The 57,032-nt window shown below is 65.3% G+C and carries 50 protein-coding genes, 1 tRNA gene and 3 pseudogenes (2 of these 54 only partly in view); 22 read left to right on the forward strand and 32 right to left on the reverse strand.

What is annotated here, in order from left to right; translation table 11 throughout:
- Positions 1–311, reverse strand: the 5' portion of a protein-coding gene (locus UAA55_RS18740) for a thermonuclease family protein (RefSeq protein WP_322954653.1). 664 nt of this gene lie to the left of the window's left edge; the window shows 311 of its 975 coding nt (coding positions 1–311); the start codon lies at positions 309–311; its stop codon lies beyond the left edge, outside the window.
- Between the two features lie 572 nt (positions 312–883).
- Here UAA55_RS18740 and UAA55_RS18745 point away from each other — a divergent pair.
- From UAA55_RS18745 to UAA55_RS18765, 5 genes are all read left to right on the forward strand, one after another.
- Positions 884–2,866: an adenylate/guanylate cyclase domain-containing protein gene (locus tag UAA55_RS18745; RefSeq protein ID WP_322954654.1), complete on the forward strand. Its 1,983-nt coding sequence runs from the start codon at positions 884–886 to the stop codon at positions 2,864–2,866.
- A gap of 119 nt (positions 2,867–2,985) precedes the next feature.
- Positions 2,986–3,606, forward strand: coding sequence for an RNA polymerase sigma factor (locus tag UAA55_RS18750; protein WP_322954655.1), 621 nt, complete (start codon positions 2,986–2,988; stop codon positions 3,604–3,606).
- A 6-nt stretch (positions 3,607–3,612) separates the two neighbouring features.
- Complete coding sequence (locus UAA55_RS18755; RefSeq protein WP_322954656.1) at positions 3,613–4,638, forward strand: FecR family protein; 1,026 nt, start codon at positions 3,613–3,615, stop codon at positions 4,636–4,638.
- 214 nt (positions 4,639–4,852) lie between these two features.
- Complete coding sequence (locus UAA55_RS18760) at positions 4,853–7,504, forward strand: TonB-dependent receptor (protein WP_322954657.1); 2,652 nt, start codon at positions 4,853–4,855, stop codon at positions 7,502–7,504.
- Between the two features lie 249 nt (positions 7,505–7,753).
- The gene (locus tag UAA55_RS18765) at positions 7,754–9,070 is read left to right on the forward strand and encodes an aminotransferase class V-fold PLP-dependent enzyme (RefSeq protein WP_322954658.1); all 1,317 of its coding nucleotides are present in this window, start codon (positions 7,754–7,756) and stop codon (positions 9,068–9,070) included.
- Here UAA55_RS18765 and UAA55_RS18770 read toward each other — a convergent pair.
- From UAA55_RS18770 to UAA55_RS18810, 9 genes are all read right to left on the reverse strand, one after another.
- On the reverse strand, positions 9,067–9,858 hold the full coding sequence (locus UAA55_RS18770; RefSeq protein WP_322954659.1) for a Fic family protein: 792 nt from the start codon (positions 9,856–9,858) through the stop codon (positions 9,067–9,069). The genes UAA55_RS18765 and UAA55_RS18770 overlap by 4 nt on opposite strands.
- Before the next feature lie 541 nt (positions 9,859–10,399).
- On the reverse strand, positions 10,400–11,290 hold the full coding sequence (locus UAA55_RS18775) for a hypothetical protein (RefSeq protein ID WP_322954661.1): 891 nt from the start codon (positions 11,288–11,290) through the stop codon (positions 10,400–10,402).
- Between the two features lie 39 nt (positions 11,291–11,329).
- Positions 11,330–12,829, reverse strand: coding sequence for an HlyD family type I secretion periplasmic adaptor subunit (locus tag UAA55_RS18780; RefSeq protein ID WP_322954663.1), 1,500 nt, complete (start codon positions 12,827–12,829; stop codon positions 11,330–11,332).
- On the reverse strand, positions 12,819–15,026 hold the full coding sequence (locus tag UAA55_RS18785) for a type I secretion system permease/ATPase (RefSeq protein WP_322954665.1): 2,208 nt from the start codon (positions 15,024–15,026) through the stop codon (positions 12,819–12,821). The genes UAA55_RS18780 and UAA55_RS18785 overlap by 11 nt, the downstream gene beginning before the upstream one ends.
- Before the next feature lie 363 nt (positions 15,027–15,389).
- Positions 15,390–16,274 carry an RNA polymerase factor sigma-32 gene (locus UAA55_RS18790; protein ID WP_322954666.1) on the reverse strand — a complete coding sequence of 295 codons (885 nt, stop codon included), beginning with the start codon at positions 16,272–16,274 and terminating at the stop codon, positions 15,390–15,392.
- A 714-nt stretch (positions 16,275–16,988) separates the two neighbouring features.
- Positions 16,989–19,340, reverse strand: a complete 2,352-nt coding sequence (locus tag UAA55_RS18795) for an adenosylcobalamin-dependent ribonucleoside-diphosphate reductase (protein ID WP_322954667.1) — start codon at positions 19,338–19,340, stop codon at positions 16,989–16,991.
- Positions 19,341–19,435: 95 nt separating this feature from the next.
- On the reverse strand, positions 19,436–20,212 hold the full coding sequence (locus tag UAA55_RS18800; RefSeq protein ID WP_322954668.1) for a lysophospholipid acyltransferase family protein: 777 nt from the start codon (positions 20,210–20,212) through the stop codon (positions 19,436–19,438).
- 69 nt (positions 20,213–20,281) lie between these two features.
- A complete protein-coding gene (locus UAA55_RS18805) occupies positions 20,282–20,929 on the reverse strand; it encodes a YdcF family protein (protein WP_322954669.1) in 648 nt (215 codons plus the stop codon).
- Positions 20,926–21,825: a cell division protein FtsX gene (locus tag UAA55_RS18810; protein WP_322954671.1), complete on the reverse strand. Its 900-nt coding sequence runs from the start codon at positions 21,823–21,825 to the stop codon at positions 20,926–20,928. Before UAA55_RS18810 ends, UAA55_RS18805 begins: the two co-directional genes overlap by 4 nt.
- Before the next feature lie 245 nt (positions 21,826–22,070).
- On the opposite strand from UAA55_RS18810, the gene UAA55_RS18815 reads away from it, so the two are divergent.
- On the forward strand, positions 22,071–22,844 hold the full coding sequence (locus UAA55_RS18815; protein ID WP_322954672.1) for a zinc-ribbon domain-containing protein: 774 nt from the start codon (positions 22,071–22,073) through the stop codon (positions 22,842–22,844).
- 8 nt (positions 22,845–22,852) lie between these two features.
- Here the strand turns inward: UAA55_RS18815 and UAA55_RS18820 are convergent, their stop codons facing one another.
- From UAA55_RS18820 to argH, 5 genes and pseudogenes are all read right to left on the reverse strand, one after another.
- Positions 22,853–23,218, reverse strand: coding sequence for a DUF4175 family protein (locus UAA55_RS18820; RefSeq protein WP_322954674.1), 366 nt, complete (start codon positions 23,216–23,218; stop codon positions 22,853–22,855).
- A gap of 137 nt (positions 23,219–23,355) precedes the next feature.
- A pseudogene (locus UAA55_RS18825) lies at positions 23,356–25,614 on the reverse strand (DUF4175 domain-containing protein); the annotation flags it as partial.
- Positions 25,615–25,670: 56 nt separating this feature from the next.
- On the reverse strand, positions 25,671–26,933 hold the full coding sequence (lysA, locus tag UAA55_RS18830) for a diaminopimelate decarboxylase (RefSeq protein ID WP_322954675.1): 1,263 nt from the start codon (positions 26,931–26,933) through the stop codon (positions 25,671–25,673).
- A gap of 32 nt (positions 26,934–26,965) precedes the next feature.
- The gene (locus tag UAA55_RS18835; RefSeq protein WP_322954677.1) at positions 26,966–27,286 is read right to left on the reverse strand and encodes a hypothetical protein; all 321 of its coding nucleotides are present in this window, start codon (positions 27,284–27,286) and stop codon (positions 26,966–26,968) included.
- Positions 27,287–27,297: 11 nt separating this feature from the next.
- The gene (argH, locus tag UAA55_RS18840; protein ID WP_322954678.1) at positions 27,298–28,755 is read right to left on the reverse strand and encodes an argininosuccinate lyase; all 1,458 of its coding nucleotides are present in this window, start codon (positions 28,753–28,755) and stop codon (positions 27,298–27,300) included.
- Between the two features lie 97 nt (positions 28,756–28,852).
- Between argH and UAA55_RS18845 the strand changes: the two genes are divergently transcribed.
- Positions 28,853–29,389, forward strand: coding sequence for a TlpA family protein disulfide reductase (locus tag UAA55_RS18845; protein WP_322954679.1), 537 nt, complete (start codon positions 28,853–28,855; stop codon positions 29,387–29,389).
- Between the two features lie 68 nt (positions 29,390–29,457).
- Here UAA55_RS18845 and UAA55_RS18850 read toward each other — a convergent pair whose 3' ends face one another.
- From UAA55_RS18850 to UAA55_RS18875, 6 genes and pseudogenes are all read right to left on the reverse strand, one after another.
- A complete protein-coding gene (locus tag UAA55_RS18850) occupies positions 29,458–30,330 on the reverse strand; it encodes a 3-hydroxybutyryl-CoA dehydrogenase (protein ID WP_322954680.1) in 873 nt (290 codons plus the stop codon).
- Between the two features lie 96 nt (positions 30,331–30,426).
- Complete coding sequence (locus UAA55_RS18855) at positions 30,427–31,374, reverse strand: electron transfer flavoprotein subunit alpha/FixB family protein (protein ID WP_322954681.1); 948 nt, start codon at positions 31,372–31,374, stop codon at positions 30,427–30,429.
- Between the two features lie 2 nt (positions 31,375–31,376).
- Positions 31,377–32,127 (reverse strand): annotated as a pseudogene (locus tag UAA55_RS18860) (electron transfer flavoprotein subunit beta/FixA family protein).
- Between the two features lie 193 nt (positions 32,128–32,320).
- Positions 32,321–32,896, reverse strand: a complete 576-nt coding sequence (locus UAA55_RS18865; RefSeq protein WP_322954682.1) for a cob(I)yrinic acid a,c-diamide adenosyltransferase — start codon at positions 32,894–32,896, stop codon at positions 32,321–32,323.
- Between the two features lie 19 nt (positions 32,897–32,915).
- Positions 32,916–33,119 carry a twin transmembrane helix small protein gene (locus UAA55_RS18870; RefSeq protein ID WP_322954683.1) on the reverse strand — a complete coding sequence of 68 codons (204 nt, stop codon included), beginning with the start codon at positions 33,117–33,119 and terminating at the stop codon, positions 32,916–32,918.
- 65 nt (positions 33,120–33,184) lie between these two features.
- Entirely contained in the window at positions 33,185–34,555 is a 1,371-nt protein-coding gene (locus UAA55_RS18875) for a globin-coupled sensor protein (RefSeq protein WP_322954684.1), read from the reverse strand.
- 209 nt (positions 34,556–34,764) lie between these two features.
- Between UAA55_RS18875 and UAA55_RS18880 the strand changes: the two genes are divergently transcribed.
- Positions 34,765–35,625, forward strand: coding sequence for a DUF4743 domain-containing protein (locus UAA55_RS18880; RefSeq protein ID WP_322954685.1), 861 nt, complete (start codon positions 34,765–34,767; stop codon positions 35,623–35,625).
- A gap of 155 nt (positions 35,626–35,780) precedes the next feature.
- Here UAA55_RS18880 and UAA55_RS18885 read toward each other — a convergent pair whose 3' ends face one another.
- Positions 35,781–36,260, reverse strand: a complete 480-nt coding sequence (locus tag UAA55_RS18885) for a hypothetical protein (RefSeq protein ID WP_322954686.1) — start codon at positions 36,258–36,260, stop codon at positions 35,781–35,783.
- Between the two features lie 114 nt (positions 36,261–36,374).
- Positions 36,375–37,259: a tRNA glutamyl-Q(34) synthetase GluQRS gene (gluQRS, locus tag UAA55_RS18890; protein WP_322954687.1), complete on the reverse strand. Its 885-nt coding sequence runs from the start codon at positions 37,257–37,259 to the stop codon at positions 36,375–36,377.
- A gap of 226 nt (positions 37,260–37,485) precedes the next feature.
- On the opposite strand from gluQRS, the pseudogene UAA55_RS18895 reads away from it, so the two are divergent.
- Positions 37,486–38,054, forward strand: a pseudogene (locus UAA55_RS18895) (HNH endonuclease).
- A 7-nt stretch (positions 38,055–38,061) separates the two neighbouring features.
- Here UAA55_RS18895 and UAA55_RS18900 read toward each other — a convergent pair.
- The gene (locus UAA55_RS18900; protein WP_322954688.1) at positions 38,062–38,937 is read right to left on the reverse strand and encodes a LysR family transcriptional regulator; all 876 of its coding nucleotides are present in this window, start codon (positions 38,935–38,937) and stop codon (positions 38,062–38,064) included.
- Between the two features lie 252 nt (positions 38,938–39,189).
- Here UAA55_RS18900 and UAA55_RS18905 point away from each other — a divergent pair, with 252 nt between their 5' ends.
- Both UAA55_RS18905 and UAA55_RS18910 read left to right on the forward strand, forming a co-directional pair.
- Entirely contained in the window at positions 39,190–40,323 is a 1,134-nt protein-coding gene (locus UAA55_RS18905; protein WP_322954689.1) for a TonB-dependent receptor plug domain-containing protein, read from the forward strand.
- The gene (locus UAA55_RS18910; RefSeq protein WP_322954690.1) at positions 40,289–41,305 is read left to right on the forward strand and encodes a TonB-dependent receptor domain-containing protein; all 1,017 of its coding nucleotides are present in this window, start codon (positions 40,289–40,291) and stop codon (positions 41,303–41,305) included. The genes UAA55_RS18905 and UAA55_RS18910 overlap by 35 nt, the downstream gene beginning before the upstream one ends.
- Here the strand turns inward: UAA55_RS18910 and UAA55_RS18915 are convergent, their stop codons facing one another.
- From UAA55_RS18915 to UAA55_RS18925, 3 genes are read right to left on the reverse strand one after another with little or no spacing between them, the layout of a single operon-like run.
- Positions 41,306–41,902 carry a demethoxyubiquinone hydroxylase family protein gene (locus UAA55_RS18915; protein WP_322954691.1) on the reverse strand — a complete coding sequence of 199 codons (597 nt, stop codon included), beginning with the start codon at positions 41,900–41,902 and terminating at the stop codon, positions 41,306–41,308.
- Between the two features lie 10 nt (positions 41,903–41,912).
- Positions 41,913–42,434 carry a disulfide bond formation protein B gene (locus UAA55_RS18920; RefSeq protein WP_322954692.1) on the reverse strand — a complete coding sequence of 174 codons (522 nt, stop codon included), beginning with the start codon at positions 42,432–42,434 and terminating at the stop codon, positions 41,913–41,915.
- Positions 42,435–42,477: 43 nt separating this feature from the next.
- Positions 42,478–43,059 carry a YqaA family protein gene (locus UAA55_RS18925; protein WP_322954693.1) on the reverse strand — a complete coding sequence of 194 codons (582 nt, stop codon included), beginning with the start codon at positions 43,057–43,059 and terminating at the stop codon, positions 42,478–42,480.
- 399 nt (positions 43,060–43,458) lie between these two features.
- On the opposite strand from UAA55_RS18925, the gene UAA55_RS18930 reads away from it, so the two are divergent.
- The 3 genes from UAA55_RS18930 to UAA55_RS18940 all read left to right on the forward strand — a co-directional run bounded on the left by UAA55_RS18930 (position 43,459) and on the right by UAA55_RS18940 (position 44,884).
- Complete coding sequence (locus UAA55_RS18930; protein ID WP_322954694.1) at positions 43,459–43,884, forward strand: hypothetical protein; 426 nt, start codon at positions 43,459–43,461, stop codon at positions 43,882–43,884.
- A gap of 75 nt (positions 43,885–43,959) precedes the next feature.
- The gene (locus tag UAA55_RS18935; protein ID WP_322954695.1) at positions 43,960–44,757 is read left to right on the forward strand and encodes a hypothetical protein; all 798 of its coding nucleotides are present in this window, start codon (positions 43,960–43,962) and stop codon (positions 44,755–44,757) included.
- A 42-nt stretch (positions 44,758–44,799) separates the two neighbouring features.
- Positions 44,800–44,884, forward strand: a tRNA-Leu gene (locus tag UAA55_RS18940).
- A gap of 197 nt (positions 44,885–45,081) precedes the next feature.
- Here the strand turns inward: UAA55_RS18940 and UAA55_RS18945 are convergent.
- A complete protein-coding gene (locus tag UAA55_RS18945; RefSeq protein WP_322954696.1) occupies positions 45,082–45,231 on the reverse strand; it encodes a hypothetical protein in 150 nt (49 codons plus the stop codon).
- 269 nt (positions 45,232–45,500) lie between these two features.
- Between UAA55_RS18945 and UAA55_RS18950 the strand changes: the two genes are divergently transcribed.
- The 5 genes from UAA55_RS18950 (at position 45,501) to UAA55_RS18970 (ending at position 48,854) form a co-directional block, all read left to right on the forward strand.
- Positions 45,501–46,091, forward strand: a complete 591-nt coding sequence (locus UAA55_RS18950) for a hypothetical protein (RefSeq protein WP_322954697.1) — start codon at positions 45,501–45,503, stop codon at positions 46,089–46,091.
- A 100-nt stretch (positions 46,092–46,191) separates the two neighbouring features.
- Positions 46,192–46,527, forward strand: coding sequence for a hypothetical protein (locus UAA55_RS18955; RefSeq protein ID WP_322954698.1), 336 nt, complete (start codon positions 46,192–46,194; stop codon positions 46,525–46,527).
- Entirely contained in the window at positions 46,524–47,783 is a 1,260-nt protein-coding gene (locus tag UAA55_RS18960; protein ID WP_322954699.1) for a type II toxin-antitoxin system HipA family toxin, read from the forward strand. The genes UAA55_RS18955 and UAA55_RS18960 overlap by 4 nt, the downstream gene beginning before the upstream one ends.
- A 106-nt stretch (positions 47,784–47,889) precedes the next feature.
- The gene (locus tag UAA55_RS18965) at positions 47,890–48,600 is read left to right on the forward strand and encodes a hypothetical protein (protein ID WP_322954700.1); all 711 of its coding nucleotides are present in this window, start codon (positions 47,890–47,892) and stop codon (positions 48,598–48,600) included.
- Positions 48,597–48,854, forward strand: a complete 258-nt coding sequence (locus UAA55_RS18970) for a hypothetical protein (protein WP_322954701.1) — start codon at positions 48,597–48,599, stop codon at positions 48,852–48,854. Before UAA55_RS18965 ends, UAA55_RS18970 begins: the two co-directional genes overlap by 4 nt.
- A 19-nt stretch (positions 48,855–48,873) precedes the next feature.
- Here the strand turns inward: UAA55_RS18970 and UAA55_RS18975 are convergent, their stop codons facing one another.
- The 3 genes from UAA55_RS18975 to UAA55_RS18985 form a co-directional block, all read right to left on the reverse strand.
- Entirely contained in the window at positions 48,874–50,634 is a 1,761-nt protein-coding gene (locus UAA55_RS18975; protein ID WP_322954702.1) for a hypothetical protein, read from the reverse strand.
- A gap of 85 nt (positions 50,635–50,719) precedes the next feature.
- Positions 50,720–51,121, reverse strand: a complete 402-nt coding sequence (locus UAA55_RS18980) for a Ros/MucR family transcriptional regulator (protein ID WP_322954703.1) — start codon at positions 51,119–51,121, stop codon at positions 50,720–50,722.
- 72 nt (positions 51,122–51,193) lie between these two features.
- Positions 51,194–51,985: a hypothetical protein gene (locus UAA55_RS18985; protein ID WP_322954704.1), complete on the reverse strand. Its 792-nt coding sequence runs from the start codon at positions 51,983–51,985 to the stop codon at positions 51,194–51,196.
- Between the two features lie 503 nt (positions 51,986–52,488).
- On the opposite strand from UAA55_RS18985, the gene UAA55_RS18990 reads away from it, so the two are divergent.
- Both UAA55_RS18990 and UAA55_RS18995 read left to right on the forward strand, forming a co-directional pair.
- Positions 52,489–53,421: an ArdC family protein gene (locus UAA55_RS18990; protein WP_322954705.1), complete on the forward strand. Its 933-nt coding sequence runs from the start codon at positions 52,489–52,491 to the stop codon at positions 53,419–53,421.
- Positions 53,422–53,679: 258 nt separating this feature from the next.
- On the forward strand, positions 53,680–54,138 hold the full coding sequence (locus UAA55_RS18995) for a hypothetical protein (protein WP_322954706.1): 459 nt from the start codon (positions 53,680–53,682) through the stop codon (positions 54,136–54,138).
- 397 nt (positions 54,139–54,535) lie between these two features.
- Here the strand turns inward: UAA55_RS18995 and traD are convergent, their stop codons facing one another.
- Positions 54,536–54,757, reverse strand: coding sequence for a conjugal transfer protein TraD (gene traD, locus UAA55_RS19000; RefSeq protein ID WP_322954707.1), 222 nt, complete (start codon positions 54,755–54,757; stop codon positions 54,536–54,538).
- A 157-nt stretch (positions 54,758–54,914) separates the two neighbouring features.
- Here traD and UAA55_RS19005 point away from each other — a divergent pair, with 157 nt between their 5' ends.
- Positions 54,915–57,032, forward strand: partial view of an AAA family ATPase gene (locus tag UAA55_RS19005; RefSeq protein WP_322954708.1) — the 5' portion only. Its footprint extends 1,920 nt past the window's final position; 2,118 of the gene's 4,038 nt are visible here — the first part of the coding sequence; its start codon is at positions 54,915–54,917; its stop codon lies off the right edge, out of view.

Below are 57,032 nucleotides of genomic sequence, written 5' to 3' on the forward strand. Positions count from 1 at the left end.
GGCCAGGCGGCGCGGCTGGGGTTGTCGTCCTGGGGCCTGCCGGTGCGGGCGGTCTTGGGCGCCAGGATGCCGGCCAGGCGCACCACCCGCCCGTCGCGCAGGGTGACGGTGTCGCCGCTGAGCACGCCGATGACCACGCCGCTGCCGGCGGGGATGAGGCCATGCGCGCCCTTGGGCACACCTTTCGTGGCATGTTCCTTGTGCGTCTTGTGATGGGCGCGATGCGTCCGCGCGGCGGCCGGCGGGGCCACCGTCAGAATCAACAGGGGCGGGATCAGCAGCGGCAACAGGGCGAGTCGCCAGGCGTGCATCGTGTCGGGGTTCCGGCAACCAGGGCGCGATGACGATACGGCACCCGATGTGCAAAGAAAAGAGACGGCGCGGATCACCTGGATCCGCGCCGTTGCATAGTTTACGCGTTCTGCCAGAACCGATTGATGGCACGGCCGCGTATGCCGGTGATGGGGCGTCAGGTGTTTCCTGCCTCTCCAGGGGCGCCTCGATCCTGGAAAATCAGGGACGCGAAGCCAAAAAGACTGGGTAGGCGAATTCCGTCGGTTCCACCGTCTGCGGTTCCCTTGATCGGGCGTTGCTCTGCAAGACACCTACACCATTGCAAAGGGTGGGCCAGGGTACGGCGGCGGGTCGCGTTAACTATTTATTGGCCAATTCCGGTGATTTTCCGTCCCGGCCTCGGATCGGATCGGGCCGCCGCCGCTATGAGCTGACGCATTATGTAATGCTTAATGCAATATGCGCGGCGTCACAGCGCGCCGGTTGCACTATGCAATATGCTAAGTTGGAATTCGGCCCATACCGACGGCTGGGGGCCTGTCCGCTTGCCGCAGTTGCCGTCGGCCCGCCCGACGGCTACCGTGCGGCCATGAGCGAAACGACACAGGCCCTGGAAAGGCCGGCGGGGGGATGCCCCATCCGACGGTTCGCCGTGCGCGTCTCCATCGCCACCGCGCTGCTGCTGGGTTTCGGCACGCTGGTCCTGGTGGCGGTGGCCAGCGTTCTCATCCTGGGCTTCAGCACCTCCACCCGCAACACTGCGGCGCTGCTGACCGACAAGGTCATCCTGGCCATGGACGGGATGACGGTGCGGGTGCGCGCCCAGCTGGACCCCGCGCAGTACCAGGCGGAGTTCCTGGTCGCCTCCATCCAGCGGGGGGAGATCGACACCAGCGATGAGACCCGGCTGGGCCAGAACCTGCGCTCGGCCCTGGCGGCCTCGCCCCAGATCACGGCGGTCAGCTTCCTGTCGGCCGACGGCCGCTGGACCGTGGCGCGTCGCACCGGCCCCAATGACGCCGAAATCATGACCATGCCGCCGCCGCCCAACAGCGACCTCCTGATGCAGGAGATGAAGGCGGCGCCCGTCGCCCGCTGGGTGGACCCCGTGTGGTCGGAGGAGGAGGGCACCAGCTTCCTCACCGTGCGCGCGCCCGTGCGGTCCAAGGGCGGCAAGTTCCTGGGCGCCGTGCTGGTGGGCGTCAGCTTCGCCGACCTGTCGGGCTTCCTGGGCGAACTGGACAGCAGCCAGGGTGTGACCGCCTTCATCCTGTTCGATGCCGAGCATGTGCTGGCCCACCCCGCCCTGATCGGCCGCACCTTCAACCTGGCCGGGCGCAACCCGCCCCTGCCCACGCTGTCCGACCTGGGCGATCCCGTGGCCGCCGGCATCTGGCAGCGCCAGCCCCCCGGCCGCGTGGTGGCGCGCGACGGCATGGGCGGCAAGCTGCGCGACCTGGACTTCCGCCAGGCCAGCGTCGGCGACGTCGACTACGTCTACCTGCTGCGCGACCTCAGCGGCTACGGCGCCCAGAACTGGACCCTGGTCATGGCCCTGCCGCAGCGCGAGGTGGACCAGGAAATCCGCCGCGTGCGCTGGTTCGGCCTGGGCGGTGTCGCCATCCTGCTGGTCTCCGTGGCCCTGAGCCTGATCCTGGGCAAGACCATCAGCCGGCAGATCCGGGGCCTGTCGCATGCCGCCAGCTCATTGCGCGATCTGGACTTCCATGCCGTGCCCTACCTGCCCGACAGCCGCCTGCGCGAACTGTCGGACGCGGCCGCCGCCTTCAACACCATGCTGACCGGCCTGCGCTGGTTCGAGTCCTACGTGCCCAAGGCCCTGGTGCTGCGCCTCATCCGCCGCGGCGACCATGCCGGCTCCATCCTGTCCGAGGAGCGTGACGTCACCGTCATGTTCACCGACATCAAGGGCTTCAGCACCCTGGCCCAGAACATGACGCCGGCGCAGACCGCCTCGCTGCTGAATGAGCATTTCACCCTGCTGTCCGCCTGCATCGAGGCGGAGGGCGGCACCGTGGACAAGTTCATCGGCGACGCCGTCATGGCCTTCTGGGGGGCGCCGGACGAGCAGGCGGACCATGCCGCGCGCGCCCTGCGCGCGGCGGCGGCCATCAACCGCTGCATCCGCCAGAGCTATGACGAGGCGGTGGCCCAGGGCCGGCCCGCCATCCGCCTGCGCGTCGGCATCCATTCCGGCCCGGTGGTCGTTGGCAACATCGGCACCAGCAGCCGCATCAACTACACCATCGTGGGCGATACGGTGAACGCCGCCGCCCGGCTGGAGGCGCTGGGCGCCGACCTGGCCGACCCGGCCGCCGCCTGCATCGTGCTGGCCAGCGCCGACACGGTGGACGCCGCCGCCGACTGCGGCGTGCCCATGACCGACGTGGGTGAGTTCAGCCTGCGTGGCCGCACCGGCCAGGTGCGGGTGTGGCAGCTGGCCGATGGCGCGCACGGCCCTCGGGACCCCGTGGGCCCCACGGGACAGACCATCGGCGAGCCGGGCCTGGAACCAGTCTGCCCCGAAATTCCGGCGCCCATCCCGTCTTAAATTTTTGTGACGGGTGGGGGAAAGCCCCCCGCCGACGCATCCACCCCCTAGTATCCCGGCGTCCGCCTCAGCCTGAGGCGGGCGTTGAGGGATGCACCTCGAGTGGATGACGCCCCCCCGTGCACGAACGACAGGACGTGATCACCCGGCCGCAAGACGGGCCATCCCGCGCGCGCCTCAGCGATGCCCCCTTCAGTGATGAGAGGGCGCGCTGGCTGGCGGCGCACGTCCTGCCCCATGAACATGGGCTCAGGGCCTGGTTGCGCTCCAAATCCTTCCTGGGCTTCGACGCCGACGACGTCGTGCAGGAGACCTACGCCATCCTGGTGGCCAAGACCTGTGTCGCCGGGATCGAGAACCCGCGCGCCTACGCCTTCCAGACCGCCTATTCCGTGGTGCTGCGACTGGCGCGCCAGTCGCGCGTCGTGCCCATCGCCGCCATGGCCGACCTGTCGACGCTGGAGGCGGTGGTGGACGCCCCCTCACCGGAAGAGGTGACGTCGGCGCGGCAGGAGCTGCGCCTGATTCAGAATGCCATCGCCGACCTGCCGCGCCAGACCCGCCGCGCCTTCGTCATGCGCCGGGTGGAGGGGCTGTCGCAGCAGGAGATCGCGCGGCGCATGCGCCTGTCGGAAAACACGGTGGAAAAGCACATCGCCCGGGGACTGAAGCTGCTGGCGGAGCGCTTCGGCCGGAGGGAACAGGTATCGGTTGGCAAGGGCCGGCCGGGTAAGGACTGAACGAGCGTGAGCGCAAGACAAACCGCCGGGGCGATCGACCTGGCAGCCGCCGCCTGGGTGGCTCGGATGGACGCGCGCGCCCTGACCGCCGGTGAACGGGGGGAGCTTGACGCCTGGCTGGCCGCCGATCCCCGCCACCTGGGCGCGCTGGTCCGGGCCCGCGCCCTGCTGTTGAGCCGGCGGGACACGGCGCCGGCGGTGGAAGAAGCCATCGCCCGTGACCGCGTGCCACTCCACAGCCGCCGTCGCCTGCTGGCGGCCGCCGCCGGCGTGGCCGGCCTGGCGGCGCTGGGGGTGGGCATGCGCCAGCCCGCAGCGCGGCAGACCTACAGCTCCGCGCTGGGCGAGGTGCGGCACGTCCCGCTGGAGGACGGCTCCACCCTCACGCTCAACACCGACTCGTCCGTCACCCTGGCCTATACCGCAGGCCGGCGGCTGCTGTACCTGGACCGGGGCGAGGCGTTCTTCGATGTTGCCCCCGTTTCCGACCGCCCCTTTGTCGTCCGCAGCCCCCTAGCCCAGCTGGCCACCACCGGCGGCGCCTGCTGCGTCCGCCTGAACGGCGACGGCGCCATGACCGTGGCCGTGCTGTCGGGGAAGTTGGCGGTGGAAGGCGCGCCTTCGCCCCTGGCGGAAACGCTGGACCGGGTGACCGGCCGCGACTGGACCCTGGACCTGGGATCGCGGGACGCCGTGTTGGTGAGCGGCGGCCAGGAGGTCAGCGTGCGTCCCGGCGGCGCCGGGCGCGGCAGCCTGGTCAGTTTCGAGGTCGTGGCCCCCGGCGCCCTCGACCGCGCCCTGACGTGGCGGGAAGGGCGTCTGGCCTTTGAAGGCGAGACGCTGGCCCAGGCGGCGGCGCAGTTCGCCCGCTATTCCCGTCGGCGCATCGTGCTGGCCAGCGACCGGCTGGCGCAGCGCCACGTCTCCGGCCTGTTCCAGGCCACGGACATGGCGGGCTTCGCCCATGCCGTGGCCGTCGGCTTCAGCGCCAAGTATCGGGAGGAGGGGGATACTATAGTTCTTTACGATTGAGCCGGAATTGACCAGTTTGCGGTGACTCAAGATCGCCTGTTAAACTTAAATGACGCAATGGCGGAAACATAATCTGGCCGATCTCTCCCCAGTATGAACGCGGAAATGAGTGCGATAGGCGGCAACGACCAGCCAAATCGCCAACCATCGTTGGGGAATGATCGTAATGATTAAGAAATATGGCAGTTTCTTTGCTCTGTGCGGTACGGCGTTGATGGGGTGGACGGTTCCTGCCTGGGCGCAGAGCGCGCACTTCGACCTGCCGGCCCAGCCGGCGATCCGCTCCATCCCGCTGTTCGCCCAGCAGGCGGGCATCCAGATCCTGGCGCCCACCGACCAGCTGGACGGCATCTCCACCGCGGCGCTGCGGGGTGATCTGGACCGCCACCAGGCCCTGGCCCGCCTGCTGAAGGGCACGCCCCTGGTGGTGGCGTCGGACGATGGCCACACCGTGGTGCTGAAGCTGGCGCCCACCCCGGCCTCCACCGCCGCCCCGGCGCGCAAGGCCCAGGCGGCGGCGCCGGCGGCCGAGGTGCAGGTGGCGGACGCCGCCGGCGGCAGCCTGGACGAGGTGGTGGTGACCGGCACCCGCGACCGGGGCCGCACCCGGTTCACCACCATGACCCCGGTCGATGTGCTGTCGGCCAAGGACCTGCAGGACGGCGCCTCCAACCAGCTGCTGGAAAACCTGACCCAGGTCATCCCCGGCTTCAACGTCCAGAAGCTGCCCAGCTCCGACGGCGGGCAGTTCATCCGCCCGGCCCACCTGCGCGGCCTGTCGCCCGACCAGACCCTGGTGCTGATCAACGGCAAGCGCTTCCACCGCACCGCCTACCTGGGCACCCGCGGCGCCCAGGGCCCGGACCTGGCGCAGATCCCGGACTTCGCCATCGGCCGTGTCGAGGTGCTGCGCGACGGCGCCTCGGCCCAGTATGGGTCCGACGCCATCGCCGGCGTCATCAACATCCAGCTGGACGACCGGCCCGGAGTCTACGGCTACATGCAGGGCTCACAGTACTACGCCGGTGACGGGACCACCTGGAACGGCGGCCTGCGGGGCGCGACCGAGATCGGCGACGGCGGCCACCTGATGGCCACGGCCGAATGGACCGACGGCACGCTGACCTCCCGTACCCACCAGCGCGCCGACGCCCAGGCCTTCCAGGCCGCCAACCCGCAGCTGACCATCGCCAACCCGGTGCAGCGCTGGGGCCGGCCGGACGAGACCAGCTACCACTACGCCGTGGACGGCCTGCTGCCGGTGGGCGCGGTGGAGCTGTACGGTTTTATGACCATCGCCACGGGCGAGGGCATGAACGACATCAACTGGCGCATCCCCGACCCCAAGAGCAATTCCAGCGTCTATGGCCTGGCGCCCAAGGTCTTCCCCGGCTGGGACCTGCGCGGCATCTACCCCAACGGTTTCACGCCCAAGGAAGGCATCAAGTACACCGACTACCAGGCCGCCTGGGGCGCCCGGGGCCATGTCGGCGGCGATCTGGACTGGGACCTGAGCGGGACCTACGGCGAGAATGAGAGCCGATTTTTCCTGAACAACTCCATCAACGCGTCCCTGGGCCCCACCAGCCCCTACAACTTCAACTTGGGCACCCAGCGGCAGGATGAGTTCAACCTGAACGCCGACGGCGTCTATCGCCTGGACGCCGGCCTGGACGAACCGCTGAACATCGCCTTCGGCGCGGAGCGCCGGCTGGAGATCTACACGGTGGAGGCGGGTGACAAGGCCTCGTACGCGGTGGGCCCCGGGGCGTCCGCCGGCCTGGCCTCGGGCGCCAACGGCTTCCCCGGTTTCAGCGACCTGCAGGCTGGGTCCTGGTACCAGACCAGCTACGCCGGCTATTTGGACATGGAGGCCAAGCTGACGCCGGCCTGGACCGTGGGCGCCGCCGGGCGCTACGAGACCTATTCCGGTTTCGGCGACAAGATGACCTACAAGGCGTCCACCCGGTACGAGATCACGCCGGACCTGGCCCTGCGCGCCTCCTACTCCACCGGGTTCCGGGCGCCCACGCCGGGTCAGATCAACTCGCTCAGCACCTCGCAGGGGCTGGACACCAAGACCCTGCAGCTGTTCACCAGCGGCCGCCTATCGCCGGACAACCCGCTGGCGGTGGCGCTGGGCGCCCAGCCGCTGCGACCCGAGACCTCGCGGAACTACAGCGTGGGCGGCGTCTGGCGCACCGACATCGGCCTGTCGGGCTCGGTCGACGCCTACCAGGTGGATGTGGACAACCGCTTCTCCAGTTCACCCACCATCACCCTGACGGCGGCGCAGAAGGCGCAGCTGGTGGCCCAGGGTGTGCCGGGGGCGGATAATTTCACCTCGGTCTATTGGTTCACCAACGATTTCAACACCCGCACCCAGGGCCTGGACGTGGTGCTGGACTACACCCAGCCGGTGTTCGACACGGCCCGCATCGACATGAAGCTGGCCTACAACCACAACCTGACCATGGTGACGGGCGGCAGCCTGAACGCCAACCCCACCCAGAAGATCCTGTATGAACAGGGCCTGCCCAAGAACAACATCACCGGCAGCCTGACCTACAGCGACAACCCCTTCGATTACCAGGTGCGCGTCCGCTACTACGGCGGCTGGACGGACAGCACTGGCAATTCCACAGGCGACGTCTTCCAGACCTTCGACGGCATCACCTTCGTCGACCTGTCGGTGACCTATCACATCACCGACAACCTGGCGGTCAAGGTGGCGGGCGAGAACATCTTCGACACCTATCCGGCCAAGGCCGTCTACCAGGCCAGCCGGGGCATCGAATATTCGCGCAACGCCCCCTACGACACCTACGGCGGCCGTTACTACGTGCGCTTCAACGCCGCCTTCTGAACCTTAAACGCGTAGCCTTTGATCGTGACCGATCAAAGGCCCCTCAGTCGCCGGGCGCTGCCATCCGGCAGCTTGGCTTCCTCGCTCCGCCCCCCTTTACACCAACTGGGCGGTGCTCGCTCCGGCGGACGCGGTCGCGTCCTACAGCGGCACGAGTCAAAGGCTTGTGCCGCTGGTATTAGCAAGTCTTGTTTTGCACGGGGTGCCGTCCCGAACTCCCATCCGGGGCGGCACCCAGGGAGTGATCTCATGCGTCGACGCACCTTGCTCCAAGCCGCCCTGGCCGGTGGCGCGGGCGGCCTGCTCAGCGGTTCCGCCGTGCCGGTGTCCGCCCGGCAGGCAGGCCCCGTGGCGGGCCCCTTGCCCAGCCCCCTGGCTCCTGGCGTCACTCCCCCGGCGGCGGATGACGAGGCCGGCTGGGCGGCGGTGGCCGCCGCCTATCCCGCCCGCCTGGCGACCGGCATCATCAACCTGGAATACGGCGCCTTCGGCCAGATGCCGCTGGCCATCCAGGCGGCGTATGAGCGCCACACCGCCAAGGTGAACCAGGAGGGCGCCACCTTCGTGCGCCGGGATTTCGTGGGCTATTACCAGGCGCTGCGCCAGCGCATCGCCGCCATGGTGCACGCCGACCCGGTCGAGATCGTCATCACCCGCAACGCCACCGAATTGCTTCAGGCGGTCATCGGCGGTTATGCCCGGCTGAAGCCCGGCGACGCCGTGCTGATGAGCGACCATGACTACGACAGCGCCCGCATGGCGGCCGCCTGGCTGGAACGGCGGCGGGGTGTCGCCGTCATCAGCATCGACTTGCCCTTCCCCGCGACGTACCAGAACCTGATCGACGCCTACGACCAGGCGCTGGCCGCCCACCCCGACGTGCGGCTGATGCTGCTGACCCATCTCAGCCACCGCGACGGCCTGCGCCAGCCGGTGCGCGAGATCGTGGCCATGGCCCGCCGGCGGGGCGTGGACGTTGTGGTAGACAGTGCCCAGGCCTGGGGCCAGGGACCGGTGGACGTGCACGGCGACGGCGTCGACTTCGCCGTGTTCAACCTGCACAAATGGATCGGCGCCCCCCTGGGCGTGGGCGCCCTCTACATCCGCAAAGACCGCATCGCCGACATCGAGCCCTTCATGGGCGAGGAACCGTCGGAGCGCGACCCCATCCTGGGCCGGGTGCACACCGGCATGGCCAACTTCGCGGCGCAGATGGCCGCCATCGACGCGCTGGACTTCCACCAGGCCCTGGGCTCCGCCGTCGTCGGGGCGCGCCTGCGCCATTTGCGCGACCTGTGGGCCCTGCCGGCGCGCGACTTGGCCAAGATCGAGGTGCTGACCCCCGACGACCCGCGCCTGTGCGCCGGCATGACCAGTTTCCGGGTGAAGGGCCAGACCACGCCGGCGGCCAACACCGCCCTGGCCGCCCGCCTGCTGGAGAAGCACGGCCTGTTCACCGTGGTGCGCACCGGCTTGGGCACCGGCGCCTGCCTGCGCGTGACCCCCGGCTTCAGCACCACGCCCGACGACATGGCCAAGCTGGTGGAGGCGCTGAAGGAAGTCTAGCTCAGGTTGGCGACGTGGCGATCGTCCAGGTCGCCAAACCTTTTCAACCGGACATAGGCGAGCAGGGCCATCATTTCGAACGACGCGCCCATCAGTTCCGTGAAGTATTTCAAATAGCTCGGCATATCCGTGTCGCCTTGCGCCATTTTTAGGCAGTCGTTATGCCGCTTCTTGTCACGGGAGATCATGAGCGACAATGGCAGGAGATGCTTTGGAAAGCCGTAGAGGTGGGACAGGACGTTAATGATCGTTCTGCGAGCGGCGCGACCATTGCCATCCGTCAATGGATGAATGGCGAGGAGGTGGGCATAGGCCAATGCCGATCCGAGGAGGATGTCCTGGTTGTCCAAGGCGGCGCGATACTCTTGGACGAGAAGGGGAATCTGGTCGGAAATTTGGTCAGCGGCGTAGTATTTGGTTATGTACTCAGTGCCCTCTTCGGTATGCCTGCTGGCGTAAGAGTTGCTGGATCTGAGGTGGGGGGTGAGGTTCTGCAGATCGATGTCGTGATCAATGCCGGTTATGTAAGCGCCGATGGCTGTCGAGAAGGTCGTAATGCCGTCATCGCACTGCCTGTCATCGGCGTAAATTAAGGGTATGGATCGGATATTTAAGCCGTTCTCCCGTTGAATTCGGCCGACTACATCGCCAAGTGCCGCCCTGCCGGAGTGCGAAAGGCTGTGCGATATTTTCCGTGCATTTTTTTCGACGCATTTGACGCGGTGGGCGGTTCTCCCGTCGATGGTTCGGAGCGCCGCCCAGTTAAAAGGTGGATTTAATTGAAGCATACCGCCATCGATCCCTTGAAAGGGTTATTTCCCAGGCGGCGGGTTTACCATGATGGCCGCGCTAGTATGCTTTAAGACTTTATATATATTCAAAGAGTTGGCTGGCGGGAGATCGTTGGTCGCTACAATAATTTCGGCATTGGCATCCATGCATCGTGGAGTGACGGCTAGTATAACTCCGGGACCACTCAACGATTGTTGGGCGGTGTTAAAGATCTCTTCCTTCACGTCAGCGCCGTTGACGGTAATTGAGGTCAATGTATGGTGGAATTTTCCGGGAAAGGTGTCGAATTTCACAATATATTTCGCGGATCCACACAGGAATTCGAATGTCTGGGTCACTGACGTCGGAACCGCCGGCTCGCGAATAACGATGTTGGGTGGTGGTATTTCGTGTCTTGGAGGCATCTCCTGCGAAGTTGCGGATAACGAAATCATAGCCAAGATAACAAAGGACAAGAATTGACGAACTTTCACAATTTGACCTCACTTTTAGTGGGAATGTGGTGCGGCCGGCGACGGGAGTCGCCGGCCCACCGACTCAACAGGTCTGATCGGGAATCTGAAGTACCGGGACCCTGTCTATAGGCTGATAGCTTCGATTTTCCGGGGTTGGTGCGAAGTCACGCAACTGGCCATCCGGACCGACGATGTATTCCTGAAGCTCTCCTGAGTTTCTTCCAGATTGGTCCAGCCAATTTTTTGTGTCGTCGTAATTTTTCCAGTCACTTCCGGTGAACTCACCTAGCGGGTATGTGCCACCTGACGGGAACAAGTTGTAGTAATACTGAAGGCTGTTTGGATCTCCAGATGTCTGTGCCGGATGGTCGTGGATAAGCCCAACTACGGTGCCTGTATTTCCCCAATTTTGCTGAGCGAATCGAAGGCCGTCCGTTAAACTAACGGCGCCGTCGTTGCCCGCATAAATAGGTGAAGAATGTATGATTCCATTGTCATCTGTATACAGGACAGCTCCATATTCCCGAGTTGCGACATCGGGAATATTTAAAATGTCTCTGGCGACGCGTCCCGCCAAGGTATTGGTTCCCGCTAACGTCTGGTCTGGCGAAGCGCCTTGGCCAACGGAAACAGGGCAGGGTGGTGGGGGTGGATCACCCCCGCCACCGCCACTTCCCCCGGGGGGATCGTCCTGAGGCGGGGGTGGATCATCGGGGGGCGGATCGCTGGGGGGATCGTCCGGTGGCGTTACTATGATGCTGATTTCGGGCGACGTCGAGCCATAGTCCAGCGCATGCAGGCTGGATTTCGTGCTGATGACCTGGTGGTTGTTTAGGTATGACCCATTACCACTTAGGAAATGATGAAGCGATGAATCGTGACTAAATTCAGAATTCTGGTGGCTTAAAGGATTTCTTTCGGCGTATTCGTGTGCGCCATCGATGAAGGCTGCGATACTTCCGCGATGATACATTTTATATTTTCTCCGCGTTGTCAGGAAGCACGATTTTCGTCATCGTTCGTGCAGACCATTATGGAGATGAGAGCTTACGGGCGATAAAATGTAGTCGATGATTCTCCTTCGACCAGTCTTGATTTCCGCTGTTACCGCCATGCCGCTGGCCAGGCGTTCCTCATGCCCGTCGACCATGAGAGCGGTGCGGTCGAGGGCAATGTGCGCCACATAGATCGGCGTGGCTCCGGACCGCTGCCGATCGGCCGTCATCGTCGCGTCCTCGCCCGGGGCGCGAGCGGTATTGTTGGCCGCAGGTGTGTCGCGGTCCGGCGTCACCGCGTCGCGGCTGAGGTCCAGCACATGGCCGTGCACCAGGCCATAACGGGTGAAGGTGAAGGTATCGATCTTCATTTCCACCTCCTGGCCCCGATGGATGAAGCCGATGTCGCGGTTGTCCACGCTGGCCTCTACCATCAAGGGCATGTCGTCCGGCACGATGACCATCAGCGATTGGGCCGCCGATACCACACCGCCCACCGTATGGACGGCCAACTGCTGCACTGTGCCGGTGAGTGGCGCGGTCAAGGTCTGCTGCGTTAGGCGCTGCTCGGCCTTGATCAGATCCTGAGCGTATTCCGCTTCCTTTTGCGTAGCCATGCTGAGATCTTCCAGCGTTTGGTGGGCGAAGTCGCTGACCGCCTGGGCCCGCTGCCCCTCCAGCGCGCGCTTGGCTGCGATCGCTTCTTCCGCCCGCTGTGCTTGGGCGGCCAAATCGTGTTGCTGTTCCACCAGGCGCTGCTGCACGTCGAGATAGACCAGCTTGCTGCCGTATTCCTTTTCCACCAGTTGGCGGCGGATGTCTGCCTGCTGAGCCAGCAACTCCGTCGATGCTTTCAGTTTGGCGGTGGTCACTCGCACCTCGTCCGCCTCCGCTGCTCGTTGGGCGATTTGCTGATCCAGCGCCATTAGCTTCGCGGCTTGGGCCTGGGTCTGGGCGCGTAGCGCGGCTTTCGTTCGTTCCACCAGGTCCGGCGTGACGGCGGGCACCCCCACGGGGGGCGTGAAGGCCTTCTCCGCTCGCGTCAGGCCGTCCGCCGTGCCGTCCAGGCCGGCGCGCAGTGCCGTCAGCCGCGCCACGTCCAGCCGTGCCTGGATCAGGTCCGTCGTCACCCGGTCACGATCCGCCGCCGTGGTGGTGGTGTTCAGCAGGATCAGGGGTTGGCCGGTGGTTACATGGTCCCCGTCCTGCACCTGGATGGCGGTGACGATGCCGCTGTCCATGGGCTGAACAACCTTTACCCGGCCGGAGGGGAGGATACGCCCGGGGGCTGAGGCGACGATGTCGATATGCCCTACACAGGCCCACACCGCCGCTACCGTGAAGAACGCCATGATGGTACCGCCGATGGCCCGACCCAGGGGGGATGGCGGCGTCTCCATCACCTCCAGCGCCGCAGGCAAAAACTCCCGCCCGATCGCCGACGAGCGCGGCCGCAAAAACGGGCGGGGTGGTAACGGACTGCGTGCGGGCGCTGTATCCGAGGGGTCAGCCAGCATTGAGGCCTCCCACAGCGATATCTACAGTCAGGGGCGTGTTCCCGGCCTGCAAGTGATGGAGCATGGCGTAGCGGCCCCCGGCGCGGATCAAGTCCTCGTGCGTGCCGTCTTCCACCAGGCGACCGCCTTCCAGGGTCAGGATGCGGTGGCAATGGCGCACGGCCGACAAACGATGCGCCACGATGAAGACTGTGCGGTTGCGGCTGATGGCCCCGAGGTTCTGCTGGATGATGTGTTCGCTTTCGTAGTCCAACGCGCTGGTCGCTTCGTCGAAGATCAGGATGCGTGGGTCAGTCACCAGAGCGCGCGCGATGGCCACCCGCTGCCGCTGGCCACCTGATAGGCTGGCTCCCCGCTCCCCCACCACCGTGTCGTAGCCTTGGGGCAGAGCCAGGATGAATTCATGAGCGCCGGCTAGTTGGGCCGCGTGGATCACCCGCTCCAGTGGCAGTGCGGGATCGGCCAGGGCGATGTTCTCGCGCACCGTGCCGCTCATCAGGACGTTCTCTTGCAGCACAGCCCCGATCTGCCGCCGCAGCCAAGCGGTGTCGACTTGGGCGATATCCACGCCGTCCATCAGTATCCGGCCGCTTTCGGGCAAATACAGGCGTTGGAGCAGCTTGGTCAGCGTGCTTTTGCCAGAGCCTGAGGGACCAACGATGCCGATACTTTGGCCAGCGGCCACGGTCACGGATAAGCCTTCCAGCACGGGAGGCGCATCCGGTCGATAGCGGAACCGGACATGCTCAAGGGTTATGCTCCCCTTCAGTGCCGGCAACCTCGACTGGCCGGGGCGTGTCCGGGGTTCGGTCGGGCTGTTCAGAATGTCGCCCAGGCGGTCCACAGACAGGCGGGCTTGGTGGAAGTCCTGCCCCAACTGCGCCAGACGTAGCACCGGTTGGCTGATCCGCGTTGCCAGCATGTTGAAGGCGACGAGTTCGCCGATCGTCATTTTACCGGTGATTACCGCACCCGCGCCGAAATATAGGACGCCAGCAGTTACCAACTTGGAGATCAGCTGGATGGTCTGGCTGGCCGCATTGCCCAGGCAGCCCACCCGGAACGACGCCTGGACGTAGCCCGCAAGCTGTTCCTCCCATTTCCGCTGCAGCTGGGGTTCCACCGCCATGGCCTTCAAGGTCTCGATACCGGCCACAGTTTCCACCAGAAAGGCTTGGTTCTCTGCCCCCCGCCGGAATTTCTCGTCAAGCCGTCGACGGAAAAGGGGGCCGGCCCCAATGCTGATGGCGGCGTAAAAAGGCAATGAAAGGAGCACAATACCCGTCAGCCAGCCGGAATACATGAGCATCACGGCAATGAAGACCAGAGTGAACACAAGGTCCACGACCAAGGTCAGCGCTGATCCGGTGAGGAAATTCCGAATGTTTTCCAGTTCACGCACCCGGGCCACGCTGTCCCCCACCCGCCGATTGGTGAAATAGCCCAGCGGCAGGGCTAGTAGATGGCGGAACAAGCGCGCGCCCAGTTCGACGTCGATACGGTTGGTGGTGTGGGAGAACACGTAGGTCCGCAATCCGCCTAGCACCGCGTCGAACAACGATACCACCACCAGGCCGAAGACCAGAACGTCCAGCGTGTCCAGGCCTCGATGCACAAGCACCTTGTCTACAACCCCCTGGAAGAAGAGGGGGGAGACAAGGGCGAAGAGTTGCAGGAATAGGGAGGCCGCAAGAACCTCACTGAAGATACCGCGATATTTGATCATTGCCGCCAAGAACCAGCTGATATCAAAACGCTGGCCGAGGCTGTCGAGGGTCAGTCGCTTAGTTACTAGGATGGCAGTCCCGACCCATGATGTCCGAAAATCTTCTGCTGTTAGAATGCGGGCGGCGGAGAGTTGAGAATCTCTAATAAGCAATCTTCCGTCTAGTATTCGGGCAATAACTACAGGGGTTCCATCTTTTAATATGGCTATTAACGGAAGTATTCTTTGATCAACATCTTTTATATTGAGAAAAGTCAATTTTGATTTGAGGCCAACGCGCTTTATTATTCGCAGTATATCATTTTGATTAATATGATCGTCAAGAGCGTTGTCTGAAATCAATGATTGTTCATTTGTTGGGATGCCATGATATGCGCATACTGCTCTAATACAGTCAATAGAATGTCTGGTATTAATTAATAATTCGTTGCTTTTTTCCTGATTTTTTCCCCTGCGTATAATTCCAAGCATGGGCTGATCTCGCAATATATTGCCCAGACAGGCATGTGCACACCTGCAACTAATTGACCTAATGGTTGCGATTGGGCAAGAATTTCTTGCTGTAACTTTTTGTCGCAGATCAGAAAGTATATTACCCTTTTTGGGTAAGTTGTGGTCCGATCTGCTTGATCGATGGCCATGCAGTCGGTGTGGTGGATCTCGCGGGCGAGCCGCCAGGATCTTCCAGGGCGATGACATTGACGGCCATATGAAAACGCCCGGTACTCTTGGTGAGTACCGGGCGATTCCAGTAGCGGATCCATTCTCACACAGGGCCAATTCCTCACTCTCCTGAAGAGCGGGCAGTTCCGCTCAAGAAAGCTGTGGCCGAACTCAAGCCTCCACGAACAGCTCTTCCGGCCGGCCCACATGGCGCATGATGCTCTGGCGCAGCTTGCCCATGGCGCGGTGTTCCAGCTGGCGCACGCGTTCCTTGCTGACTCCCAGGGTGTGCCCCAGTTCCTCCAGCGTGGCGCCGTCCTCGCGCAGACGGCGGGCGGCGATGATGGTGCGCTCGCGGGGCGACAGGGTATCCATGGCCTCGCTCAGCCAGGCGGTGCGGCTGCGGCTGTCCTTCAGGCCGATGACGATCTGCTCGGGCGAGGGGCCGTCGTCGGCCAGGAAATCCTGCCACTCGCCGCCATCCTCGCTCAGCGGGTGGTTCAGCGACTGGTCGGTGGCGGTCAGGCGGATTTCCATGGTTTCCACCTCATGCTCGCTCACGTCCAGCTCCTCGGCCACGCTGCGGCGGCCCTCGGCGGTCAGCGAGGTGGCGGAGGGGTTGCTGTCGATGCGGGCGCGCAGGCGGCGCAGGTTGAAGAACAGCGACTTCTGCCCCGCCGTGGTGCCGGTGCGCACGATGGACCAGTTGCGCAGCACGAATTCCTGGATGGTGGAGCGGATCCACCAGGCGGCGTAGGTGGAGAAGCGCACCTCCCGCTCCGGCTCGAAGCGGCTGGCGGCCTGCATCAGGCCCAGGTTGCCTTCCTGCACCAGGTCGCCCAGGGGCAGGCCGTAGTTGCGAAAGCGGCTGGCCACGGCCACGACCAGGCGGGTATGGGACGAAACCAGGGCGTGCAGCGCCTTCTCATCCCGGCTCTGCTGCCAGCGGCGGGCCAATTCGAACTCATGGTCCCGGCTCAGCAGCGGCGCCTTCATGGATGCCTTGATGAAGGAAAGGTTCGCCTTTTGGGTCTGAGGATCGTCGATGTGCGCCATGCTCCCCCTCCATCTTGGCAGTCCCGGCATCGACTTCCGTCGGGGCCTCGGCGGGGTGCCAAGGCTTCCGTCGGCGTCGGTCCCGGATGGGGCGCTCCCGGTGGCCTATTCCTCCGGGTCAACGCCCCACGTGGATTTGCGGGATCGGTGAGACAGTAATGACCGATCGGAGCACTGAAATATCGCGGGAAAAAGTCGATCACCCACAGGGCATAACCCAAGCTTGCCTTAGGCTGGTCCGGGTCCTAGGCGTCTATTACCACCACCAAAGGGTCTAATTTCTCTAATTTGATATAATCGGCCGTCATCGGCCGGGCTTATTCGGGGGATAGCCGCCCCCGCCAATAGGCCCTTCGTCACCCTGGCGGAGGGCGTAGGCGCACGGCCTAGCTTCCGCTTCTGTTAACATTGGACCCCTGGTATCGGAATGGTCTGGACCGCCCCATGTTAACAGGCGGCGGAATGGCGGTCGGAGCCCGCAAGGTCTTGCCCAAGCTGGCGGAAACCCTGGGGCCGGGCGATATGCCGCACGCCCTGCGGTTGTGTGGCCGACGTGTCCGCAGCGGGGCGTGGCGGCCGGATGCCGTCGCGGGGCGGGCGTGGCCTATGCCTTCCGGCAAGGGCGGGTGAGGGCGACGGCGTGCACCCATGGCACCGGTGAACCCGTCCCCTATCTCTTTTGATCAATGGTCGGCGCCGACGGCGGGGCGGGGGTCAGCCGCAGCGGGAATAGCCGCAGGACAGGCAGGTGTCGCATCCCTCCTGATGCACCAGGCTGGCCTGGCCGCAGCGGGGGCATTGGGCCGGCGGCGGCCGATGGTCGACGGCCGGTTCCGCTGGGGCGCCATCCCCCCGAACGGGGTCGTGCACGGCCGGCAGCCCGCCGGGCCGCATCAGGAATCCGGTCTCCAGCATGTGGCGCTCGATGACCTCGCCGATGGCGGCCAGCAGGGAGGGGACGTAGCGGCCCTTCATCCATTGCCCGCCGCGCGGGTCGAACACGGCCTTCAACTCCTCCACCACGAAGGCGACGTCGCCGCCCCGCCGGAACACGGCGGAGATCATGCGGGTCAGCGCCACCGTCCAGGCGTAGTGCTCCATGTTCTTGGAGTTGATGAAGACCTCGAACGGCCGCCGCCGCTCCTCGATCACGATGTCGTTGATGGTGATGTACAGGGCGTGGTCGCTGCCCGGCCAGCGCACCTTGTAGGTCGCTCCCACCAGCGTCTCCGGCCGGTCCAGGGGCACGGCGCCGCTGGCGGCGAGCGTTGGGGCGGGGGTGGGCGGCGGCGAGGTGTCGGGCGCCGGCGGGGCGGCGGGTGCTGACAGCACCGACCCGGTGATGGCGTTGGGGCGGTAGGTGGTGCAGCCCTTGCATCCCAGGTCATAGGCCTGCAGGTAGACGTCCTTGAAGGTCTCGAAATCCAGGTCGGCCGGGCAGTTGATGGTCTTGGAGATGGAGCTGTCGACCTCATCCTGCGCCGCCGCCTGCATCACCAGGTGGGCGGCGGGCGGCAGGGCGCCGGCATCGACGAAGCTGTCGGGCAGGGGCGTGTCGGGGCCGAAGGTCTGGCGGAAGCGGTGGTAGGCGTAGTCCGCCACCCGCTCGGTCTTGCGGGTGCCGTCGGGCTGCAGGACGGCGCGGTCGTATTCCCAGGTGAACACGGGCTCGATGCCCGAGGACACGTTGCCCGCCAGCAGCGAGATGGTGCCCGTGGGCGCGATGGAGGTCAGCAGGGCGTTGCGCACGCCATGCCGGTCCACGGCGGCGCGTGTCACGTCGTCCAGGCCCCGGATCATGGGCCGGGCCAGGTAATGCGCGCGGTCATAGAGGGGGAAGGCGCCCTTCTCCGCCGCCAGGCCGGCGCTGGCGCGGTAGGCGTGGCGGCGTACCGCCCCCAGCCATTGCCGCGTCAGGTCCACCGCCTTTTGCGTGCCATAGCGCACGCCGCACAGGATCAGGGCATCGGCCAGTCCGGTGACGCCCAGGCCGACGCGGCGCTTGGCCTGCGCCTCCTGATGTTGCGCGGGCAGGGGGAAGCGCGAGACGTCGATGGCGTTGTCCAGCATGCGCACCGCCACCGGCACCAGGCGCGCCAGCCGGTCCAGGTCCAGCCGCGCGTCGGGGGTGAAGCCGTCCACCACCAGGGCCGCCAGGTTGACGGAACCCAGCAGGCAAGCGCCATAGGGCGGCAGCGGCTGCTCCCCGCAGGGGTTGGTGGCGCTGATGACCTCCACCCCGCCCAAGTTGTTCTGGGCGTTGATGCGGTCGATGAAGATGACGCCGGGTTCGGCATAATCGTAGGTGGCCCGCATGATGCGGTCCCACAGCTCGCGCGCCCGCACGGTGCGCCAGACCTTGCCCTCGAACACCAAGTCCCAGGGGCCGTCCTCGCGCACCGCGGTGATGAAGGGGTCGGTCACCAGGACCGACAGGTTGAACATGCGCAGCCGGCCGGGGTCACGCTTGGCGTCGATGAAGGACTCGATGTCCGGGTGGTCGCAGCGCAGGGTGGCCATCATGGCGCCCCGGCGATTGCCGGCGCTCATGATGGTGCGGCACATGGCGTCCCACACGTCCATGAAGGAAATAGGGCCGGAGGCGTCCGCCCCCACGCCCGCCACCGGCGCCCCCCGGGGCCTGAGGGTGGAGAAGTCATAGCCGATGCCGCCGCCCTGCTGCAGGGTCAGTGCAGCCTCGCGCAAGCCGGCGAAGATGCCGCCCATGTCGTCGGGCACCGTGCCCATGACGAAGCAGTTGAACAGGGTGACGCTGCGCCCGGTGCCGGCTCCCGCCAGGATGCGGCCTGCGGGCAGGAAGGCGAAGTCCCGCAGCGCCTCGTAAAACTGGGGTTCCCACAGGGCGGGGTCGCGCTCCGCCTGTGACAGGGCCTTGGCCACCCGACGCCAGCTGTCGTCCACCGTGCGGTCGATGGGCGTGCCGTCCGGCTGCTTGAAGCGGTACTTCATGTCCCAGACCTGGGACGAGATGGCCGGCCAGTCGGCGGGCGCCTCGGGGGAGGTGTCCCCCCCGGGTGTCGTCGCCTGACCTTCACGCCCGACCATGCGCACCCTCCGGTCCCGGATGATTGCTCCGGTGAAGGGTAGGCCGGGGACCGGGGGCGGTCAATCGCGCCCCAAGCTTATGCTGAAAGGCCCGTTCAGCCGGCGGCGGGCACCTCGACCAGAGGCGGGGCGTTGGGCGGGCGCTTCGTCGCCGGACCGCCGGCGGCCATGACCAGGCGGTCGGTCGCGGGCTCCAGCACCGCCTCCAGCCGCGCCAGCGCCACGTCCTTGCGCAGGCCGGGGGGAATGGGGGGCAGGAACTCGATGACGATGGTGCCGGGGCGGCGCAGGAACTTGTGGCGGGGCCAGAACAGGCCGGAGTTCAGGGCCATGGGCACCAGCGGCACGTCCAGCGCCTCATACAGCAGGGCGATGCCGACCTTGTAGGGCCGCCAGGCGCCCACGGCGGTGCGGGTGCCCTGGGGGAAGATGACGATGGGCCGGCCCTCGGCCACGCGCTCCCGGGCGCCGCGCAGCAGCGACTGGATGGCGGCGCCGCGCTTGCCCCGGTCCACGGCGATCATGCGCGCCTTGGCGGCGTACCAGCCCCAGATGGGGATGTAGGTCAGCTCCTTCTTCAGGACGATGGCGGGATCGTCCATCAGCAGGTGCAGCTTCATCGTCTCCCACATCGACTGGTGCTTGGCGCCCACCAGGAAGGCCCCGTGCTTGGGCAGGTGCTCCAGCCCCCGCACCTCATACTTCAGGCCGATGATGGTGCGTTCCCAGAAGTTCAGGGTGCGCATATAGCCCCGGATGGCCCAGATCATGGTGCGGTGGGGCACCACCAGCGTCCACAGCAAGCCGAAGCACCACAGCATCGTCCAGACGTAGAAGACAAGGTTGAAGACCAGGGATCGCAGAACCAGCATCGCCCTTGACCGCTAACGGGGTTGATGGTGCAGGGATAGTGTCTGGGCGCCCTGCTGTCCAGGGGCGGTTCATAAGCCCAGGGCGTGGCGCAGGAAGGCCACCAGGTACTTGTCGTATTCGCTGACGATCAGGCCGGCGGTGCCGCGCCAGTGCCACCAGCCGTCCAGGCGCACATTGGGCGGCTGCACGGCGTGGGGCACGATGCGGACATCCTCGGGCAAGGCGTGGCGGAACTCCACCAGGCTGCGGGGCATGTGGTAGTTGGCGGTGACCAGGCGCAGGGAATGAAAGCCTTCCGCCTGCATCCAGCGCGCCGTCTCCGCCGCGTTGCCCACCGTGTCGTCGGCGCTGTAGCCCAGCACCACGCAGCATTCCAGGGCCGCTGGCGTCGCCTGCGACATGCGCAGCAGGGCGCGCACGTCGACGCCGCGATAGACACCGGAGATGAACAGTTTCCGCGCCCGGCCGGCGGCCAGCAGGTCGAAGCCGGCCTCCAGCCGCTCGCTGCCGCCGGTCAGCACGACGATGGCGTCGGTGACGGCGGTCTCATCCTCCGGCGCGCGGGGGATGTGGGTGGCGAAGGTCAGCAGGCCCCCCAGCCACAGGATGCCCAGGGCGGCGCCCACGCCGGTCAACCGGCGCAAGCGCGCCCACAGCCGGGCACCCACCGCCGCCAGGGGCGGGGCGGGCGGTTCCGGCTGCAATAGGGGCGTCACGGCAGCCGCTCCAGCGCGCGCAACACGGTCAGCCGGGCGCTGATGGCGGCCAGGGCGCCGGCCACCACGGGCACCGCCGCCAGCGCCAGCCATTGCAGGGGGGCGAGCGTCAGGGGCGGCAGCAGCGTGCCCTCCACCGTGCGCGACAGCAGCGACAGCACGGCCAGGGTCACCAGCGCCACGGCCGCGCCACCGGCACCACCGGCCAGGGACAGCCGCAGGATGTGGCGCTGGAACTGGTCGGCCACGTGGCTGTCGGTGGCGCCCATGACGTGCAGGAGGTCGACCTCGTCCTGGTGCATGGCCAAGCCGGCCTTGGCGGCGAAGACCACCACGGCCACGGCGGCGCCCCCGATCAACGCCACGATGACCAGGGCCACTGCCTCCACCAGGCGGGCCAGGCGGCGCAGGTCGCGCAGCCACACGCCCGGCTCCTCCACGCTGGTGCCGGGCACGGCGGCGGCCAGGCGCTGGCGCAAGGCCGTCACGTCCACGGCGGGGCCGGCGGTGACGTCGATCAGGGCGGGCAGGGGCAGGTCTTGCAGCAGGGCGCCGTCGCCCAGCCAGGGTTCCACCAGGCGGGCGGCATCGGCCATGGGCACGGGGCGGGCGTTGATGATGCCGGGCACGCCCCCTAGCGCGTGCAGCGCCATCTGCACCCGTTCATCCAGGGGGGCGGGGGTGCCGTCGCCCTTCTTCACCTCCCCGACCGGGCTGACCTGGATGGTCAGGCTGCCGTCCAGGCCGCTGTCCCAACGCTGCGCCCAGCCGGACAGCAGCTGTGCCGCCGCCACGGCCAGGGTGGACAGGAACACCATCAGGGCGATCAGCCAAGGCAGGAAACGGCCCGTGGCATCGCGGCGTAGGGACAGGACGGCAGGGCCGCGCCGGCTCATGGGAACTGCCCTCCAGGGGAACGGGCCAGGGGATTGGTATCAGCCCTAGTGATGGCACGGTCGGGTGGCGGGCGTCCAGCGCGCCGGCCGGACGCCGCGGTGCCTGCGGCATCCGGTGCCGCCTGCCAGAACGGGATAGGCCGTTTCGCCGTTGGGGCCAGGGCCGGGGCCCACCTTGCGCATCCCCGACCTTTTCGTTTAAGTCTAGGGTGCCTCTTAAGGATTTCGGCCTGGCCCTGCCTCCCATGATAACCACCTGCCCGTCCTGCGCCACGCGCTTCCGGGTCGACGACGCCTTGCTGGGGCGGGGTCGCCGCGTGCGGTGCAGTGCCTGCGGCTCCGTCTGGCATCAGGTGCCGGAAACGCCCGTCCGCGTGGCGCCGGCGGCCCTGCCGGAGGATGACGGCGACGACTGGATGTCGTCCGCCCCCTCCTCGTCCTCCTTCGCCGACCTGGCCGCGGCCATGGAGCGGGAGACGGCCTACGACACCCTGACCATGGCGGAGGAGGCCCCGGCCCCCCTGTCGCTGGGCCGCCTGCGTCCGGCCACACCGGCGCCGGCCCCGGAGGCAAAGCCCCGCCGCCTGTCCGCGGCCCTGCGCTGGGGTGCCCTGGCGGTGGTCATCGTCGGCGGCGTCACCGGCCTGGCGGTGGAGCGCGATGCCGTGGTCGCCGCCTGGCCCGCCGCCGCGCGCCTGTATGACACCTTCGGCTTCGGGGTGGAACCGCCGGGCACGGGGCTGGAGATGGTGGACAGCAAGACCGAGTTCCGCGACGTGGAGGGCACCTCCATGCTGTTCGTCGACATCACGGTGCAGAACAAGTCCGACCGCCAGCGCGACGTGCCGGACCTCATGGCCTCCGCCCTCGGCGCCGACGGCAAGCCCTTCCAGCGCTGGCGCATGCAGCCCAAGGCCCGCCGCCTGTTCCCCGGCGAGAAGACCGTCTACCACGGCAACATCGTGGAAAAGGGCGGCCAGGCGGCGCAGATCCGCCCCGAGTTCGTGCTGCCGAACTGAGTGGTTGCTCAGAACCGCTTCAGCAGGCGGTCGATGTAATCCAGCTCTTCCTTGGGGCGGCCGGCCTCGCTGGCGCGGCGGCGCAGTTCTTCCAGGATCTCGCGGGCCCGCTGCAGGTCGCCGTGGTCGGGGATTTTGACGCTGTCGGTGCTGGTGGCGCCCTGGCCGGTCATCTGGCGGCCCAGGGGGTCGGTGTTCTGGCCCCGGCCGTTGGTGGCGTTGCGGGGGGCCACGCGGGTGCCCCGACCCATCTGGCGGGCCATCTGCTGCGCCATGCCCTGGAGTCCCTGCTGCAGGGCCTCCAGCGCGCGGCCCTGGGCCTCCACCGCGTCCTCGGGCGATCCTTCCGACAGGGCGCGGCCGGCCTGGCCCATGGCGCGGTCGGCCTTGTCCAGGGGGAGGGCGCCTGGCCGGGGCCCTGGCCGCCACCGTTGCCGTTCTCCTGCCCGCCGGGCTGGTCCTGGCCCTCTTGGCCATCCGGCTGTCCCTCATCCGACGGCTGGCCAGCCTGCTGCCCCTGCTGCTGCATCAGGGCCTGCAGCTCGCGGCGCAGGGCGTCCTGCTGCTTGGCCAGGTCACGGGCCGTCGCTTCGGCCGGGGGGTCGCGCGGCGGCTGGCGGGGGGCGCTGCCCTGGCGGTTGGGGGTGGAGCGGTTGGGGCCGTCGCCCCGGGTGCCGGGCTGCGGCGGGTTGTCGTCGGCCTCGCCCCGGTTGCCCTGGCGGAAGGTCTGGTCCATCAGCTCGCGCTGGCGCTTGGTCAGGTCCTGCAGCTTTTCCAGCATCTGCAGGTTCTGGCGCATCTGTTGCCGCTCGGCTTCCGTTGGCGGCTTCTGGGGACCCGTCTGCACGCTTTCCATCAGGTCCTGCATCTGGTCCAGCATCTTGCGCGCGGCGTCGCGGGCGCCGGTCTGGGCCATCTGCTCCAGCTGCTCCATCATCTGGCCCATGTCGATATTCTGGGCGCTCTGGTCGTCCGGCGGCGGGGCGCCGTCCTGGCCCTGCTGCTGGTCGCTCTTCTCCGCCAGGGCCTGCATGTAGCGGTTCAGCGCCGACTTCAGCGCGTCCAGATCACGGCGGATCTCCGCCTCCGACGCGTTGCGGTCCAGGGCGTCGGCCAGGCGCTGGCGGGCGTCGCGCAGCTCCGTCTCGGCCGAGGCCAGGCTGCCGTCCTCGATCTTCAGGGCGGTGTCCCACAGCAGGTCGGCCACGTCGCCCAGCGACCGCGCGTCGTCGTTCAGGCTCAAATGGCGGGCGGCGGCGTACAGCGCCATGAACACGGTGGGGTCGCCGCCATAGCCATCCAGCTCCCCCGCCAGGCCCAGCAAGGCGGAGACGGCGGGCTTGCGCGCCTCCTCCCCCTTGTCCAGCAGGGCGCGGCGCTGGGCGATGACGGCCTTGGCCGTGGGGTTGTTGAACACCCGTTCCGGCAGGGTGGCGGTCTGGGTGTCGCTGGTGGCCGTCTGGCCGGCGGTGTCGGTGGCCGTCAGCTGGATGGTCACGGGTTGGCCGGCCCAGGGGCTGGCCGTCAGATCGAAATAGCCGCTGGCGTTGGCCACCACCGGCGTGCCGGCGCTGGAAGCCTCGCGGCTGGGGCGGGCCGGCACCGGCAGGGTCAGCACCAGGGGCTCCACCGTCGTCCCTTCCGCCCGCGTGGTCGGGGTCACGGTGGCCGTGACGCTGGTGATGCCGTAGTCGTCGGCGGCGGTGTAATCCAGCCGCAGGGCGTAACGCTCCGTGGCGCTGGGCTTCTCCCGGAAGGCGATGGCCGGCGGGTCGTCGGCGATGATGCGGATGGGCCAGCTGCCCAGGGTGCGGCCCCGGTCGGTGACGGTGATGCGCCGTCCCTTGGTGACGGTGCGGCTGGCCTGGAAGCCGCCGGTGGCGGCCGGGTCCAGGGCCAGCGCGTCCTCATCCAGCGACAGCTCGGGCGCGCGGTGGTGGGGACCCAGGCGGGCGGTGACGGTGGCGCCCGCCGGCACGGAAACCGCGCCGTCGCCCTCCGCCGGGCCGGCCTTGCCCCGGCGGGTCAGGAACTGCGGCGGCAGGCCGGTCGATTCCGGCGGGGTGATCCAGACGTCCAGGTCCGCCTCGATCCCGGCGGGCGGCGCCTCGAACCCCGGGTCCAGCGCCTCGATCAGGCGGGGGCGCCAGTCGCCCCAGGCCATGACGGCGGCCACGGCCAGCAGCAGCGCGGCGACATGGCGCAGGGCCCAGGGATCGCGGTTGGGCAGATCCAGCTTGGGGCCCGTGACCCGCAAACCCGCCAGGCCGCGCCGCGCCCGGTCCTGCGCCGCCCGCCACAGGGCGGCGGCGGGACCGGTCTGGTCCGCCCCTCCCTGACCCACGGGCGTGTCGATCAGCAGGTCGAAGGGGCGGTGGCGCAGGCCGCTGTCCCGCTCCAGCCGGCGGAACACGGCGTCGCGGTCGGGAAGGCGCAAGGTCCGCAGGCGGCGGACCAGCAGGGCGACGACGGTGGCGGCGAAGGCGGCCAGCGCCAGGCCGTGGGCCCAGGGCGGCAGGTGGGGCAGGGCGCCGGACCACGCCAGCGCCAGGCCCAGCATCAGCAGGCCGGGCAGGGGCCACAGCCGCAGGCCCACCCGCTCCGCCGCCAGGGACAGCCAGGCGGCCCGCAAGATATGGCGCCAGGGTTTCAGCGGCGGCGGCACCAGGGGCGTGGCGATCCGCAAGGGCACGACGACACCCGTGGGCACGGCGGCGGCGTCAGGGGCCGCCTGCCGGTCCTTGCGGGATTTGAGTGCCCTTTCAGCCATGCCGTCGGTGCCCTCTCGGCTGCTGTGTCCTTGTGGTGGGCCCTATGCCCTGCGCCTTAAACGTGGCGCCATTGCGGCGTCACGTCCAGGGCCAGCATTTCCTCGAACGTCTGGCGGCGGCGGATGACCGCCCACCGCCCCTCATCCACCAGCACCTCCGCCACCAGGGGGCGGGAGTTGTAGGTGGACGACATGGCGGCACCGTACGCCCCGGCGGTCATGAAGGCCACCAGTTCGCCTTGGCCCACCGGCGGCAGCTCGCGCTGGCGGGCGAAGGTGTCGCCCGTCTCGCAGATGGGGCCGACCACGTCCATGGGCGCCAGCGGGGCGTCGGCCGCCGGCTCGAACACCGGGCGGATGCCGTGATAGGCGTCGTACAGCGTGGGGCGCATCAGGTCGTTCATGGCGGCGTCCACGATCAGGAAGCGGCGGTGCAGCCCTTCCTTGACGTAGATGACGCGGGCCAGCAGCACGCCGGCATCGCCCACCAGCGACCGGCCGGGCTCCAGCGTCAGGCGGCAGCCCAGATTGCCTAAGCGCTTGCGCACGATGCCGGCATAGGCGTCATGGTCGGGCGCCACCTCGCCCTTGTAGGGTACGCCCAGGCCGCCGCCCAGGTCCAGCCGCTCCACCTTCAGGCCGGCCTCACGCGTGGCGATCACCAGGTCCGACAGGTGGCCGTAGGCGTCGTCGTAGGGGCTGATGTTCAGCAGTTGCGACCCGATGTGGACGGCATAGCCCTTGGGCGCCAGGCCGGGCAGGCCGCTGGCCTTGGCGTAGGCGGCCACCGCGTGGCCCAGGTCGATGCCGAACTTGTCCTCCTTGCGGCCCGTGGCGATCTTGCCATGGGTGCCGGCGTCCACGTCCGGGTTGATGCGCAGGGCCACGGGGGCCGTGCGGCCCAGGCTGGTGGCCACGGCGGACAGAGCCTCCAGCTCCGGCAGGCTTTCCACGTTGATCTGGTGGATGCCGGCCACCAGGGCCGCCGCCAGTTCGTCCCGGGTCTTGCCCACACCGGAGAACACCACCTTTTCCGGCGGCACGCCGGCGGCCAGCGCGCGGCGCATCTCCCCTTCCGACACAACGTCGGCGCCGGCGCCCAGCCGGGCGAACAGGCTGATGATGGACTGGTTGGAATTGGCCTTCAGGGCGAAGCAGACATCCACCGGGTCACGGGCGAAAGCCTGGGCGTAGGCCTTGTAATTGGCCCGCAGCCGGCTGGCGGCATAGACGTAAACGGGGGTGCCGACGGCCTCGGCCAACCGGTCCAGGGGAACGCCATCGGCGGTCAGCACGCCGGAAACATAGGAGAAGGCCATCGAAATCCAAACCGTCGCGTCTGCTGGGGCCCTTATTGGGGCGTTGAGGAACCGGAGGTCGAGGGGGTGGTGGTGCCGCCCATCGCCGGCCCGCTGTTGGAGATGACGGGGCTGTCCGGCATGACGCCATAGGGTGTGCTGGGCTGAATGGTGGCGGGCGACCCGGCCGGCTGGTCGGCCGAGCTGGGCAGCGCCTCCTTCGCGTTGGGCTGCGGGTCCAGTTTGGGGCTGGGGTAGAAGTGCAGGGGATGGTCCTCGCCGTCCGGCGTGTCCAGGGTGTGGGCGATCTTGCCGCAACCCGACAGCGCCAGGGCGGTGGCCAGGCCGGCCATCAGCAGAACCTTAGACGTCATTTGGCGTACCCTCACAGGAACCGATCCCGGGCGGCGGCCACGGCCGCGCGCACGCGTTCAGGGGCCGTCCCGCCGAAGCTGGTGCGGCTGGCGACGGAGGCTTCCAGGCTCAGCACGGCATAGACCTCCTCGGTGATGCGGGCGTCCACGCCCCGCATGACATCCAACGGCACGTCCGACAGGCCGCACCCCCGTTCCTCGGCCAGGCGGACGATGCGGCCGGTGACATGATGCGCCTCGCGGAAGGGCAGGCCAAGCCGGCGCACGAGCCAGTCGGCCAAGTCGGTGGCGGTGGGGAAGCCCGCCTCCACCGCGCGGCGCATGGCCGCCGGGTCGGGCGTCATGTCCTGGATCATGCCGGTGGTGGCCGCCAAACAGAGAGCCAGCGTGTCATCGGCCTCGAACACCGGTTCCTTGTCTTCCTGCATGTCCTTGGAATAGGCCAGGGGCAAGCCCTTCATGACCACCAGCAGGCCGGACAGGGCGCCGATGACGCGGCCGCACTTGGCGCGCACCAGCTCGGCCGCGTCCGGATTCTTCTTCTGCGGCATGATGGAACTGCCGCTGGTGAAGGCGTCCGACAGGCGGATGAAGCGGAATTGGGTCGTGCACCACAGCACGATCTCCTCCGCCAGGCGCGACAGGTGCACGGCGCAGATGCTGGCGGTGGCCAGGTAATCCAGGGCGAAATCGCGGTCGGACACGGCGTCCAGCGAATTGGCCGTCGGACGGTCGAAGCCCAGCGCGGCGGCGGTGGCGGCGCGGTCGATGGGATAGGGCGTGCCGGCCAGGGCCGCGCTGCCCAGCGGGCATTCGTTCAGCCGGGCGATGGCGTCGCGCACCCGGGCGCGGTCGCGGCCCAGCATTTCCACATAGGCCAGCAGATGGTGGCCGAAGGTCACCGGCTGGGCCGTCTGCAGGTGGGTGAAGCCTGGCATGATGGTGTCGACGTTGCGTTCCGCCTGCTCGATCAGGGCGGCCTGCAGCGCCTTCATGTCGCCGTCCAGGCGCTGCAACGCGCCGCGCACCCACAGCTTGAAGTCCGTCGCCACCTGGTCGTTGCGCGAGCGCGCGGTGTGCAGGCGGCCGGCGGGCTCCCCAATCAGTTCCTTCAGGCGGGACTCCACGTTCATGTGGATGTCCTCATGCTCATTCCTGAAGACGAAACGACCGTCGCGGATTTCCTCGGCCACTTGGTCCAGGCCCTTCAGGATGGCGTCGGCGTCATCCTTCGTGATGATGCCCTGGGCCGCCAGCATGGTGGCGTGCGCCTTGGACCCGGCGATGTCCTGCGCCCACAGCTTCTTGTCGAAGCCGATGGAGACGTTGATGCGCTCCATGATCTCCGACGGGCCACGGCTGAAACGGCCGCCCCACAGCTCGTTCACGGCACCCTGGGGCACCGTGCCGGCGGCTGCGGCATTCTGGTCGGGCGTGGCGTTTTCCGGGGTCACGGGAGTTGACGTCATCGGGGGTCGGGGACCAATTGTAGCGGGGCCCGCGCGGGGCCGTGGAACGAGGGTGATGGCAAGAATGGCGATTTTGCGGTTTCTCGCAAGGATTGGCGTGGTCGCGTCGGTCGTTTTCTGCGCTGGTGCGGCATGCGCGGCCGGTACACCCCCGGTGCTGAAAGGCGGCATCACCCCCTTCACGGAAACGCCGGACCATCCCCAGGTTCCCGACCTGGCGCTGACCCGCCCCGACGGCAGCGGCATCCACCTGTCGGACCTGAAGGGCCATCTGGTGCTGCTGAACCTGTGGGCCACCTGGTGCGCCCCTTGCGTCCAGGAGCTGCCGTCGCTGGACAAGCTGCAGGGCGCCCTGGGCGACACCGCCGGAGGCAAAGGGGGCTTCGAGGTCGTGGCCCTGTCGCTGGACCGGGGCGGCGCCCGCGTGGTGACACCCTTCATCCAGAACCACGGCATCACCCACCTGTCGACCTGGCTGGACCCCAAGAGCACGGCCATGTCGGTGCTGAAGCCGCGCGGCCTGCCCACCACCCTGCTGATCGATGCGCAGGGGCGCGAGATCGGCCGCCTGGAAGGCGATGCCGACTGGAACTCCCCCGAGGCGCAGGCCCTGATCAAGTTTTATAAGAAATAAAAAACCCGCCTCCCTTGCGAAGGGGGCGGCGGGTTTTTTGTTGAAGTGGACTCGGTGCGTCGGGCCCCTTAACGGGTAGGCCGGGGCGTGTCGCCGGAATAGTCGTAGAAGCCGCGGCCGACCTTGCGGCCCAGCCAGCCGGCCTCGACATACTTCACCAGCAGAGGGCAGGGCCGGTACTTGCTGTCGGCCAGCCCCTCGTACAGCACCTGCATGACCGACAGGCAGGTATCCAGGCCGATGAAGTCCGCCAGTTCCAGCGGCCCCATGGGATGGTTGGCGCCCAGCTTCATGGCGGTGTCGATGGCCTCGACCGAGCCCACGCCTTCATACAGGGTGTAGACCGCCTCGTTGATCATGGGCTGCAGCACGCGGTTGACGATGAAGGCGGGGAAATCCTCCGACACGGCGGGAGTCTTGCCCAGCTTGAACGTCAGCTCGCGAATGGCCTGGTAGGTCTCTTCATCCGTGGCGATGCCCCGGATGATTTCCACCAGTTGCATCACCGGCACCGGGTTCATGAAGTGCATGCCGATGAACTTGTGCGGCCGGTCGGTGCAGGCCGCGAGGCGCGTGATGGAGATGGAGGAGGTGTTGGTGGCCACCAGCGCGTCGGCCTTCAGGTGCGGCACCAGATCCTTGAAGATGCCGCGCTTGATGTCCTCGTTCTCGGTGGCGGCCTCGATCACCAGGTCGCAGTCGGCCAGCGTCGACATCTCCGTGCCGGTGGAGATGCGGGCCAGGGCCTCATCCTTTTCCTGCTCGGTGATCTTGCCCTTGGAAACCTGGCGGTCGAGGTTCTTCTCAAGGGCCTGCATGGCCCGCGAGAGCGATTCCGGGCTGGTGTCCATCAGCCGGACCGTATGGCCGGACAGCGATGTCACGTGGGCGATGCCCGTGCCCATCTGCCCCGAACCGATGATGCCGATCGTGCGTATCATGGTGTCTGTCCTTGCAAGGCCACCCTGGTGGGGTCCCCCCGGATACTGGCGGAGGGACCCTTAACAAGAGGTAGATTAGGGTGATAACGGGCTGGATCAGCCCGCCTTGCCCAGTTCCGCAGTCAATTCCGGCACGGCCTTGAACAGGTCGGCGACCAGGCCGTAGTCGGCGATCTGGAAGATCGGTGCCTCCTCGTCCTTGTTGATGGCGACGATGACCTTGCTGTCCTTCATGCCGGCCAGGTGCTGGATGGCGCCCGAGATGCCCACGGCGATGTACAGTTCCGGCGCCACGATCTTGCCCGTCTGCCCGACCTGGTAGTCGTTGGGCACGAAGCCGGCGTCCACGGCGGCGCGGGATGCGCCGACGGCCGCCCCCAGCTTGTCGGCCAGCGCCTCCAGCAGGGGGAAGTTGTCGCCCGACTGCATGCCCCGCCCGCCCGAGACGATCACCCGGGCGCTGGTCAGCTCCGGACGTTCGGACTTGGACACCTCCTGGCTCACGAACCTCGACAGGCCGGCGTCGGCCGCACCGGACGCGGCCTCGACGGCGGCGCTGCCGCCCGTGGCCGCCACCGCCTCGAACGCCGTGCCGCGCACCGTCGCCACCTTCACCGGGTCGCTGGATTGCACGGTGGCGATGGCGTTGCCGGCGTAGATGGGCCGGGTGAAGGTGTCGGGGCTTTCCACCCCGGTAATGTCGCTGACCTGCGCCACGTCCAGCAGGGCCGCGACGCGCGGCGCCACGTTCTTGCCGAAGGTGGTGCTGGGCGCCAGCACATGGCTGTAGCCGCCGGCCTTCACCAGGCCCACCACCAGCGGGGCCACGTTCTCCGCCAGGCCGTGCGCCAGTTCGGCGGCATCGGCCGTCAGCACCTTGGCGACACCGGCGACTTGGGCCGTGGCATCGGCCACGGCACCCACGCCCTGACCGATCACCAGCACATGCACATCGCCGCCCAGCTTGGCGGCCGCCCCCAGGGTGGTCAGCGTCGGGACCTTCACGCCTTCCGCAGAAGGCTCAGCGATAACAAGAGTTGTCATGGTCAGATCACCCGCGCTTCGGTCTTCAGCTTGGCCACCAGCTCCTGGACGGAGCCCACCTTCACACCACCGGCCCGCTTCGGCGGCTCCGCCACCTTCAGCGTCTTCAGCCGCGGCGTCAGGTCCACGCCCAAGCTGGCGGCGTCCACCGTCTCCAAGGGCTTCTTCTTGGCCTTCATGATGTTGGGCAGCGAGGCGTAGCGCGGCTCGTTCAGGCGCAGGTCGGTGGTCACCACCGCCGGCAGCTTCAGATCCACCGTCTCCAGACCGCCGTCGATCTCACGCGTCACGGCAACGGTGCCTTCAGCGGGCACCACCTTGCTGGCGAAGGTGCCCTGGGCCCAGCCCAAGAGTGCGGCCAGCATCTGGCCGGTCTGGTTGGCGTCGTCGTCGATGGCCTGCTTGCCCAGGATCACCAGGCCGGGCTGCTCCTTCTCCGCCAGCGCCTTCAGCGCCTTGGCCACGCCCAGCGACTGCGTCTCCACATCCGTCTGCACCAGGATCGCCCAGTTCCGCACCCATGGCCAGCGCCGTGCGCAAGGTCTCCTGCGCCTGGCTCGGCCCCACGCTCACCACCACGATCTCGGTGGCCTTGCCCGCCTCTTTCAGGCGCACAGCCTCCTCAACCGCGATCTCGTCGAACGGGTTCATCGACATCTTGACGTTGGCCGTCTCCACACCCGTGCCGTCCGCCTTCACGCGAACCTTCACGTTGTAGTCAACGACCCGCTTGACCGCGACCAGTATCTTCATTCTCAAGCCATCCTTTGGCACTTCTTGGAGGGCGCCCGCCCGGTGTGACGCTCCACCCTCGATCTGGCGGGTTCTGGTTATTTTCCCCGTCCGGCGGATCGAGCCATTCGGACGTGGTCGGCAAAAATAGGATTGTCCCACAAGGCTGTCAACGTCGCCCTGTTGCACTGCAATATGGCCTAAACCCAAGGGTTTAAGGCTCTTGGCGGTTGGCGCCGGGCACCCATAGGACGTCAAGCGCACCCCTGTCGTTAACATGGCGCGACAGCACGAACAGGAAATCCGAAAGGCGGTTCAGGTACTTGAAGGCCGCGGGCGTCACCGGTTCCCGCTCCGCCAGGGCGGCCACCAGCCGTTCCGCCCGCCGTGTGACGGTTCGCGCCTGGTGCAAATAGGCGGAGGCGGGGGTACCACCCGGCAGGATGAAGGAGGACAGCGGCGCCAGATCGGCGTTCAGCGTGTCGATCTCCCGCTCCAGCCGCTCGACCTGGGCGCCGACGATGCGCAATGGCGGGTATTTGGGATTTTCCTGTTCAGGCGTGCACAGATCGGCGCCCAGGTCGAACAGGTCATTCTGGATGCGGGCCAGATAGGCGTCCGCTGGTGTTCCGGCGGTGTGCAGGCGGGCCAGGCCGATGGCGGCGTTGGCCTCATCCACTGTACCGTAGGCTTCAACCCGCAGGTCATGCTTGGCCACGCGCCGGCCGTCGCCCAGCGAGGTCTGGCCCTTGTCGCCGCCCCGTGTGTAGATACGGGTCAGTGTGACCATGCCGCCGCCCCGCGCGCCGTCATGCGTGGTGCCCCAGGGCCAGCGCCGTCAGGATGAACAGCACCACGGCCAGGATCTGCAGGCGGATGCGCCACCACATCAGGCGGTTGCCCGTTGCGCCGGCCTTGTCGCCGCCCCGGGCCATGGTGAACAGGCCCAGGATCAGTACGCCCAGCACGGCCAGCATGGTGGCGCCCAGGCAGAAGAAGAGGAACGTGCCCATGCGAACGATTATAGCGTGCGCCGGTGCGCTTGCCCATCGGCTTGGGGCACCTTCCTCCCAGGCTGTCAGGCGCTTTCCCGCAGGCGGTTGGCGAAGGTCTGCGCCCCGTCGCGCAGGCGCTGGGCCTGCACCCCCAACTCGGATGACGAGCGGTTGACCCGGTCGGCCGCCGCTCCCGTCTGCCGGGCGGCATTGGTCACATGGCCGATGCTGGACGACACGCCGGCGGTGCCGGTGGCCGCCTGGGTGATGCTGCGGGCGATTTCACGCGTGGCGCCGCTCTGTTCCTCCACCGCGCTGGCGATGGATGTCGCGATCTCGTCCATGCCGGCGATGACGCTGCCGATCTGGCTGATCGCCGTTACCGCCTCTTCCGACACATGGCGGATGGCCCCCACCTGGGTGGAGATCTCTTCGGTCGCCTTGGCCGTCTGGGTGGCCAGGGCCTTGACCTCGCCCGCGACGACGGCGAAGCCCTTGCCGGCCTCGCCGGCCCGCGCCGCTTCGATGGTGGCGTTCAGCGCCAGCAGGTTGGTCTGGCTGGCGATGGTGTTGATCAGGCTCAGCACGTCGCCGATGCGGGCCGCGGCGGCGACCAGGCCCCGCACGGCGCCGTCGGTGCGGCGGGTCGTCTCCAGCGCCTGCGCCGAAATCTTGTTGGATTGCGCCACGCGCGCGCCAATCTCGGTGATGGAGGCCGACAATTCCTCCGTGGCGCTGGCCACCGACTGGACGTTGCTGGCGGCGTTGCCGGCGGCCGTATCGGCCTGCGTGCTTTGCGCCAGCGACTGGTCGGCGGCTTGCGTCAGCAGGCTGGCATCCTGGCGCAACCCGCCCACGGCGCTGCCGATGCCGTCGACAACGCCGGCCATGGTGTCGGTGAAGCTCTGGGCCAGGGTTTCCAATACCCGCCGCCGGTCCTTGCGTCCCTCCTCGGTGTAGACGGAGATGGCAAGGTCCATGTCCAGCATGACGGCGCGCAGCAGGGCCTGCTGCAGGCGGACCACGTCCAGGCGTGGGCGCAGCCAGGTGAAAGGCCCGCGCCGGTCCATGCGTGTGACCATGGACAGCAGTTCGCCGGTGATGAAGGCGTAGCCGCCGATGTACCAGCGCGGCTCCAGTCCCAGGCGGTTGTGGGCGCGGCCCACGCGGATGACGCTGTCGAGGTAGGTGGTGTCGAAGGTGCCGGTGACGATGGCCGCCCAATGGCGCATCTGCATGTCCTTCACATGCGACAAATGCCCGTCGCCACCGAACAGCTTGAAGATCTCCGGCTGGGTCCGCAGCTTGGCGTAGAAGCGGTCCAGGATGGCGGGCAGTTCGCGCTCGACATGGGGACGCAGGCTGCGCAGCGTGTCCCGGGTGGCGGTGTCGATTTCCAGGAAGGCCAGGCGTTCCTGGAATTGGCGCAGCATGGAGTCGTCATTGGGGGTCAAGATTTTCTCCCGGTCGTGCATGCGGCGCTCGGCGGGCACCGTGCGGGCGTGTCAAAATCACGCCGTCTTGATGAATCTTTCGTAAAGACAACCAGTCGCCAGGTCCGACCCTAACCCTTTGGCAATAGGGATTGATGAGGATCAACCGCGACGCTTTGGCCGCCATGGGCGCCATTGCATCCGCGCCTTGGCCGGGCTAGATCCAGGGCATGGCCTTCATTCGACACATCCAGGCGTGCAACGCCCACGACGCGACGGCCTTCCTGCCCTTCGCGGTCAACGGCCGGCCGGTGGGTCATGTGCGCCATGCCTTCGCCGACCGGGTGGCGGGCCTCAGCGACGCCTTCCGCCTCACCGGCGGGGCCGCGCCCCTGCTCGACTTGCTGCCCCCCGATCCCGCGCGCCGCAGCCAGGCGGCGGCCGAGGTGGTGGCGGTCCTGGCGGCGGAGGGCCTGGTGCCTCCCCTGCGCGGCGAGGATTTTCCGGTGCTGCCGCAGTGGGGCCAGCCGGAGCTGCTGCAACTCGACCGGGCGGCCGTGCCCGGTTTCGGCGTGCGCGGCTTCGGCCTGCACGTGAACGGCTATGTGTCCGGCCCGGACGGGCGTATCGAGATGTGGGTGGGCCGCCGCGCCCGCGACCGAGGCGTGGCCCCGGGCAAGCTGGACAACATGGTGGCGGGCGGCCAGCCGGCCGGTCTCAGCCTGACGGAAAATCTGGTGAAGGAGGCGCATGAGGAGGCGGGGCTGGACCCCGGCCTGGCCCGCGCCGCCGTGCCAGTGGGCGCCATCACCTATGTCTTCGACACGGTGGCCGGCCTGCGCCGCGACACCCTGTTCTGCTATGATCTGGCGCTCAGTCGCGACATCATCCCGCGCAACACGGATGGCGAGGTCGAGGCCTTCGAGCTTTGGCCGCTGGAACGCGTGGCCGACAGCGTGCGCACCACCGACGACTGGAAGTTCAACGTCAACCTGGTGGTGATCGACTTCCTGATCCGCCACGGCCAGCTCAGCCCGGACCATGAGCCGGATTACATGGATTTGGTGACCGGTTTAAGAGCGGTGGATTGAGTCCCACGCCCCTTCTGATTTCATAGGACGCGACTGCGTCCGCCGGAAGTTTCCGGGGAGCGAAGCGGACTGGAAACTGAGGATCAGCCAAGGGGCGGATGCCCCGCCGGCGCCCGAGGCGCTCAGAAATGGTGCACGCCCGCCGCTCGAGGGTCTCAGAACAGCGCGTCGATCGCGTCCTGATCCAGGGTCGCCTGTTCGGTGGCGCCATGGACGATGGCGCTGCCCCGGTCCACCAGCTTCTGCAGGCGTTGCCAATAGTCCGACGCCATGAAGCCCAGCACCTCGGGCGAGCCCAGCTCCGCCTCCAGCGTCACCACCGCCTCGGCGATGGTGGCCTCCAGTTCCGCGATCACGCGATCAAAGGGCTGGCGATATTCGGGCGGCACATGGTCGTAGGCGTCGATGGCCAGGGCGGCGAAGCCCAGGCCGCTACCCTCGAAGTGCTGCTTGTAGGTCTTGGGCTGCCAGGCCCTGATCTCGTCCAGCATCTCCGGCATGTCGCCCAGCATGGACAACAACATGATCACTTCGTTGAAGTGATTGAAGTAATCCGTCGACAGCAGGGTGTTGCCGTCTATCGTCGTGTCTTTGACGAGGGTGCGGTAGTGGGCGAGGGTATCTGCATCAGGCATGGCGCGTTCTTACCACGGGGCCTTCCGTCTGGGTGGCGAAAAATTCGCTAAAAAGCGAGGTGTGCGCGCATGGCTAGATGAGCGCGACCCATTCTTGATCAAGTCTTTTAGCGATCAAGGCGTTTCCATGCCCAAGTGATGACAGACCTCGGCTGGTGTGGCGCCGCCGTCACGCAATGCCGCCAGGCTGGCCGCCCCGTCGCGCTTGGCCAGCCGTTCGCCGCGCTCGTTCGTCAACAGGCGGTGGTGGTGCCAGAGGGGCACGTCCAAATCCAGCAGGGCCTGCAACAGGCGGTGGACATGCGTCGCTTCCATCAGGTCCCGGCCCCGGGTCACCAAGGTGACGCCCTGCAGGTGATCGTCCACCGTCACCGCCAGGTGATAGCTGGTGGCCACGTCGCGCCGGGCCAGGACCACGTCGCCCAGAACGCCCGGCTGGGCCACCTGCGGCCCGGCCTCCCGGTCGGTCCAGCTCAGCGGCCCGGTCTGGCGCGTGGCGGCCGTGACATTCAGACGCAGGGCGTGCGGCGTGCCGGCGGCCAGCAGATCGGCCCGGCGGCCTGGGTCCATATGGCGGCAGGTGCCGGGATAGAGGGGGCCTTCCGGTCCGTGGGGCGCCGCCCCGGCCCGGGAGATCTCATCCTGGATGTCCTTGCGTGAGCAGAAGCAGGGGTACAGCACGCCCCGGGCCGTCAGCCGGTGCAGGGCCGCCCGGTAGTCGGCCAGGTGTTCCGACTGGCGGCGCACCGGTTGCGGCCAGCTCAGGCCCAGCCAGGTCAGGTCGCGGGTGAAGGCCGCCTCGAACTCCGGCCGGCACCGGTTGGGATCGATATTCTCGAAGCGCAGCAGGAAGGTGCCGCCCCGGCCCTTCGCGGCGTGCCAGCCGAACAGGGCGGAATAGGCGTGGCCCAGGTGGGGCAGGCCGGTGGGACTGGGGGCGAAGCGGGTGACGGGCTGGTCCATGCCCCCTGATACCATCGGCGGGCCCGTCTTGCCCATCCCGCGCATCCCCCCGAGTTGCTGGGGTGGAACGGTGCCGACGCCCCTATAAAAAGGGGTAGGGCGGGGCGGCGCCCCCACATCTTGTGGGTAACGGTATGACGTTATCGTGAAATAGCGGGCCCCCCACCAAGGCGAGGATTGCCGAGACGGGCGGGAAAGGTTAAGAAGACGATGATTTCTGGCCGTGGGTTCGGCCCGCGGCCGTCCTCGGAACGGTGCGGGGGTGGTATTGTCTCCACCACTAGACAGTTGTCCGGCCTTGGTGCTGAACGCCGATTTTCGGCCGCTCAGTTACTTCCCCTTGTCCCTTTGGTCCTGGCAAGACACCGTCAAGGCCGTCTTCCTGGACAGGGTCAACATCATATCCGTCTACGACCGCGTCGTCCGGTCGCCCACCGCGGAAATCCGAATACCCAGCGTCATCAGTTTGAAGGAATACGTACCGGCGACACGAAGGCCGGCCTTCACCCGCTTCAACGTCTTCCTACGCGACCATTTCTGTTGTCAGTATTGTGGTGAGCCTTTCCCCACCCAGGAACTGACGTTCGACCACGTCATCCCACGCTCCCGCGGCGGACGCACCACCTGGGACAACGTCGTCACCTCCTGCTCCGCCTGCAACCTGGCCAAGGGCAACCGGCTGCCCCATGTGTGCGGCATGATCCCCCTGAGCCCCCCTTCCAGCCCACGGTCTTCCAGCTGCAGGAAAACGGCCGGGCCTTTCCGCCCAACTTCCTGCACGAAAGCTGGCGCGACTTCCTGTACTGGGACACCGAGCTGGACCCGTTCTGACAATTGGTCAGCGCCGTGCCGCCGTGCACGCCAGCACCCAGTCCTGGAAGGCCTTGATGCCGGGCGTCAGCGGTTTGGAGAACAGCCGCGTCAGCCAGTACGACCCGGTATCCACCAGCACGTCGAACGGTTGGACCAACCGGCCCTCCGCCAGCTCCCGCCGGAACATGGCGGGCGGCGCCAGCGCGATCCCTTCGCCCACGATGGCCGCCTGGACCATGAGGGTGGAGGCGTCGAACAGGGGGCCCCGCGCCGGGATGCCGGGCACGCCGGCCGCCTTCAGCCAGGCCGGCCAATCCTGGGCGCGATAAGACCGCAGCAGCGGATGGGCGGCCAAGTCGGCTGGCGTCGCCAGGGTGGCGGCCACGGCCGGCGCGCACAGCGGCGTCATGGGCGCGTCCATCAGGTGGTGCGCTTCCACGCCATGCCAGGCGCCGTTGCCGAAGCGGATGGCCAGGTCCAGGCTCTCGGTCCACAGGTCGACCTTGTTGTTGTTGGTCATGATGCGTAGGTCGACGCGCGGATGGTTGGCCCGGAACGCGCCCAGGCGTTCGAACAGGAAGCCCACGGCGAAGGTGCCGACCACGCCCAAATTGACGATCTCCGCCGGGCCGTTCGCGCTGACGGCGTCCAGCGTCCGCTCCATCATGGCGAAGGCCTCCAGGATCGTGGGCGCCAGGACTTGGCCTTCATCCGTCAGGATCAGGCCCCGGGTGCTGCGGCGGAACAGGCTGACGCCCAGTTGCTCCTCCAGCCCGCGCACCTGATGGCTGGCCGCCGATTGCGTGACATGCAGTTCCGCCGCCGCGCGGGTCAGGCTCAGATGCCGGGCCGCGGCCTCGAAGGCCCTTAGCGCGTTCAAGGAAATGGCGCTGAGCGGCATGGGGCTCGTCCTTAGAAAAACTCAGGATCGCGCCAAGGTATCGTCGTTTGCGCCGGCAATCAAATGCTGGAATTTTAAGGCATTACCGAGTGGCGGGGGCGGGATGGCCTGAGAAAAGCGAAGGGTGTACCCGGCTTTTCCAGGGGCCATTCCCCCGTTTCCAGCTGCACCCGTGCTTGCGACCTCCCGGCCCCCGCTGTCGGGAGCAGGCATCCCGCGTGCTCGCGGCAGACCGCCTGAAGGGGGAATAGGGTGAAGGTCAGGGGCTTTCGAAACGCGGTCATCGCTGGCCTTGCCGTCGCCGCGCCATCAGCGCTGGCGCAGACGGAAATCACCGTCACGGCCACGCCGCCGGAAGCCATGCATCTGGACGACCGCACGGTTTACGACCTGACGAACAACCTCCAGGCCAAGGGGGGCGGTAGCGTCGCCGACGTCCTGACCGCCCTGCCAGCGGTCAGTGTCGACCCGGCAGGCAAGGTCCGCGTGCATGGCGCCGCCGTCACGGTGATGGTCGATGGCAAGCCGTCGGCGGCCTTGCGCGGCATGCCCTTGGCGACGGCCCTGCAATCCATGCCGGCCAACACCATCGCCAAGATCGAGGTCATCACCGACCCCGGTCCGGAGTTCCGGGAGGATGCCGGCATCGTCATCAACCTGGTCACGCGCAAGCCGCGCACGTCGGCGGCCAAGGCGGACCTGGGGGTGGGCATCGGTCCGCAGGGGCGGCGCAGCGGCTCGGCCGCCGGCTCCGTCGGGTTGGGCGCCTGGACGTTCAGCGGCTCGGCCGACGTGCGGGACGACATCCGCTACGACCTGCTGGACGTAGACCGGACGGCCAAGAACGCGGATGGATCGGCCGCCGGCCGTCTGGTGGAGCATCGCTCCACCTTCGTGCCCTACACCAACACCACCGGCGCCCTGACCGTGTCCTATGCCGCCTCGGACCACGACACGCTCAGCCTCGGTGGGGAAGGGGCCCTGCGCCACCGGCCGCGCCAATATCAGAATGATCTCGGCGTCTATGGCCCCGATGGCGGCGTGACCAGCCGCAGCGTCACCCAGGACCGCGCCCCGCAGCATTTCGACCACGCCTCCCTGACCGGCGATTACGTCCGCAAGGGGGTGTTCGGCGGCGACACGCTGACCGTGAAGGCCAGCCATGAAGACCATGAGACGCTGCGCGACCAGACCGATGACCAGCTCTTCCAGGTGCCCGCGTCTGTTGAGGACATCTATCGCCAGCGGCACACCGAACATGAGCTGATCGATACCGTCAGCGGCGACTATGTCCTGCCGCTGCCCCGGGAGGAACAGCTCAAGCTGGGTTTCGAGGTCGAGTTCGGACCGGGTGCAGTCGGCCTATCAGGCGGGGGCGGTGGGTGATCCGGGTGACGGCGGCTTCGGCGCCACCCCCGCCGCGCGCTTCGGCCTCAACCGCACCCTCAGCGCCGGCTATGCCAGCTATCAGCGCCTGCTGGGCCCCTGGCTTGTCAAGGGCGGGCTGCGGGTGGAGTTGATGGCGACCCGGTTCCTGGCGGCGGCGGATGGCATGCCGGACTCGAACGACCTGCGCTGGCTGCCCAGTCTATCCCTGGGCCGGGACCTTAGCCCCGAAAGCCGCGTCAGCCTCAGCTACACCCGGCGCATTGACCGGCCGACGACCGAACAGCTGAACCCGCTTCAAACCATCGTGGGCGCGACCACCATCCTGGGCAACACCGGGTTACGGCCCAGCCGCACGGCTTCGGTGGCGGCCGGCTACACCTATACGGCGGCGAAAGTGACGGCCAGCGGCACCCTGTACGCGCGCCGTCTGACCGACGATATCGTGGACTATCGCTATGCCGCGGCACCGGGCGACACGGCCCTGGTCTCCACGGTGGAAAACGCGGGCAGCGGCACGTCGGCCGGCCTGGATCTGGCGGTGGATTTCCATCTGGGGCCGGACTGGGCAATCGGCCTCAGTTCCGACCTGTCCCGCGTCCGGGAATCCATACCGGTTGGCGGGGAGAATTATACCGGCGCCCTGTTCACGCACCTGACCAAGGTCAACCTGACCTGGACGCCGGCGGAGGGCGACCGCCTGCAACTCCAGGCGCAACTGCATGGCCGGTCGCTGGAGGCAGGCGGTACGCGGTCCGGCTATCAGTCGGTGACCTTGTCCTATGGCCATGACGTGACGTCACGGCTGAAACTGATCGTCACCGCCAACGACGTGTTCAATGGCGTGCGGCGCGTGACATGGATCGACACGCCGCAGTATCGGGAACGGTCGGAATTGGCCGTGCCGGGGCGGATCGTCTATCTCAGGCTGGCGTACAGGCTGGGCGGCGACGAGAATAAGGCGGGCGCCGCCGCGCCATGATCAGACGCGTTCCGCCACCCAGATGACGGCGCGGGTGCCCGCTTTGATCAGGGTGTACAGCACGGGATAGCCGGTGGTCAGCTCGGCGTCATGGGCCAGGCCGATGTCGCGGTGCTCCAGCTCCTCGGCCCGGAATTTCTCGATGGTGGCCTTCAGCTCGGATTCACCCGGGCCCAGGCGCTCCGCCTGTTCGGCGTAGTGGGCGTCGATCGCCTCCTCCACCGCGACGGTGCAGGCCATGGCCGCCCGTTCGCCCATCAGGGCGGTGGCCGCACCCAGGGCGTAGCCGGCCACCTTCCACAGCGGTTGCAGGGCGGTGGGGCGCACGCGGCGCTTCACCATCATCTGGTTGAAGGTGTCGAGGTGGACGCGCTCCTGTTCCTCCATATGGCGGATGGTGGCGCCCACCGGGCTCTTGCCCAGCACCGACAGCTGGCCGGCGTAGATGCGGGCGGCGCCGTATTCGCCCGCCTGGTCCACGCGGATGATGCGCGCGATCTGCGCCTCGGTGCCCAGATCGCCCGGCAACGGGCGGCGGGCCAAGCGTTCGGTGGGCTTAGCGGCGGCCGGCTTCGGGGCGTCAGCGGTGGCGGTCATGGGCGTATCCTCAGGCCCGCTTGGCGCCGGCGCGGGCGGCCGCCCAGGCCACTAGGCCCAGGATCAGCGAGGCCGGGAAGTTGAAGGCGGCCATGGAGATGCCGTGGAAGGTCCATTGCGCCTCGTCACAGCGCACCAGCGGGGCGGACAGCAGGCGCTCGCGCAACTGATCCAGCGTCAGGTTCTTGGGCAGGCTGCTGCTGCAGGTGGTGAAGCCTTCCCACCAGTGCTGCTCCACCCCGGTGTGGAAGCCGGCGATGGCCGCACCGGCCAGGAAGGCTAGGCCGCCCAGGACCAGCGAGACGGTACGGAACCGCGGGTTCACCAGGCCGGGCAGCAGCGTCACGATGGCGGCGACATAGGCCCAGCGCTGCCAGATGCAGAACTCGCACGGATGCAGGCCGCCGACATACTGCGACAGCAGCGCCGTGCCCAGGGCGCCGACCGACGCCAGCACCAGCGCCGCCTGCGGCAGGCGGGGGTGGGCCAGCGGGGACGGGGCGGCGGTCGGGCCGGGCGCGTAGGTGGTCATGGGGCGGTGGTCCTTTGGGTGGTGATACTGTAACGGTGACCGACTAGTGCAGATACTTGACGAGGACGAAACCGCCGACCAACAGCACCGCGAATGCCGTGGTAACTAGAGTCAGCCACTTTTCCACAAATGTGCGGATGGGCTCGCCAAATTTCCAGAACAAACCGGCCACTAAGAAGAAGCGAAGGGCTCGCGAGATCAAGGAAGCGACGGCAAAAGTAGCGAGATCGAAATTGAAGGCGCCGCTGGCAATCGTAATTATTTTATAAGGGACAGGTAAAAGGCCTTTAATGATAATATATTCAGCACCATATTGGTCAAAATTTGTTTTAAACCGGATATATGCATCCATCAGGCCATAGGTTTGAATAATCTTTTGACCAAGACTTTCCCAAAGAAAGTGGCCGATAGCGTAGCCTAAGAAACCGCCGGCGACAGACGCTAAGGTGCATACGGCCGCATATAGGAATGCCTTACGGCGATCCGCTAGAACCATGGGAATTAGCAATAGGTCTGGCGGGAGAGGAAAGACGGAGCTTTCAATGAAGGAAACACCGGCCAACGCCCAAATGGCATGGCGGTGGCCGGCAAGGCGCATGGTCCAATTGTAAAGGCTACGCAGCAACGGGCATCTCCGACAGCGGGGCCCCTGGCAATGGGTGCGGGGCCGGGCGCTACCCGTCTATCAGGTGCGCTTCGCGCCCGCAACCGCCGCCCCCGCCCCGGCGCGTGTCAACCCCGTGGCGCCCCCCCATGGTGGCCCCATGATCCGCCGACCTCATGCGGCGCTTGACCCCCGGCTTTCTATCGCTATGATCCGCCGCACGCTTGAAAGCGCCCGGTGCCTCCGTGGCGAAATGGTAGACGCGGCAGACTCAAAATGTTATGAGGCCTATTAACTTAGGCAAAAACCCCTATATCTGTCAATGCGTTACGGCGTTATCCAAATCTAAAGCAACTTTTGATACACTTACACATCACTTACACAAAATCGTGCACAGCGCGGGTGTGGGAGATGTGTGGCATGTCTGAGCAGCACACAATCCTTGAAGGCAAGGTTCATCTCTACAAGCGAGGAGATGGCCGCCATTGGCAATGCTCGGCCTATCTCAACGGTCAAAACCATCGCCGCAGCACCAAAGAAGAAAGCCTGTCCCACGCCAAGGAAGTGGCGGAGGATTGGTATTACGAACTGCGTGCCGCGCTCCGCAAAGGCATGAACAGCATCAAGGTCGAGGGCAGCGAACCGGCCCCGGCGGCGAAGGTTCCAGCGCCCCGCGAGAGGCTGTTTCGTGAAGGTGCGGAGGAGTTCATTGCGGAATTCACGGTGCTGTGCGCAGGCACCCGCAGCCCCAAATACATCAAGCTGCATATTGCCCGCATCCGAGGGCATCTGATCCCCTTCTTTGGCGACCTGACTTTCCCGGAAATCACCGCCGCCAAGATTTAGCAATACCGTATCCACCGGATTTAAGACTCCCCGGGGGGCAAGCCCCCTGCCCGTAGCACGATTTATCAAGAGATCGTGGCTCTCCGGCAGATTCTGACATCTGAGATGGACAAAGGCGGGCTCGACCGATTGCCGAGGCTGGCCACAAAGTACGACAGATCGGTCAAAATCTCGCATCGCGGCTGGTTCGGCCCCGACGAGTATAAGCGCCTCTATGAGGCGACGCGGCGACGGGTCCAGCAGCCGCCGAAGAAACGCTGGGTATGGTATTATGAGCAAATGCACGATTATGTGCTGTTCATGGCGAATACCGGCCTGCGCCCCGACGAAGCGGCGCGGCTCGAATTTCGGGATGTTCAGATCGTCAAAGACCGCGACTCAGGCGAGACCATCCTTGAGATCGAGGTGCGCGGCAAGCGCGGCGTCGGCCACTGCAAAAGCACGGCGAGTGCTGTGCGCCCCTTCGAGCGATTGCAGGCACGGCTAAGGCCGAAAGCCGCCGGTCGGAACATGCGGGCGGAGGAAGGAGAGGAAGACCTTCGCCCGACCTACCCGACTGACTTGATATTCCCAGGGGAACGGCATGAGCTGCTGAATACAATTCTCAAAGAGGAAGGGTTAAAATTCGACCGGGACGGAAATCGCCGGGCTGCGTATAGTCTTCGGCACACGTACATTTGCTTGAGATTGATGGATGGGGCTGATATCTATCAGATTGCAAAAAATTGCCGGACTAGCGTCGAGATGATCGAGAAGTTCTATGCTTCTCACCTCAAGACTACTCTTGACGCAGCGGCAATTAATGTTCGTAGGCCGAAGCCCAAGCCAGCGCCGAAGGGCAAACCCCAATCAGGCTCTGAGGGGCCGATTTAGCCCCTTCCGATTTTTGGGCTCTTGGGCTAGATAGAGGGCCGCGCGGGCGTGGTGAAACTGGTAGACGCGCCGGACTCAAAATCCGGTTCCGAAAGGAGTGTCGGTTCGATTCCGACCGCCCGCACCATCTAAACATATTCTTGAGCAAGCGCGCGATAAGCGAACCGAACGGTTTGCCGCGTGTTTGCTTGTTCGCGGGCCGTTGCTAGGCCCGCGTAGCGCCGCCCGGCGGCGCGCTCATTCCGGGCTTGGCCCGTTCTTCCTTTTCGATGAGCCCACACGAAGCGGTTGGGCCGCACGCGACGGTCGCGCGCGGCCTGGCCGTCATCGTGAGACCGTTGCCCGACGGCGTAGGGCTTTGAACGGAGCAGTGGCAACGCGGCGAATCGGCGTGGCCGGTCGCTGGTATTCCAGGTGCAGGCGGAAGCCCGCCAGTTCGCACCAGAGTTCGAGAATGATCTTGATTGCCCGCATGTTCGGCCTCCTTCGTTCGACCGCCCCCATCGCGGCCTTCATGCGGCGGGCCTTGGCGACGGCGGAGGCGGCTGCACCGTCAGGCCGGAACGCAGAGGAGGAGCGCCAGCGCTTGCGGCCTTGAACCGACGAACGGCGCGAGAAAGGACAGCCGGAAGGACGGGAGGGGCGCGGTCGGCATACGAAGGAAGGCCGGATGCGCGCCATTAATCATTGCTTGATCGTGATGCGCTATCTTTGCGTGTGTTTAATCGGCGATGGAGGCGGGCATGCAGGACGCTGGAACGGGGGCCGCATCTGACGACATGAGCGGCGCGGAGCGGCTGGACGGTTGGCGGCGCAAGGTCGCCGCCGCCATCGTTGAAGCCGAGAGGCCCGCGATGGAGGACCATATCAGGCAGACGGACGCCTTCCGTGCCGAGAAGGAGGAGATATTCCGTCTCGTTGGCCTGCTCGACCCGCCGCCGGTCGGGCCGGGGCCGCACGAAGGCTACGCGGCAATTTCCCGCTTCGTTATCGGCTATTGGGATTCGGGGCCTAATGTGTGGGTTGTGGAAATGCCGTCCGGCGACCCGATCCCCGAGGCCGAGGAGGCGCTTGCCGCCCTTGGGGAGATTCTGGCCGACGGCCAGTGTTGCCTGTTCATGAGTTTCGGCCCGGCCTTCAATAGCGCCTGGCGGCTGGTCTGGTGTCAGGACAAGCATGAGACGGATATCAGCGCGCCGAGCGGTTTGGGGGCCTTGCATCTCGATATCCGCACCCGGCAGGCCATGGAGCGGCGGGCGGCGGAAATCAGCGCCGCCGTGTCCTCCGGGCGGCTTCCGCCGCCGCCTTGGGTGGCGAATCAGGAGGTGGGGTAAAAGCCCATAGGGATTGTCGGTTATCTCTGGGGGACTTGTTTTAGCGATCAATATAGTTTACATAAATATGAGTAAAGCTCATTATATTGAACGTTGATCTATGAGAAGCGCCGCCGCTGATACCCTTCCCCTACCCGTAAAGCGCGCCCTGCGCAAGCTGGGCGCGGACATCCGTGCGGCCCGGCGGCGGCGGGCCATTCCGACCGCATTGATGGCCGAGCGGGCCTTCATTAGCCGCGTGACCCTGGGTAAAGCGGAACAGGGCGACCCGACCGTTTCCCTTGGCATCTACGCGACCATCCTCTTTATTTTGGGCATGACGGATCGGCTGGCCGATCTTGCCGACGCCAGCCATGACAGCGTCGGCATCGAATTGGCCGACGAACAATTGCCGCAGCGCATCCGGCGGCGCGCGGCGGAAAAGAAGCCGTCATGAGCGACCGGGCCGTCTTCGTCTATGTCGATCTTGATCGGCAGCCGCGCCTTGTCGGGCGGCTATGGTCGCGGGTGCGGCGTGGCCGGGAAACAGCCTCTTTCGAATATGACCCGGGTTGGCTCGCCAGCGCGGAGCGCTTCGCGCTTGAGCCCGCTTTGACCTTGACGGCGGGGCAGTTCCATACGCCGCCGGAAAAGGCCCTGTTCGGCGCGCTGGGGGATTCCGCGCCCGACCGCTGGGGGCGCACGCTGATGCGCCGGGCGGAGCGGCAGCGCGCAAGGCGCGAAGCGCGCGCGCCCCGGACGCTGTTCGAACTCGACTATCTGCTGATGGTGGATGACGAGGCCCGGCAGGGGGCTTTGCGCTTCGCCGAGCAGCCAGGCGGCCCCTTTCTTGCGCCGGATAGTGCGGCGCGAATTCCGCCGCTGATCGAACTGCCGCGCCTGCTATCCGCCGCCGAGAGCGTCGCGGCGGATAGCGAGGGCGAGGAGGAATTGCGCCTGTTGCTGGCCCCTGGCTCGTCGCTGGGCGGGGCGCGGCCCAAGGCGTCGGTGCGCGACCGCGACGGCCAACTCGCCATCGCCAAATTCCCGCAGAAGGGCGACGAGACCGATATCGTGCTGTGGGAAGCGCTGGCCCTGACGCTGGCGGCGCAAGCGGGCATTCCCGTTCCCGACTGGCGTCTCGAACAGGTCGGCGGCAGGCCGGTCCTGCTGCTGCGGCGCTTCGACCGCGACGGCGGGCGGCGCGTGCCGTTCCTGTCCGCCATGAGCATGCTCGGGGCCAATGACAACGAGACGCACAGCTATCTTGAGATCGTGGACGCGCTGCGCCAGCACGGCGCGGCCCCCGCCGCCGATATCGCCGACCTGTGGCGGCGCATCCTCTTCAGCGTCCTCATCTCGAATACCGACGACCATCTGCGCAATCACGGTTTTCTCTACACGGGCGGCGGCTGGCGGCTCTCGCCCGCCTACGACCTCAATCCCGTGCCGGTCGATATCAGGCCACGCGTGCTTTCGACTGCGATTGACGAGGAGGATACGACGGCCTCCTTCGCGCTGGTCATGGATGTGGCGGGGCGGTTCGGGCTCGCCAAGGCGCGGGCCGGGGAGATCGTCGCGGAGGTTGCCGGGGCCGTTGCGCAGTGGCGGAGCCAGGCTGCCCGGCTGGGGCTGTCGGCGCGGGAGATCGAGCGGATGGCGTCGGCCTTTGAGCATGGGGATGCGGAGGCGGCAGCGGCGCGGCGGGGATAGGGCCAAGGCCGCTTATGCCGGTCGGCATAGCCCCCTTGCTATTCTTGAGCGGCGATCTAGGTCCGTTTAGGTATCGCAGGTTAGCAGCGGGCGGCGAGAGCGCATCGTGACGGACATAACCAACGCCGCACATGACGCGGAATTGGACCAGGCGCTGAAGCTGGGCATCCATCAGGTCGTCATGGATGCCACCGGGCGGCCCGTGGATCGGGCGGCGCTGCCCGTGGGCCGCGTGCCGTCCGGGCAATCCCTGGTCGATTTCTGGCATCTCAACTTTCCCTTGGGGGCGATGGACTATCATGCCCCCGAGGTTCAGCTTCTCTTGAATGACATGCTGTCCGTCCGCCGCCTTGATTCCGGCGCGCTGCAAGCGCTGATGGCGCGGATCAAGGACCGGCTGGTGAAAGCCTATGGCCCCCAGCAAGGAAGCCTGATGGCGGGCATGCTGATCGCCCGGTGCCAGCAGGCCCTACAGCAGCCGGAAGATTTTCCGCCGCTGCTGAGCGATCAGGAGCTTGTGGCGGCATACAAGGTTGCGACGCGCAGCCGCGACGCCTTCGGCTTTCTGGGCGGCGCGACGGGCGCTTTCGCGGGCGTTCCCGGCTTGGCTCAGAAGGCCGCCGCAGCCAGTTGGCCGCCCTCCTGGCTGAGCCGGATTTTGACCCGCCTGGCGGCGATCCCCGAAGCCGCCGCGCCTGTTTTTGGCTGGTCCACCAAATGGGCGGCCTTCATGTTCGCGACGGGCAACCGGCATTTCAGCAGCCGCGCCCAGGAATACCGCGACGAAATCAACCGCCGGAATCTTTCCCTGCCATGACCGACACCCCTCACGCCAATCATCGCCGCCGCCCATCGCCCGCCTGGCTGGCGCTGGACGTCGCGGCGATCCTGGCCGCCCTTGCTTCCGGCTTTTATCTTGGCCGGTTGGATAACCGGATGAGCTATGTCTGGTGGGGCTTGCTCTTGATCGCCGTATCCGGCGCGGCCCTGCGGCGCTGGCCGCGATTGGGCAAGGCGCTTTGGTATGGCGGATGCTTTGCCATGCTGGCGTTGGCGCTTTTGGCGGGGTAGCGCTCTCGGTTTGTATCGATCATGACGAGGGCGCGTCCTCATCTGATGAGGTCGATGTTGGCGAGGGCGTATCGTTCGGTGAGGAATCCGGGACTTGGACGCCGAACTCTTCGACCCTCCGACGATTGAGCAATGAAGTAGCCCCAATTTCCTGCAAGGCTTGGGTCGCCCGAGCCGTTATGGCCTTCATCTCCGCTGATGAATTTCCGAATTTCGAGAAATTTAAGGCCGTTGAGATCAGCTTTGACAAATGCGGGCCTCTCTCTTTTAGGAACATTTCCTTAAATTCCTGCGCTGATACCTGAGAAAGCAAGATAATGTCTTCGGGGTTCCATCCTCTGCTGTTCGCTATATCGAGAAGAACGCTGACGGCTGACCTTGTATCTCGGAATGTCTCGAATTTCTCGGCGAAAGCTGCCCATACGTCTGCGTCGGTGATTCTCTCCCGAAAGGGGTGGGAATTGAGGTCGAAGAATTCCTTCCCTTTTTCGTCGTTCGCGGAAATATATCTAGATATTATATTTGGGACGTCGGAGCCCCTTCCCAAATTTTTTAGAAGCTCAATCGAATGGCTGAAGTTCATGGCGTCGATCGAGGAGCCTCCGGCTTCTATGGCGGAAATAAGATTTTCAGCTAGGTCGGCACCGTTATCGTCGAAGCTCTCATGATAGAGTTTCAATGCAGATGATAGGGAGTCTTGCCGCCTTCTGTACTCCATATCTTGCTGCATCTTCGACGCATGTGTGACAATTAGACCTTCATCAAAAAAACCATTCTGAATTCCATTCAAAAGCTCTAAATCGAATTCGTCCGCCGCATAGAAATCGTACACATTTAGCATCGCGCCCCATTCTTCTTCCTCTTGATTCTGGCCCGGTCCATTTTCCGAATTCCTGCGAATCTTTCCTCTTATATTTGTCAAATATTCAAGGAATTTCCCCTCGTCGGGTTTGTAGACAGCATAAGTCAGGACAGCGATAGAATGCATAATGTTGCGTCGTAATTCAGAATCAAAATTTTGAATAAGCGGCAGCAATCTTTCGAACGTCTCCTTGATTTTCCGGATGACCCTGATATTTGACACTCCGAGTTTCAGGCAATCTTCCGAAATCCATTTATCAATATCATTTTCGTCGCCTGCTACCACCGATATGCATTCTTTAGGCGACGGTGAAAATGTTACCCGAATATCTACCACCTTCTCCAAAAATTTCTTGTAATCTCCCTCGCCGACCCCTAGCTCATCTTCGTTCAGAATGATGACGACCTTGCACCGTTTCTCTTCTCTTAAATAGGACGCCAAGCCGAGAACATCTCGGATCTCCAGTCCCTTCCCACGCCGTTCGAGATCGTCGAAGCATACAATCTGTGATCGGACTAAAAGAAACCAAGCGGTCCCGATATTGCCGACATATTTTGTTATAATTGGCACTTGTTTGGTAAAAGAGAATAACTTGCGGGCTTTCTCTGATCCCAAATCTTTAAGCCTCTTTAAATTGGAGCTGAAAGTTGGCTCCGTCTCCCCTGATCCGATATTTATCGTGTTCTCAAAAATGGCATATTTTAGATCAGCCAGGGAATTCAAACCGAATAGAGAGACATAGGCGTAATTTTTTAACGCCAAACCACTTTGGCCAGAACTATTCTTGGATGCCAGATCGAGCGCTTCCCTCCAGTTGTGGGTTTTCCCGACACCCCATTTTCCAGTTATGCAAAGAACTTCAGGTGAATTGCTCGCCAGGAAGCGCCTAAGCTCTTTCGTTATTGCTTCCTTTGACATTCGATCACCTCTATGCAACGCGGATTGATTTGTGGAAATACGCTGTCCCGTCCCCTTCGTTTGCCGCTGTGCGAGCGGCTTGGGGCTATTTCGCCCGGGTCTTCCGTGTGCCCAGCCCGGCCTGCGTCGCCAGCTTCGAGCGCTTCCCCGCATAGTTCGGCGCGGTCCTCGGATAGTCGGCGGGCAGGCCCCACTTCTCCCGGTACTCCTCCGGCGTCAGGCCGTAGGCCGTGCGCAGGTGGCGCTTCAGCATCTTCAGTCTTTTGCCGTCTTCGAGACAGATGATGTATTCCGGCGTCACCGACCGGCGGACGGGAACCGCCGGGGTCAGCTTCTCCGGCTCGGGGGCGGGCTGCGGGGGAGCCGTGAGGGCTTGGAGGCCGCCATGCACGGTGCGGATCAGGCCGGGCAGTTCTGTCGCCGGGATTTGATTTCCGGCGACATAGCTGGCGACGATGGCGGCGGTTTCTTCCAGGAATTCGGTCATAGTGATCGGCTCTTGTGGATTTATTCGGAGCCTAACGGATAGTGCTGCCTAGCCACAAGTAGGTGCGGCTGATCAGCCACCACTGGTGTGGGGCACAAGGGAAACCAGCCAAATTATGAGTTGTATTAAGCCGACAATCAGGCCGATCATAGCGCTAACTGCGGCAATGAGCCTCGCCTTTCGGCTTTCTAAAAGCCGATCAATGAAATTCAAAAGGCCTCGCCCTTTTGTTTTTAGCTTCCCTCTAATGGATGACGATATGACGAAGCTGAAAAAGCCGACCTTCGCAATAGTAGAAGTGTTCATTCTGATAAAATCCTTAGCCAGGAAGGCTTCTGATTCTTCTTTTCCAGACAAAAAGCCTTGAACCTTCCCGCCGTTCATCTCCATCAAGGACAACATCTTGGGGTCAGGGGCGTAATCTCCACCGTATCGATTTTTCAAAACGTCATTTAAGTTGATGCGAACCTCTATTGGGATGCTCGGTGGCTCTTTACCGATTAGAACGCGATATCGGTGTTCGAGATGTTCAAAGCCGAAAGTAACATTACGCATGTTCCAATGAACCCAATATTTCTCACGCCGATCTCGGGCGAAATTATAGAACTGCGTTAGAAGCTCTCTTTCCACATCGTCATATTGGGTATCCACTTGGCTGGGAGGTATTTTGAGATATTCAGCGATTGTGTGGATAGAGAAGCTGACTGTTTGGCCAGACGTATAATGGCGAACTACTATCGAAGTGATTCTCGGAGAATGTGCATTTACGCCGGCATCGAACAAAGACTGCGACGAATAATGGATGATATAGAACCGATCTGGTGTCTTCTTGACGTTCTCGAAGAAGCTTTCAGCGTTGGCCATGGATCAGTGCCTTCCGGATTTATGCGTTAATTAGTCTGAAATTGCAATTTTTGATAGTCATACCTGATGGATAGCCGAAAGATCAATGTTATCTATCCGTGATACTCTCCTTTCCATATGGAATTGCGGGAACCGTGCGTTGCCGCCCCATTGGGTCGGCCAGGCTCTACTCGTGCCGCCCCGCGCCACTTCCCGAGCCGCCGGTGGCGTCTCGGCCATCCGGTGACGATCCTTCGCGCGCGGCCTGGTGCGCCAGGCCGTCGGTTGCAGGCTGCGCCTGACTCCTTCCGTCAAAAAAGGGGGCATCGCCCCCACCGGCATCAAGGCTTCCCCGCGCCGGGGGCGCGGGCGCGCGGCAGGGTGTCCCCGGCCTTCCTCCCGATGGTCGTGCAGGCCGGGTGATCCCCCTCCCTGCCGCTTGGCCTTGACCCCGTTTCCCCCGCTCCCCGGCGCGGGGCCTCGCTTCGGGTTGCATGTGCAACCCGAACATGAGGACAGGGGAAATGAACAACAGCAGCAGCAAGGCGGACATCTACAGCCGGATCACCAACCGCATTGTCGCCGACCTGGAAAAGGGCGTGCGGCCCTGGTTCAAGCCCTGGAATGCCGAGCATGCGGCGGGGCGGATCACCCGGCCCTTGCGGCACAACGGGACGCCGTACCGGGGGATCAACGTCATCATGCTATGGGGCGAGGCGCTGGCACGCGGGTTCGCCTGCCCGATCTGGATGACCTACAAGCAGGCGCAGGAATTGGGCGCGCATGTGCGCAAGGGGGAGACGGGATCGCTTGTCGTCTACGCCAACCGCATCACCCGCACCGAGGCCAACGATGCCGGGGAGGAGATCGAGCGGGAGATTCCGTTCATGAAGGGCTATTCAGTCTTCAATGTCGAACAGGTCGAAGGGCTTCCGGCGCATTTCTACGCCCCCGCCGTGCCGGTGCTGGACGAGGGGAAGCGGATTGAGGCGGCGGACAGGTTCTTTGCCGCGACCGGGGCCGACATCCGCCACGGCGGCAACCAGGCTTACTATGCCGTTCACAACGACCATGTGCAGCTACCGCCCTTCGCCACCTTCAAGGATGCCGAGAGCTATTACGCTACGCTTGCGCACGAGATGACGCATTGGACGCGGCACAAGTCGCGGCTGGATCGGGAGTTCGGGCGCAAGCGTTGGGGCGATGAAGGCTATGCCGCTGAGGAGTTGGTGGCGGAGTTGGGATCGGCTTTCCTCGCGGCGGATTTGGGGATCGCGCCGGAGGTGCGGGAGGATCACGCGGCCTATATCGGCTCATGGCTCAAGGTGCTGAAGGACGACAAGCGGGCGATCTTCAGCGCGGCGGCCCATGCGCAGCGGGCGGCGGATTATTTGCACGGGTTGCAGCCGGGTGTGAGTGCCGAAGCCGCCGACGATGAGGAAAGGGCCGCCGCTTGAGGCGGCCCGACCGGCAGGAGGCGCATCATGGCCCGCAATCGCTATATCGAGATCGACGGCAAGCGCCACCTCTGGCGCGACGTAAGGTGTATGCCTTGCTAGGACGACGCGCTTGGCTGATACGGCTATGCTGTGCGGTCATTAGTATAGGACGTAATGATCAGGACACGAAATTCGACAAATTTTCCTATTTAGCGTGATTGAGAATATGATATTTTGGGTAGGAATTCTATCGTAGGTTTGTGTCTATAGGGGGATATGATGGCTTCAGCCGCTGCTGTAGAAAACTTCTTTATTCTGCATAGACCCTTCGATGGCGAGAAATTCGGGAGCTCTGGATATGTAAACGTAAATTCTGAAATTATTTCGGACGAAGATAATGGTAGTATTGTAGTAAGAACGACCTTTGAATATAGATTAGAAGAGGATAATGGTGCGTTTGAAGTGTTAATTAAGGCGAGTATTTCAAATCCCATAGAGGTCGTGATAACAACAATCATTGCAAAAAAATATGCAGCGTGTGTAGCTTTTGATTTTGCAACTATGATGGCCGGCGAAATGGTGACTGAGTATCTAGGTGCAAAAGAAGATGAAAAAGAAAAAAGATCATTATTCCGCAGATATATAAATAATCTGAAAAATAACAGAGAAAAGTATGGTGCTGCCACGGCGGTAATAGTTGGTGGGTGCTTCCTTAAAATCCTGGCTCCGATTTGAATATATTACTTAATTCAGATATATGCCGGTTATATTTTTGGGGACCGGCTGCTTGCTTTTCGTATTAATTTAGCCGTTGATTTGGCGATGAAGCTAAATCCGCAGACTATAGTGGGCATTGCAAGAACAATTGAGACCCCACTTATTATGGAGGAGATGCCAAGGCCGGCGCCAATAATACATGTTCCAGTTGCGGCTATAAATAAACCAGATAAGAAGTTCTTTTTTGAAAAATGATCTAACAAAATGTCGGATTTATTTTCAATCCACAGCATTGATTTATTTATATTCATTCTTTCCTCCGCCAATGAATTCAATGGATATGTTGCAGATAGCAATGTTTTCTGGTTAATGCAACATTAAAATAAATAATCCGTAGGCGGAATAACGCCAGCATTTATTTTTTTTGGAGTTCTGCACCAATTTTCAAAAAAGCCGCATGAAGCACCTCCTGCGGCCATTCCCCCAGCCCCGCCTTGACGACGAGCGCGCCTAGCTCCATGAGCTTGCGCGCGTCTTCCTTGCGCTGTTGCGCCTTCAGCCGCGCCAGTTCCTGCTCGGCTTTGGCCTTCTTGGCCGCCGCTTTCTCAAGCCGTTCCGCCAGGGTCAATCGCGCCACGGTTGCGCCTCCTGCTATGGAGAAGATGGCGCTTTTCGTGCTGCAATTCCAGAGGTTCATGCAAACCGATAAGATGTGCAGAAACGGTTTAAACGCAATATGCGTTGTGCCAACGCAACCTTGAAGAGTGGGCTGCCGTGAACCAGATAGTGGGATCATGGCCATCGAGTTTGCCCGCATCCGGTATGTGAAGCGGTCGGACGGCGGCAACGCCTGCCGGTCGGCGGCCTATAACGCCCGTGCTGACATACGATGCGAACGGACGGGGGAGCGCTTTTTCTTCGCGCACCGTGATCCTGTTCTCTTTCATGAAGTGCTGTTGCCCGAGGGGGCGGACGCGCGCTTTGCCGATCCGGCGGCGCTGTGGAACGCGGCCCAGGCGGCGGAGCGGCGGAAGGACTCGCAGGAGGCGCGCGAGTTGTTGCTGGCGCTGCCCTGCAATCCGGAGATTGGGCCCGATGATTGGCGCGTCATGGCGGCGGAGTTTACGCGCGAGCATTTCGTCAGCAAGGGCGTGGCCGTCCAGCTCGACATTCACTCTCCCCATGACGGCGACCGGAATATCCATGCGCATCTTCTCGTAACCACGCGCCGGATCGAGGGGGCCGGGCTGTCGGCGGCGAAGGCGCGCGATCTTGACCCGGAGGTGCGGACCTTGAAGAACGGTCGCGCCGCCGTCACCGAGGCCGAGCGCTGGGGCGTATTATGGCGGGAGTACCAGAACAGCTATTTCGAGCGGCAGGGGCTGGATATCCGCGTCGATGAGATCGGCATTTTCGCGCAGCGGCATGAGGGGCCGGTGCGCATGCGGACGGTGCCGAAAGCCGCCGACGAGCGGGCGGCGAAGACGCGCGCCGAGAACGAGGCCGCCGCACGCGACCCGGTGCAGTTGCTGGCGGCGCTGACCCGGCATCGGGCGACCTTCACCGAGTTGGACATCGAGCGGCTGATCAAGAAGCATGTCCCCGATGTTGCCGAGCGGGCGGTGATCCGGGCCGCCGTGCTGGCCGAGCCGGACGTTGTGCCGCTGCATAGCCGCGAGAACGGGAAGTTTGTCGGGCGGTACACGACCGCCGAGGTGCGGGCCGAGGAACAGCGCGTCATGGCGGCGGCGGAGGCGATCAAGCAGCCGCATCGCGAGGTCGCGGCGCGGCATCGGCAGGAGGTCGAGGAAGCGCGCACGCTCGACGGCGAGCAGCAGGCCGCCTTTGCGCGGGCGACCGGCACGGACGGCCTGGTCGTCGTTGAAGGGCTGGCGGGGTCGGGCAAGAGTCACGTCGTCAACGCAATTCGTGAGGCGCATGAGCGCTCGGGCTGGCGGGTGGTGGGACTCGCCCCGACCAACACCGTCGCCGACGATTTGCGCCGCGCCGGGTTCAGCCACGGCAGCACGGTCCATCTGGAACTCTATTACCAGGAGATCGGGCGGGAGGACCGCGCCCCCGCCTGGGACCGGCGGACGCTGGTGATGGTGGATGAGGCCGCCATGATGGACACGCGCACCTATGCGCGGCTGATGGAGCGGGCCGCCGAGGCGCGGGCCAAGGTGATCTTGGTGGGCGACGACCGGCAGCTATCGAGCGTCGAACGCGGCGGCATGTTTAGCGAGATCAAGGGGCGGTATGGCAGCGCCGTCATCAGCAAGGTCCGGCGGCAGGAACAGGATTGGCAGCGCGAGGCATCGGAGGCGTTTTCCGAGGGGCGTGTCGGCGAAGGGCTGCGGGCCTATGCCGAGCATGGGCATGTTCACTGGTCGGGCGACCTCGACGAGAGCCGCGACCGTCTGCTGTCCGATTGGGATCAGGACAGCCGCGAGCGGCCTGATGGGGCGCGGTTTGTCTATGCCAGCACGAACCGCGAGGTCAACCGGCTCAACCGCGCGATCCGGGATATTCGCTTGCGGCGCGGGGAGGTCGAGGCCGGGGTTGAGGTCGAGACGGTGCGCGGGCGCTTTGAGATCGGCGTCGGCGACCGCATCCAGTTCCACGGCAACGACCGGCGCGCGGGCATCTATAACAGCGCGCTTGGGACGGTGACGGGCATTCGGGGCAGCGCCTTCACCGTCGAGACGGATGGCGGGCGCGAGGTGCGCTTTGATTCCGACAGCTTCCATGAATTCGGGCTCGGCTATGCGGGAACCGTCTATCGCGGCCAGGGCAAGACGCAGCTTCAGGTCTATGCGCTGTACGACAACGCTTTCGCCTGGCACGCGCGCACGGCCTATGTCGGCATGACGCGCCACAAGGCCGAGGTCGATCTTTACGTCTCGACCGAT

The sequence above is a fragment of the Nitrospirillum guanabarense genome (assembly GCF_034653355.1).
Classification (GTDB): domain Bacteria; phylum Pseudomonadota; class Alphaproteobacteria; order Azospirillales; family Azospirillaceae; genus Nitrospirillum.

Coding starts and splice junctions, on each gene's coding strand:
- lysA (WP_322954675.1), bottom strand. CDS start 26,933: ATGGCCTTCTCCTATGTTTCCGGCGTGCTGACCGCCGATGGCGTTCCC.
- UAA55_RS18810 (WP_322954671.1), bottom strand. CDS start 21,825: ATGAGCCGGCGCGGCCCTGCCGTCCTGTCCCTACGCCGCGATGCCACG.
- gluQRS (WP_322954687.1), bottom strand. CDS start 37,259: ATGGGCAAGACGGGCCCGCCGATGGTATCAGGGGGCATGGACCAGCCC.
- UAA55_RS18985 (WP_322954704.1), bottom strand. CDS start 51,985: ATGGCCAACGCTGAAAGCTTCTTCGAGAACGTCAAGAAGACACCAGAT.
- UAA55_RS18790 (WP_322954666.1), bottom strand. CDS start 16,274: ATGGCGCACATCGACGATCCTCAGACCCAAAAGGCGAACCTTTCCTTC.
- UAA55_RS18880 (WP_322954685.1), top strand. CDS start 34,765: ATGGCCTTCATTCGACACATCCAGGCGTGCAACGCCCACGACGCGACG.
- UAA55_RS18795 (WP_322954667.1), bottom strand. CDS start 19,340: ATGGTCGGGCGTGAAGGTCAGGCGACGACACCCGGGGGGGACACCTCC.
- argH (WP_322954678.1), bottom strand. CDS start 28,755: ATGACGTCAACTCCCGTGACCCCGGAAAACGCCACGCCCGACCAGAAT.
- UAA55_RS18785 (WP_322954665.1), bottom strand. CDS start 15,026: ATGCTTGGAATTATACGCAGGGGAAAAAATCAGGAAAAAAGCAACGAA.
- UAA55_RS18775 (WP_322954661.1), bottom strand. CDS start 11,290: ATGTATCATCGCGGAAGTATCGCAGCCTTCATCGATGGCGCACACGAA.
- UAA55_RS18995 (WP_322954706.1), top strand. CDS start 53,680: ATGATGGCTTCAGCCGCTGCTGTAGAAAACTTCTTTATTCTGCATAGA.
- UAA55_RS18820 (WP_322954674.1), bottom strand. CDS start 23,218: ATGGGCCAGGCCGGCCGCGCCCTGTCGGAAGGATCGCCCGAGGACGCG.
- UAA55_RS18800 (WP_322954668.1), bottom strand. CDS start 20,212: ATGCTGGTTCTGCGATCCCTGGTCTTCAACCTTGTCTTCTACGTCTGG.
- UAA55_RS18950 (WP_322954697.1), top strand. CDS start 45,501: ATGCAGGACGCTGGAACGGGGGCCGCATCTGACGACATGAGCGGCGCG.
- UAA55_RS18960 (WP_322954699.1), top strand. CDS start 46,524: ATGAGCGACCGGGCCGTCTTCGTCTATGTCGATCTTGATCGGCAGCCG.
- UAA55_RS18970 (WP_322954701.1), top strand. CDS start 48,597: ATGACCGACACCCCTCACGCCAATCATCGCCGCCGCCCATCGCCCGCC.
- UAA55_RS18865 (WP_322954682.1), bottom strand. CDS start 32,896: ATGGTCACACTGACCCGTATCTACACACGGGGCGGCGACAAGGGCCAG.
- UAA55_RS18855 (WP_322954681.1), bottom strand. CDS start 31,374: ATGACAACTCTTGTTATCGCTGAGCCTTCTGCGGAAGGCGTGAAGGTC.
- UAA55_RS18780 (WP_322954663.1), bottom strand. CDS start 12,829: ATGCTGGCTGACCCCTCGGATACAGCGCCCGCACGCAGTCCGTTACCA.
- UAA55_RS18745 (WP_322954654.1), top strand. CDS start 884: ATGAGCGAAACGACACAGGCCCTGGAAAGGCCGGCGGGGGGATGCCCC.
- UAA55_RS18955 (WP_322954698.1), top strand. CDS start 46,192: ATGAGAAGCGCCGCCGCTGATACCCTTCCCCTACCCGTAAAGCGCGCC.
- UAA55_RS18815 (WP_322954672.1), top strand. CDS start 22,071: ATGATAACCACCTGCCCGTCCTGCGCCACGCGCTTCCGGGTCGACGAC.
- UAA55_RS18870 (WP_322954683.1), bottom strand. CDS start 33,119: ATGGGCACGTTCCTCTTCTTCTGCCTGGGCGCCACCATGCTGGCCGTG.
- UAA55_RS18975 (WP_322954702.1), bottom strand. CDS start 50,634: ATGTCAAAGGAAGCAATAACGAAAGAGCTTAGGCGCTTCCTGGCGAGC.
- UAA55_RS18835 (WP_322954677.1), bottom strand. CDS start 27,286: ATGACGTCTAAGGTTCTGCTGATGGCCGGCCTGGCCACCGCCCTGGCG.
- UAA55_RS18945 (WP_322954696.1), bottom strand. CDS start 45,231: ATGCGGGCAATCAAGATCATTCTCGAACTCTGGTGCGAACTGGCGGGC.
- UAA55_RS18915 (WP_322954691.1), bottom strand. CDS start 41,902: ATGACCGCCACCGCTGACGCCCCGAAGCCGGCCGCCGCTAAGCCCACC.
- UAA55_RS18885 (WP_322954686.1), bottom strand. CDS start 36,260: ATGCCTGATGCAGATACCCTCGCCCACTACCGCACCCTCGTCAAAGAC.
- UAA55_RS18980 (WP_322954703.1), bottom strand. CDS start 51,121: ATGACCGAATTCCTGGAAGAAACCGCCGCCATCGTCGCCAGCTATGTC.
- UAA55_RS18920 (WP_322954692.1), bottom strand. CDS start 42,434: ATGACCACCTACGCGCCCGGCCCGACCGCCGCCCCGTCCCCGCTGGCC.
- UAA55_RS18900 (WP_322954688.1), bottom strand. CDS start 38,937: ATGCCGCTCAGCGCCATTTCCTTGAACGCGCTAAGGGCCTTCGAGGCC.
- UAA55_RS18765 (WP_322954658.1), top strand. CDS start 7,754: ATGCGTCGACGCACCTTGCTCCAAGCCGCCCTGGCCGGTGGCGCGGGC.
- UAA55_RS18770 (WP_322954659.1), bottom strand. CDS start 9,858: ATGCTTCAATTAAATCCACCTTTTAACTGGGCGGCGCTCCGAACCATC.
- UAA55_RS18760 (WP_322954657.1), top strand. CDS start 4,853: ATGGGGTGGACGGTTCCTGCCTGGGCGCAGAGCGCGCACTTCGACCTG.
- UAA55_RS18850 (WP_322954680.1), bottom strand. CDS start 30,330: ATGATACGCACGATCGGCATCATCGGTTCGGGGCAGATGGGCACGGGC.
- UAA55_RS18990 (WP_322954705.1), top strand. CDS start 52,489: ATGAACAACAGCAGCAGCAAGGCGGACATCTACAGCCGGATCACCAAC.
- UAA55_RS18930 (WP_322954694.1), top strand. CDS start 43,459: ATGTCTGAGCAGCACACAATCCTTGAAGGCAAGGTTCATCTCTACAAG.